Source organism: Paracoccus sp. MKU1, assembly GCF_001447385.1.
GTDB lineage: Bacteria > Pseudomonadota > Alphaproteobacteria > Rhodobacterales > Rhodobacteraceae > Paracoccus.
Window position 1 is genome coordinate 1 of sequence record NZ_LLWQ01000015.1, and the last position, 46,380, is coordinate 46,380.

Annotated in this window: 51 protein-coding genes and 3 pseudogenes; 27 read left to right on the plus strand and 27 right to left on the minus strand. The window is 65.5% G+C overall.

Features of this window, described 5'->3' with window-relative positions; translation table 11 throughout:
- The coding region (locus AQY21_RS01360; protein WP_161905865.1) for a plasmid pRiA4b ORF-3 family protein at positions 1–274 on the plus strand (274 nt) is incomplete at its 5' end.
- A gap of 129 nt (positions 275–403) precedes the next feature.
- Positions 404–634, plus strand: a complete 231-nt coding sequence (locus AQY21_RS27380; RefSeq protein WP_012114961.1) for an AlpA family transcriptional regulator — start codon at positions 404–406, stop codon at positions 632–634.
- A gap of 21 nt (positions 635–655) precedes the next feature.
- Here the strand turns inward: AQY21_RS27380 and AQY21_RS29520 are convergent.
- The 6 genes and pseudogenes from AQY21_RS29520 to AQY21_RS01390 all read right to left on the minus strand — a co-directional run.
- Positions 656–1,288 (minus strand): annotated as a pseudogene (locus AQY21_RS29520) (IS5 family transposase); the annotation flags it as partial.
- A 10-nt stretch (positions 1,289–1,298) separates the two neighbouring features.
- Positions 1,299–1,775 (minus strand): peroxiredoxin family protein, encoded by a 477-nt coding sequence (locus AQY21_RS01370; protein ID WP_012114960.1) that lies wholly within the window; start codon positions 1,773–1,775, stop codon positions 1,299–1,301.
- A gap of 34 nt (positions 1,776–1,809) precedes the next feature.
- Positions 1,810–2,616, minus strand: a complete 807-nt coding sequence (locus AQY21_RS01375) for an SDR family oxidoreductase (protein WP_012114959.1) — start codon at positions 2,614–2,616, stop codon at positions 1,810–1,812.
- Positions 2,613–3,497 (minus strand): glutathione-dependent disulfide-bond oxidoreductase, encoded by an 885-nt coding sequence (gene yghU, locus AQY21_RS01380; protein ID WP_012114958.1) that lies wholly within the window; start codon positions 3,495–3,497, stop codon positions 2,613–2,615. Before yghU ends, AQY21_RS01375 begins: the two co-directional genes overlap by 4 nt.
- A gap of 30 nt (positions 3,498–3,527) precedes the next feature.
- The gene (locus tag AQY21_RS01385) at positions 3,528–4,232 is read right to left on the minus strand and encodes a glutathione S-transferase family protein (protein WP_012114957.1); all 705 of its coding nucleotides are present in this window, start codon (positions 4,230–4,232) and stop codon (positions 3,528–3,530) included.
- Positions 4,229–5,188, minus strand: coding sequence for a DMT family transporter (locus AQY21_RS01390; protein WP_012114956.1), 960 nt, complete (start codon positions 5,186–5,188; stop codon positions 4,229–4,231). The genes AQY21_RS01385 and AQY21_RS01390 overlap by 4 nt, the downstream gene beginning before the upstream one ends.
- Before the next feature lie 239 nt (positions 5,189–5,427).
- On the opposite strand from AQY21_RS01390, the gene AQY21_RS01395 reads away from it, so the two are divergent.
- Positions 5,428–5,694 (plus strand): hypothetical protein, encoded by a 267-nt coding sequence (locus AQY21_RS01395; RefSeq protein ID WP_049775953.1) that lies wholly within the window; start codon positions 5,428–5,430, stop codon positions 5,692–5,694.
- A gap of 92 nt (positions 5,695–5,786) precedes the next feature.
- The gene (locus AQY21_RS01400; RefSeq protein ID WP_041575655.1) at positions 5,787–6,641 is read left to right on the plus strand and encodes a sensor domain-containing diguanylate cyclase; all 855 of its coding nucleotides are present in this window, start codon (positions 5,787–5,789) and stop codon (positions 6,639–6,641) included.
- A gap of 998 nt (positions 6,642–7,639) precedes the next feature.
- On the opposite strand, the gene AQY21_RS01405 is transcribed toward AQY21_RS01400, so the two are convergent.
- Positions 7,640–8,833, minus strand: a complete 1,194-nt coding sequence (locus tag AQY21_RS01405; protein WP_197715666.1) for an NADH:flavin oxidoreductase/NADH oxidase — start codon at positions 8,831–8,833, stop codon at positions 7,640–7,642.
- Positions 8,834–9,344: 511 nt separating this feature from the next.
- On the opposite strand from AQY21_RS01405, the gene AQY21_RS01410 reads away from it, so the two are divergent.
- The gene (locus AQY21_RS01410; protein WP_041575652.1) at positions 9,345–9,956 is read left to right on the plus strand and encodes a TetR/AcrR family transcriptional regulator; all 612 of its coding nucleotides are present in this window, start codon (positions 9,345–9,347) and stop codon (positions 9,954–9,956) included.
- 170 nt (positions 9,957–10,126) lie between these two features.
- Here the strand turns inward: AQY21_RS01410 and AQY21_RS01415 are convergent, their stop codons facing one another.
- From AQY21_RS01415 to AQY21_RS01435, 6 genes and pseudogenes are all read right to left on the minus strand, one after another.
- Entirely contained in the window at positions 10,127–10,615 is a 489-nt protein-coding gene (locus AQY21_RS01415) for a peroxiredoxin (RefSeq protein ID WP_012114951.1), read from the minus strand.
- A gap of 50 nt (positions 10,616–10,665) precedes the next feature.
- On the minus strand, positions 10,666–11,178 hold the full coding sequence (gene msrA, locus AQY21_RS01420) for a peptide-methionine (S)-S-oxide reductase MsrA (protein WP_012114950.1): 513 nt from the start codon (positions 11,176–11,178) through the stop codon (positions 10,666–10,668).
- Positions 11,178–11,624, minus strand: a complete 447-nt coding sequence (gene msrB / locus AQY21_RS01425) for a peptide-methionine (R)-S-oxide reductase MsrB (protein ID WP_012114949.1) — start codon at positions 11,622–11,624, stop codon at positions 11,178–11,180. The genes msrA and msrB overlap by 1 nt, the downstream gene beginning before the upstream one ends.
- A gap of 151 nt (positions 11,625–11,775) precedes the next feature.
- Positions 11,776–12,651, minus strand: coding sequence for a LysR family transcriptional regulator (locus AQY21_RS01430; protein ID WP_012114948.1), 876 nt, complete (start codon positions 12,649–12,651; stop codon positions 11,776–11,778).
- A 271-nt stretch (positions 12,652–12,922) separates the two neighbouring features.
- Positions 12,923–13,080: pseudogene (locus AQY21_RS27395) on the minus strand (IS5/IS1182 family transposase); the annotation flags it as partial.
- A gap of 61 nt (positions 13,081–13,141) precedes the next feature.
- Positions 13,142–13,444: a hypothetical protein gene (locus tag AQY21_RS01435; protein ID WP_012114947.1), complete on the minus strand. Its 303-nt coding sequence runs from the start codon at positions 13,442–13,444 to the stop codon at positions 13,142–13,144.
- Positions 13,445–13,479: 35 nt separating this feature from the next.
- On the opposite strand from AQY21_RS01435, the gene AQY21_RS27400 reads away from it, so the two are divergent.
- The 10 genes and pseudogenes from AQY21_RS27400 (at position 13,480) to AQY21_RS01475 (ending at position 23,225) form a co-directional block, all read left to right on the plus strand.
- Positions 13,480–13,992, plus strand: coding sequence for a topoisomerase DNA-binding C4 zinc finger domain-containing protein (locus tag AQY21_RS27400; RefSeq protein ID WP_012114946.1), 513 nt, complete (start codon positions 13,480–13,482; stop codon positions 13,990–13,992).
- A gap of 240 nt (positions 13,993–14,232) precedes the next feature.
- A pseudogene (locus AQY21_RS27405) lies at positions 14,233–14,397 on the plus strand (JAB domain-containing protein); the annotation flags it as partial.
- Positions 14,398–14,593: 196 nt separating this feature from the next.
- Positions 14,594–15,163 (plus strand): ubiquinol-cytochrome c reductase iron-sulfur subunit, encoded by a 570-nt coding sequence (petA, locus tag AQY21_RS01440; protein WP_203416323.1) that lies wholly within the window; start codon positions 14,594–14,596, stop codon positions 15,161–15,163.
- Between the two features lie 10 nt (positions 15,164–15,173).
- Positions 15,174–16,496 (plus strand): cytochrome b, encoded by a 1,323-nt coding sequence (gene petB, locus AQY21_RS01445; protein WP_058096107.1) that lies wholly within the window; start codon positions 15,174–15,176, stop codon positions 16,494–16,496.
- 12 nt (positions 16,497–16,508) lie between these two features.
- Positions 16,509–17,885 (plus strand): cytochrome c1, encoded by a 1,377-nt coding sequence (locus AQY21_RS30055; RefSeq protein WP_058096108.1) that lies wholly within the window; start codon positions 16,509–16,511, stop codon positions 17,883–17,885.
- A 136-nt stretch (positions 17,886–18,021) separates the two neighbouring features.
- Positions 18,022–18,891, plus strand: coding sequence for a ribokinase (locus tag AQY21_RS01455; RefSeq protein ID WP_058096109.1), 870 nt, complete (start codon positions 18,022–18,024; stop codon positions 18,889–18,891).
- Between the two features lie 39 nt (positions 18,892–18,930).
- The gene (locus tag AQY21_RS01460) at positions 18,931–19,734 is read left to right on the plus strand and encodes a S49 family peptidase (RefSeq protein WP_058096110.1); all 804 of its coding nucleotides are present in this window, start codon (positions 18,931–18,933) and stop codon (positions 19,732–19,734) included.
- A gap of 103 nt (positions 19,735–19,837) precedes the next feature.
- Positions 19,838–20,608 (plus strand): SDR family oxidoreductase, encoded by a 771-nt coding sequence (locus AQY21_RS01465; protein ID WP_058096111.1) that lies wholly within the window; start codon positions 19,838–19,840, stop codon positions 20,606–20,608.
- A gap of 301 nt (positions 20,609–20,909) precedes the next feature.
- Complete coding sequence (gene uvrC, locus AQY21_RS01470; RefSeq protein WP_058096112.1) at positions 20,910–22,781, plus strand: excinuclease ABC subunit UvrC; 1,872 nt, start codon at positions 20,910–20,912, stop codon at positions 22,779–22,781.
- A 12-nt stretch (positions 22,782–22,793) separates the two neighbouring features.
- The gene (locus AQY21_RS01475) at positions 22,794–23,225 is read left to right on the plus strand and encodes a hypothetical protein (protein WP_058096113.1); all 432 of its coding nucleotides are present in this window, start codon (positions 22,794–22,796) and stop codon (positions 23,223–23,225) included.
- A 2-nt stretch (positions 23,226–23,227) separates the two neighbouring features.
- On the opposite strand, the gene AQY21_RS01480 is transcribed toward AQY21_RS01475, so the two are convergent.
- From AQY21_RS01480 to AQY21_RS01500, 5 genes are all read right to left on the minus strand, one after another.
- Positions 23,228–23,857, minus strand: a complete 630-nt coding sequence (locus AQY21_RS01480; protein ID WP_065169877.1) for an ABC-type transport auxiliary lipoprotein family protein — start codon at positions 23,855–23,857, stop codon at positions 23,228–23,230.
- Positions 23,858–23,865: 8 nt separating this feature from the next.
- A complete protein-coding gene (locus tag AQY21_RS01485; RefSeq protein WP_058096114.1) occupies positions 23,866–25,167 on the minus strand; it encodes an MlaD family protein in 1,302 nt (433 codons plus the stop codon).
- A 4-nt stretch (positions 25,168–25,171) separates the two neighbouring features.
- Positions 25,172–25,948, minus strand: coding sequence for an ABC transporter ATP-binding protein (locus AQY21_RS01490; RefSeq protein ID WP_058096115.1), 777 nt, complete (start codon positions 25,946–25,948; stop codon positions 25,172–25,174).
- Positions 25,945–27,039 (minus strand): ABC transporter permease, encoded by a 1,095-nt coding sequence (locus tag AQY21_RS01495; protein WP_058096135.1) that lies wholly within the window; start codon positions 27,037–27,039, stop codon positions 25,945–25,947. Before AQY21_RS01495 ends, AQY21_RS01490 begins: the two co-directional genes overlap by 4 nt.
- 438 nt (positions 27,040–27,477) lie before the next feature.
- Positions 27,478–28,395, minus strand: coding sequence for a LysR family transcriptional regulator (locus AQY21_RS01500; RefSeq protein WP_058096116.1), 918 nt, complete (start codon positions 28,393–28,395; stop codon positions 27,478–27,480).
- A gap of 90 nt (positions 28,396–28,485) precedes the next feature.
- On the opposite strand from AQY21_RS01500, the gene metF reads away from it, so the two are divergent.
- Complete coding sequence (gene metF, locus AQY21_RS01505) at positions 28,486–29,349, plus strand: methylenetetrahydrofolate reductase [NAD(P)H] (RefSeq protein ID WP_058096117.1); 864 nt, start codon at positions 28,486–28,488, stop codon at positions 29,347–29,349.
- Positions 29,350–29,373: 24 nt separating this feature from the next.
- On the opposite strand, the gene AQY21_RS01510 is transcribed toward metF, so the two are convergent.
- Both AQY21_RS01510 and AQY21_RS01515 read right to left on the minus strand, forming a co-directional pair.
- Positions 29,374–30,468, minus strand: a complete 1,095-nt coding sequence (locus AQY21_RS01510) for a DUF2235 domain-containing protein (protein WP_238986664.1) — start codon at positions 30,466–30,468, stop codon at positions 29,374–29,376.
- Between the two features lie 80 nt (positions 30,469–30,548).
- Positions 30,549–31,706 carry a type III PLP-dependent enzyme gene (locus AQY21_RS01515; protein ID WP_058096136.1) on the minus strand — a complete coding sequence of 386 codons (1,158 nt, stop codon included), beginning with the start codon at positions 31,704–31,706 and terminating at the stop codon, positions 30,549–30,551.
- 139 nt (positions 31,707–31,845) lie between these two features.
- Between AQY21_RS01515 and AQY21_RS01520 the strand changes: the two genes are divergently transcribed.
- Positions 31,846–32,277 carry an Lrp/AsnC family transcriptional regulator gene (locus tag AQY21_RS01520; RefSeq protein WP_011748606.1) on the plus strand — a complete coding sequence of 144 codons (432 nt, stop codon included), beginning with the start codon at positions 31,846–31,848 and terminating at the stop codon, positions 32,275–32,277.
- Here the strand turns inward: AQY21_RS01520 and rsmD are convergent.
- Complete coding sequence (gene rsmD, locus AQY21_RS01525; RefSeq protein WP_058096119.1) at positions 32,244–32,840, minus strand: 16S rRNA (guanine(966)-N(2))-methyltransferase RsmD; 597 nt, start codon at positions 32,838–32,840, stop codon at positions 32,244–32,246. The genes AQY21_RS01520 and rsmD overlap by 34 nt on opposite strands.
- A complete protein-coding gene (locus tag AQY21_RS01530) occupies positions 32,837–34,033 on the minus strand; it encodes an NAD(P)/FAD-dependent oxidoreductase (protein ID WP_058096120.1) in 1,197 nt (398 codons plus the stop codon). The genes rsmD and AQY21_RS01530 overlap by 4 nt, the downstream gene beginning before the upstream one ends.
- Positions 34,034–34,112: 79 nt before the next feature.
- On the opposite strand from AQY21_RS01530, the gene AQY21_RS01535 reads away from it, so the two are divergent.
- The gene (locus AQY21_RS01535) at positions 34,113–34,595 is read left to right on the plus strand and encodes a peroxiredoxin (RefSeq protein WP_058096121.1); all 483 of its coding nucleotides are present in this window, start codon (positions 34,113–34,115) and stop codon (positions 34,593–34,595) included.
- Here the strand turns inward: AQY21_RS01535 and AQY21_RS01540 are convergent.
- Positions 34,529–35,242, minus strand: coding sequence for a helix-turn-helix domain-containing protein (locus tag AQY21_RS01540; protein WP_058096122.1), 714 nt, complete (start codon positions 35,240–35,242; stop codon positions 34,529–34,531). The two genes, AQY21_RS01535 and AQY21_RS01540, sit on opposite strands and share 67 nt — an antisense overlap.
- 88 nt (positions 35,243–35,330) lie before the next feature.
- On the opposite strand from AQY21_RS01540, the gene AQY21_RS01545 reads away from it, so the two are divergent.
- The 7 genes from AQY21_RS01545 (at position 35,331) to AQY21_RS01575 (ending at position 41,962) form a co-directional block, all read left to right on the plus strand.
- Complete coding sequence (locus AQY21_RS01545; RefSeq protein WP_058096123.1) at positions 35,331–35,687, plus strand: DUF1428 domain-containing protein; 357 nt, start codon at positions 35,331–35,333, stop codon at positions 35,685–35,687.
- A 10-nt stretch (positions 35,688–35,697) separates the two neighbouring features.
- Positions 35,698–36,486 carry a VOC family protein gene (locus AQY21_RS01550; RefSeq protein WP_058096124.1) on the plus strand — a complete coding sequence of 263 codons (789 nt, stop codon included), beginning with the start codon at positions 35,698–35,700 and terminating at the stop codon, positions 36,484–36,486.
- Positions 36,483–37,118, plus strand: a complete 636-nt coding sequence (locus tag AQY21_RS01555; protein ID WP_058096125.1) for a YceI family protein — start codon at positions 36,483–36,485, stop codon at positions 37,116–37,118. Before AQY21_RS01550 ends, AQY21_RS01555 begins: the two co-directional genes overlap by 4 nt.
- Positions 37,119–37,121: 3 nt before the next feature.
- Positions 37,122–37,754: a glutathione S-transferase family protein gene (locus tag AQY21_RS01560; RefSeq protein WP_058096126.1), complete on the plus strand. Its 633-nt coding sequence runs from the start codon at positions 37,122–37,124 to the stop codon at positions 37,752–37,754.
- Positions 37,754–38,416, plus strand: a complete 663-nt coding sequence (locus tag AQY21_RS01565; protein WP_058096127.1) for a glutathione S-transferase family protein — start codon at positions 37,754–37,756, stop codon at positions 38,414–38,416. Before AQY21_RS01560 ends, AQY21_RS01565 begins: the two co-directional genes overlap by 1 nt.
- Before the next feature lie 60 nt (positions 38,417–38,476).
- Complete coding sequence (locus AQY21_RS01570) at positions 38,477–41,569, plus strand: valine--tRNA ligase (protein WP_058096128.1); 3,093 nt, start codon at positions 38,477–38,479, stop codon at positions 41,567–41,569.
- A gap of 69 nt (positions 41,570–41,638) precedes the next feature.
- On the plus strand, positions 41,639–41,962 hold the full coding sequence (locus AQY21_RS01575; RefSeq protein ID WP_058096129.1) for a DUF1992 domain-containing protein: 324 nt from the start codon (positions 41,639–41,641) through the stop codon (positions 41,960–41,962).
- Here the strand turns inward: AQY21_RS01575 and AQY21_RS01580 are convergent.
- Both AQY21_RS01580 and AQY21_RS01585 read right to left on the minus strand, forming a co-directional pair.
- On the minus strand, positions 41,959–42,621 hold the full coding sequence (locus AQY21_RS01580; RefSeq protein WP_238986665.1) for a sirohydrochlorin chelatase: 663 nt from the start codon (positions 42,619–42,621) through the stop codon (positions 41,959–41,961). The genes AQY21_RS01575 and AQY21_RS01580 overlap by 4 nt on opposite strands.
- Positions 42,622–42,637: 16 nt before the next feature.
- Positions 42,638–43,201, minus strand: coding sequence for a DUF4202 domain-containing protein (locus AQY21_RS01585; RefSeq protein ID WP_058096130.1), 564 nt, complete (start codon positions 43,199–43,201; stop codon positions 42,638–42,640).
- Positions 43,202–43,289: 88 nt separating this feature from the next.
- Here AQY21_RS01585 and AQY21_RS01590 point away from each other — a divergent pair, with 88 nt between their 5' ends.
- Positions 43,290–43,799 (plus strand): NnrU family protein, encoded by a 510-nt coding sequence (locus AQY21_RS01590; RefSeq protein WP_058096131.1) that lies wholly within the window; start codon positions 43,290–43,292, stop codon positions 43,797–43,799.
- Here the strand turns inward: AQY21_RS01590 and AQY21_RS01595 are convergent.
- Positions 43,783–44,802 carry an FAD-binding oxidoreductase gene (locus tag AQY21_RS01595; RefSeq protein ID WP_058096132.1) on the minus strand — a complete coding sequence of 340 codons (1,020 nt, stop codon included), beginning with the start codon at positions 44,800–44,802 and terminating at the stop codon, positions 43,783–43,785. The genes AQY21_RS01590 and AQY21_RS01595 overlap by 17 nt on opposite strands.
- Positions 44,803–44,850: 48 nt before the next feature.
- Here AQY21_RS01595 and mnmD point away from each other — a divergent pair, with 48 nt between their 5' ends.
- Positions 44,851–45,507 carry a tRNA (5-methylaminomethyl-2-thiouridine)(34)-methyltransferase MnmD gene (mnmD, locus tag AQY21_RS01600; protein WP_058096133.1) on the plus strand — a complete coding sequence of 219 codons (657 nt, stop codon included), beginning with the start codon at positions 44,851–44,853 and terminating at the stop codon, positions 45,505–45,507.
- Here mnmD and AQY21_RS01605 read toward each other — a convergent pair.
- A complete protein-coding gene (locus AQY21_RS01605) occupies positions 45,504–46,220 on the minus strand; it encodes a rhomboid family intramembrane serine protease (RefSeq protein WP_058096138.1) in 717 nt (238 codons plus the stop codon). The genes mnmD and AQY21_RS01605 overlap by 4 nt on opposite strands.
- Positions 46,221–46,380 lie beyond the last annotated feature (160 nt).

Sequence of the window (46,380 nt, forward strand, 5' to 3'; positions counted from 1 at the left end):
CGAGGCCAGCCCGGGCGTGACCTATCCAAGGCTTCTGAAGGCCAGCGGGGCCTGCCCGCCCGAGGATGTCGGCGGTGCTCCGGGCTACGAGGAATTCCTCGAAGCCCTCGCAGATCCGGACCACGAGCAGCACGACGACATGGTCGGCTGGTCAGGTGCATCCTTCGATCCCGAAGATGCCAGGATCGACAGGATCGTCGAACGCTTTGACCAACTCGCGAAGAAATGGTCCCCGCGGCCCGGCAAGCCCAAAGCACCCAAGCCCACTCCCTGAGCACGGACACCCGTCCGCGGCCTACGCCGGATGGTTACTGCCTCTCCAATGACAGACGCATTTCGGAATGCGTCTCGCGCTTGATCGTCAACAATGACCGCGGCAGGTTTTCTTGCTGAAGGAGGGCATATGTCACAGACCACATTCCTCACACCAGAAGAAGTAGCCGAACGCTATCGTGGCAGCGTTTCCGTTGGCACACTTCGGAATTGGCGTGTGATGAAAATAGGGCCGTCGTTCGTAAAAATCGGCAAAGCGGTTCTCTACCGGGTCGATGAGCTTGAGGCGTGGGACGACAAGAATCGTGTGCAGTGCCGCGCCCCAAGGCGAATTGAACAAAGCGCTATGGATCGTGCTTGATCGCTTAGAGTCCATCTGGGATCAATTCGTGTTTTTGCATAGCTTTCGGAGCATGAGGCGAACGGTGGCCCAGCGCAGGAAGGTGAGGCCGGTGCGGTTGAGGTACTCCCAGTCCTTTGCCAATCGGCGGCAACGGTTGAGCCAGGCGATGGTGCGCTCGACGATCCATCGTCGAGGCAGGATGACGAACCTGTGCACGTCCGAGCGTTTGACGACCTCGACGTTGACCTGGGCACCGGCGGCGGCGAGGCCGTCGCGGAATTTTGGTCCCTGCTAACCGCTGTCGGCGTAGAGCTTGAGCAGAAACGGATAGAGGCCGAACAGCGCGCCCATCAGCAACACACCGCCGTCGCGATCCTGCACGTCGGCGGCATGCACGATGGCCCGCATCGACAGGCCCTGTGTGTCGACCAGGACGTGCCACTTCTTACCTTTGATCTTCTTGCCGGCGTCGTAGCCTGGCGGATCGACCGAGCGCCCCCTTTTTTCGGCGCCCTTGACGGTCTGGCTGTCAATGATCGCCGCTGTGGGACTGGCCTCCCGGCCCGCTGCCTCACGACACGCAACATAGAGCGCGTGATGGATGCGCTCCAGCGCCCCGTCCCAGTCCCATCGCCGGAAGTAATCGTTGACCGTGCTCCGCGGCGACAGATCAACCGTTTTTTTAGTTGCCTGCCAGGGACTTGAAGTGACGTACAAAATTCAGAACATCGGCGGGCATAAGGCGACCGATCGCGCGGGTCGAGTAGACAGCTGTCACGATCCGGCCCTCTGGATCGATGACGAACCCGGTCGCTTGGAGGGCTAGCGGATTCTCATTGACGAAGGCGCCGGTGGCTGCGGAAACTGCTCGTGCATCCGCGCTGTAGCCGACCGGAAACCCTAGCTTGTGCTTGTCGACGAGCGCCTCCGATTTTTCCCGATCGTCCGTCGATACTGAGACGACCCTGATCCCGTCCTCGGCGAACTTGTCCGCCGCTCGCGCAAATTCGGCGAGCTGGGCGTTGCAGTATGGACACCAGGAACCACGGTGGAACAGGATAACACCGAACCCGCCCGCCAGATCTCCGGGCAAGTGGATTTCGCCGCCGCCAGCGCGACCAAAGATGAATGAGGGAAAGACGTCGCCATTCTGCAGCATCACAATTGCACTCCTTGTTAAATTCTTTTGGCGCTCAAAGCGCCGAGTGGTCCTTCACCGCTTCTTCCAACGCCCGCTTCAACCCGAGAAAGCGTTCGTCGACTGCGGCCGGGTTTTCGCGGTTGAGCGCGATCATCTGCGCACGTGTCTCGCCGCCGCGGATTACTTCGAACGCCCGGGCTTCGATGCCGGCAACGATCGCATCGGCGACGGCGGAAGCCGGCTCGCGCGAAAAGCCTAGATCGGGTCCGGCGCGGTTCGATTTCATCATGGGCGTATCGGTGCCACCCGGATAGACGGTCATCACGTGGATGCCCTCACCCTTCAGTTCGCGCCGCAACGCCTCGCCGAAGTTGGCAAGCCCGGCTTTCACCGCGGCATAGGTCGCATAGAACGGTGCACCGACGAGCGCTATCCCGGAGGAGATGTTGACAATCACGGCATCGCCGCCTTCCCGCAGGACTGGCAGCGCCGCCCGGGTCAACATGATCGGCGCCACGAGATCGATATCGATCATCGCCTGCAGTTCGGCTTCGGGCGTGTTCTCAAGGCGTCCAGCCCGAACCCCACCTGCATTGTTGACGAGGATGTCCAGGCCGCCGAGCTTTTGCAACGCTCCTTCCAACGTTGTAGCGCGGCCCTCCGGCGTGGCAATGTCGGCGACGACGCCGTGAACCTCACTGTCCCCTGCCTTCAGCTCGGTGACAGCATCCGCGACCATTTTGGCGCGGCGGCCGGTTATAGCTACCCTCGCGCCCTTGGCCAGAAGCGCGTGGGCAAGGGCCAGTCCGATGCCGCTCGATCCGCCAGTGATCAGAATGCGTTTGCCATCAATGTTCACGAGCGTGCTCCTTCCAGCTTATCCTGTGTCCTGTTCTCGAAGTCGGACGCGTTGTGGCGTTCGTGGAGTTGGCTCGACGGCTCGCCCGAAGTCCGGTTGACCTTGCGGCCGCGCGTCACCGCCGGTCGGCCATAGATCTGTTCGGCCCAGCGATTCACGTGCGTGTATTCGTGCGTAGAGAGAAACTGCGCCGCGTCGCCATACTGCCAGCCCTTCACCACACCGCCATACCAGGGCCAGATCGCGATATCGGCGATGGTATATTGCGAACCGGCAACATACTCGTTGTCGGCAAGACGCCGGTCGAGAACGTCGAGCTGGCGTTTCACCTCCATCGCGTACCGGTCGATGGCGTATTTGATCTTCTCCGGCGCATAGGCATAGAAATGGCCGAAGCCGCCGCCGAGGAACGGGGCCGAGCCCATCTGCCAGAACAGCCAGGATAGCGTTTCGGCGCGCATCGGCTGTTCCGTCGGCAGGAAGGCGCTGCCGAATTTTTCCGCCAGGTGCATCAGAATCGCGCCGGATTCGAAGATGCGGATCGGCGTCGGGCCGGAGCGGTCCATCAGCGCAGGGATCTTGGAGTTCGGATTGACCTCGACGAATCCGGAGCCGAACTGGTCGCCGTCGCCGATCTTGATCAGCCAGGCGTCATATTCGGCGCCCTTGTGACCGGCCTCGAGCAGTTCCTCTAACATGATAGTGACCTTCTGGCCGTTCGGCGTGCCCAGCGAATAGAGCTGGAAGGGATGCTTGCCGATGGGCAGCTCCTTATCATGGGTGGAACCGGAAATCGGGCGATTGATACTGGCGAACTGACCACCATTGCCCTTCTCCCAGGTCCAGACTTTCGGCGGCGTGTACTCTGCGGTATTCGTCATGGTCGCTCCTGTGACGTCTCAATGGCCAGCTTAGGCCGCCGGAGGATAATTCGACGGGAACAGCGCGCGCTTTGTCTCCTCGTCGTTCACTTTCTTGAAGGCGTGGTCCTTGCCGACTTCTCGCGCTCTGGAGGCGGCAGGCCGTGCATCGACAGCTTCGAATAGGCGCTTGAGGTTGGGAAAGGCCGCCAGCGGGTCTTCCGCCCCTTTGCGTACACGGGAGGCGCGATCGAGCCAGCCCCAGGCGGACATGTCGGCGATCGTGTAGCTGTCGCCTATGATCCAGTCCCTCCCCTCAAGATGATCGTTCAGGACCTGATAGTGGCGCTCGGCCTCGCGACGATAGCGGTTGGTCGCGTATTCCTGGCCCTCCGGCGCGGCGAACTGGAAATGCACGGCTTGTCCCGAAAAAGGCCCGAGACCCGTGCCAAGGAAAAGCAGCCAGGACAGCAGTTCGGGCCGATCCTCCGGCGTGCCGAGAAACTTAGCCGTTTTCTCGGCAAGGTAGATCAGGATCGCAGTGGAATCGAAAACCCGCGCTTGCCTGCCTCCCGGACCGTCCGTGTCAACAATGGCTGGTACCTTGCCGTTCGGATTGATCGCCCGGAACGCCGGAGCGTGCTGCTCGCCCTTGCTGGTGTCGACGGCCACGGTTTCATATGGAACCCCTGCCTCCTCAAGGAACAGGGCAATCTTGGCCGGGTTCGGCGTGGGATGGAAATAGAAGCGGATCATGGTGTCTCCTGCGGTTGAATTGACAGTGTTGCAGACGATGGCCGGCTGGCCGCCAGCAGGACGCCCACAACGATGACTGCTATTGCAATGCCTTCGACGAACGACGGCGTTTCGCCCAGGGCCGGGATGGCAAGCAGCGATGCCGCAGCGGGAACGAGAGCGATCATGGCCGTCGCCGCCGAGGCGCCCAACAGCGAAACCGCTCTATTGAAGGTGACGAGCGCAACCGCCCCCATCAACACACCCTGGTAAAACAACTGGAGCGCTATCTCGCTTGCGGACGCGCGGCCGAGATGGCTGAGACCGAAGAGGACATAGGCCGGCAGAAAGAGAGCTGCCGACCAGATGCAGATGAGCGCCGCCGCCTGGATCGACGACAGGCCGCTACGGCGGAACAGCAACGTATAGACCGCCCACATGCCACCTGCCGCGGCTAGGGCCGTAACGCCGGCTGGACTGGGCGGAGCCTGTGTCGTGACGGCTCCGGTGAGGCAGACCAGTCCGGCGAGGATCGCGGCATATCCAGTCCACCGGATCCACCCCTGCTGTTCCTTCAGGAAGACGAAGGAGAGTATTCCTGCGACGAGAGGCATCGTCGTTGGAGCAATGGAGGCGGCCTGTGCCGCCGAAGTCAGTTTGAGCCCGAGCGCCACGAGGAGCACGAAGGGTGCACCCCACAGCAATGCAAACAAAAGCCCCTCACCCCATGCAGACATGGGAAGGCGCGAACCGCGACGCAGGACAGCCGGGGCAAGGAGGACGGCGCCCACGCCGAAGCGAAGCGCGGTCACGTCCCAGACCTGCAATTCGCGCGTGACGCTGAACCGGGTCACCACGAACCAGCCTGAAAAGATCGCGATCGATAGAGCAGCCCAGAGCAGACCCTCAAGCCGCGTGCCCCGCCATGACGCCACGCGTTCCGCTCGTGTAACTTCAATCGCCTCCTGGGCAGCCATGATTCCAGCCTTTCGATCGTCCAAGGCTGCCGGCAGAGAAACGATGACGGCGGTCACACCTTGAGTTCTAGTTCACTTGTTCTAGAATGCATCGGCGCGGACAATATGGCAAGACGCGAAGCTGGAATTTTGCGAGAGCGCCGGATGGCAAGACCAAGAGAATTCGATGAGGAAGCCGTGCTCGACGCGGCAATGCAATGCTTCTGGCGCCATGGCTACGAGGCAACGAGGCAACGTCAGTGCGCGACCTTATCGACAAGACCCGGATCACCGGCGCGAGCCTTTACAACGCATTCGGGGATGAGCGCACGCTCTTCGCCAAATCGTTGGACCGCTATGTGGAGAACAGCGTAGCCGACCGTATCCGACGTTGCCGTGCATTACCGCCCCGCGAAGCCATCGAAGCGTTCTTTTCCGATGTCTTGAAGCGATCGCTTGAGGATCCTGAGCGCAAGGAGTGCATGCTCGTGAACACCGCATCCTCGATCTATTGGGCAAGGGCGTAAGTGACGAAACTACAACCATTCCCGGATACAATGACCGAGCGCAATTGGGGCGGACTAGAGGATTGAAGCGCATGACATTTGGAGGGACTGCCGTGCGCTCGCTGTTCGAGCGGACTTTGGATGCGCTTCCGGACGGCGTCCTACTAACCGACTCCGAGCGTCGCGTAGTCTATGCGAATCGCTCTTTTGCTCAGCTCTGGAAGATTCCAGACGAATTGGTGAGCACGAAGAACGAGCTCGGCATGCTCACTTTCGTGACGGACCAACTGCTGGACCCGGAGGGTTTCCTTCGCGAGGTGGATCGGCTGCAGCTGGCCCAGGAGACCTCCGAGGACGAAATTCTGCTCAAGGACGGCCGCATTTTTTCGCGGCGCAGTGTGCCGTTCGATGAAGGTGGAAGGTTGGCTGCGCGAATCTGGATTTTTACGGATATCACCGAAGCACGCAGCGCCAGTATCGACGCGTTGACGGGAATACCGAACCGGCATGCCTACTCACGACAATTTCCAGAATATCTCAACACGGCCAACGATGGCCTATTCCGATCCGTCGCCATTCTCGATATCGACAATTTCAAAAGCTACAATGACAGGCATGGCCATGCGGCTGGAGACGACGTTCTGCGCCAAATAGGCACGGTTCTGCGCACGCATTTAACAAATGCCGACGATCTTTTTTTCCGGATCGGCGGCGAGGAGTTTCTCATGGCGTGTCGTACACGCGCCGCTCTGGACGCACACACTTTTTTTGAGGCATTGCGGAATCGAGTCGGTGCGTTGGCAATTACACACCCCGGGAACCAACCCTACGGTGTGGTGACGGTTTCGATGGGGCTTGGGATTTTTGAAGGGCCACAATCGCCGGCCGACGTCTTTCACCAGGTTGATGCGGCGTTGTATCAATCCAAGCATCTGGGCCGGAACAGGGTAACTATCTGGCGCCTCTAGTGCCAGTGTTATCATGGATGGACGACGCCCCGACACGCTATAGTTTCGCGGCAGAGGCGGCCGCGAGCGCGGACTTATCCTTCACAAGTTCATGGAGGAGGTGCTGCCGGGGAAATCGGAAAATCTCGAGCGGCTATCGACTGATCGACCGCCAGACTAGAGCCATCCCTTGCGACCAAAATATGTGCATACATCTCGTGTTCCCTCAAGATCGAAAGTATAACGTCGCCTGCGACACTGCCTCAACTTTTTCGGTGGTCCGTGTTCTTTTTTCCATGCCTGTAGCCCAAAAATATGAGCGTAGGTCTCCACCGCCAAAGACCTCCGGCTATGGAATCGATGCATTCGGCGATGCATCCAAAAACCAATGGTGCGGCCGAAAGAATTGACGTTTAGAAGTACGATGCTGGTAGATTTATTCCCAGTGCGACCAAAATAGACATCAGCTACATTGCGCCACAGAGCTTGCCCTCAATAGAGCCCGGTCTGAATATCCGATCCGCGCACCATGGTCGGATCGACTGGACAGCGATCGGCTATCCCAAGAATCATCTGGCGCTGTCGTCATTGAGTGATTGAGTGGCCCTTCGAGTACAATCGTTCGTGTGAAAAGATCGGTGGGCATCATGTCGGAACGTTTCGAATGCACGACTGTCATTCGCGCTCGCTCAGGCGGGAGACTCTTGCGTTGTGCAGATAACCGCATGGCCATCGTCGTGCAGGCGGCAAGCCCTGCAGCAAATCGTAGGGTGAAGGACCATAGCCGAGACCGCCAAGGCTTTATCAGCTCATCTGCGATACCTGCTCAATCTCGAACGGGGCCGCCACTTCATGCACGGGCGACGTCAACAATGACGATGTCTAGATCTCGCAGTGCGCGGCTACCTACTCCTCCATCGAGTTCCTGTCCTAAGGGATGTTGTATCTATCCTGGGTCGCGGCAAGAGCAATCGCGCCGGGATTTCGGGCCGAGGGCGTTGTTGATGATCAATGGTCGATCACTTGCGTATCCCGAGTCTGCGGACAGCCCGCGCCCGTTTCTCGAGCCACCACCCGAACTCCGGGTGCCACATCCCATGAACCCCGTCGGCGCCAAGTTCGCGGGCCGCCTGCAATGGCCAGTTCGGGTCCTCCAGCAGTTCGCGACCGAGTGCGACGAGGTCGATATCGCCTTGGTCGATCGAGCGGTCGACCAGCTTCGGGTCCCAAAGAAGTCCGACACCGATCGTCGCGATGCGTGCTGCCGTCTTCACCCGCGCGGCGAGGGCGAGCTGATAGCCGTGCTCGAGGGTCATGCCCTGCGGACGTTCCCGTCCTGAGATGCCGCCGCTTGAGCAGTCGATCGCGTCGACGCCGAGGTCCTTCAGTCGTTGTGCGAGGTAGATTGTGTCGTCCACTTGCCAGCCCTCGGGATGCCAGTCGGTGACCGATAGGCGGAAGACCAGTGGGTATTCGTCTGGCCAAACCTCGCGGATCGCTGCGGCGATCTCGAGTGCCAGACGGCATCGTCCTTCGAGGCTTCCGCCGTAGTCATCGCGCCGTTGGTTCGCGAGCGGCGAGTAAAACTGGTGGATGAGAAACCCATGCGCGGCGTAGACCTCGATCACCCGGAAGCCGGCCTCGCGTGCTCGCTCAGCGGCAATTCGGAACGACGCGATCACTTCCCTGATGTCCTCGATGCTCATCGCGGCCGGAGCAGGCCAGCCTTCCGCGTATGGGATCGCACTCGGCCCGAGTGCAGCCCACGGTTTTTCACCGCGCTGTGCGATGTCTTCCGAGTCGACCGGTGTCTCACCGTGCCAGGGGCGGCGTTCGCTCGCCTTGCGGCCCGCATGGGCGAGCTGGATGCCTGCAACTGCTCCCTCTTGCGAGAGGAAGCGAGTGACCGCCGCGAGCCGGTCGATGTGGGCGTCCGACCATATCCCGAGGTCGCCATGTGTACGCCGGCCATGCTCCTGCACCGCAGTAGCCTCGCAGAACACCAGCGCGGCGCCTCCGAGTGCGAACCGACCGAGGTGGACCAAGTGCCAGTCGTTCGCCACGCCGTGCTGCGCGCGGTACTGGCTCATCGGTGAGACGACCACCCGGTTCTTTAGCGTTACACCGCGCAGCAGGAATGGTTCAAACAGCGTCATCTGGTACGTCTCTCTTCGTTGTAATTGGCTTTGGTCTGCTTCGAGCGGTGTCGTCATTGGGGTTGCACGATCCGCCACGATGCCGACCCTCGCAGCGTCCAGCCACGCAGAATCTCGAGTCCTGACAAACCGTCCGATGACGGAGGTGCAGTCGGCGCAGCGCAGCATACAGGGCCGCGTACATACGCGGTTTCGCCCGCAAGCGGCTGGCTGCGATCGTGATCGCGCTGCCACGCGACGTCGCCGAGCTCACGATGCTCGCGAAGGAAGATTACATTTTTCCGCATGCCCAAAATACGCCGGACTGGTTTGCCTCACCGGAGCCGTCACGACGCAGGCTCCGAGCAGCCCAGAGCAGACCCTCAAGCCGCGTGCCCCGCCATGCGTTCCGCTCGTGTAACTTCAATCGCCTCCTGGGCAGCCATGATTCCAGCCTTTGGATCGTCCAAGGCTGCCGGCAGAGAAACGATGACGGCGGTCACACCTTGAGTTTTAGTCCATTTGTTCTAGAATGCATCGGCGCGGACAATATGGCAAGACGCGAAGCTGGAATTTGCGAGAGCGCCGGATGGCAAGACCAAGAGAATTCGATGAGGAAGCCGTGCTCGACGCAGCAATGCAGTGCTTCTGGCGCCGCGGATACGAGGCAACATCCGTGCGCGATCTTATCGACAAGACCCGGATCACCGGTGCGAGCCTTTACAACGCATTCGGGGATAAACGCGCGCTCTTCATCAAATCGCTGGACCGTTATGTCGAACACAGCGTTGCGGATCGGATCCGGCGTTGCGAGGCATTGCCGCCCCGCGAAGCCATCGAAGCGTTCTTTTCCGATGTCTTGAAGCGCTCGCTTGAGGATCCTGAGCGCAAGGGATGCATGCTCGTGAACACCGCGCTCGACGCGGCACCCCCCGACGAAGCGTTCCGGGAAAACGTCGCGGCCGTGCTCATGCGCATCGAGATGTTTTTCCTGGGCCGAATAGAGTCGGGTCAGGCCGATGCCACGATCGCATCACTGCTGCCGGCAGAGGATATGGCACGGCATCTCCTGAGCGTGCTGATGGGATTGCGCGTGCTCGCGCGCGTGCGACCCGAGCCAGCTTTGCTGAAGGGAATCGTAGCGTCGGCTCTCGGAATGCTCGATTGCGCAAGAAAGGAAAAGGCTTTGCCCGCGATCTGATCAGATAGCATAGAGCACCTGATGCGGGATCATCGAGGACAGGGCTCTCTCTCTCTCTCTCTTTCTCTTTCTCTGTCGGAATGCGTTGCGGAGATCATCTAGGGCTGCGCACGACTTCACCGGCCCGGGAATTATACCGCTGGGCCGCCGCGGCATCCAGGCTCCTTTTATCAGGCCGTGAGCGGCCGAAGTTTCTGGATGAGGCTCTCCGCGTCGAGCTGAAACCCGTTATACACGACGCGACCATCGGGTGCGATCACCACAAACCATGGGGTTCCGCCGGACCGGTAGGCCTCCATGATTGCTGGCGCAGCGTCTACTGAGCCCGAGCCCGCGACAGCATGACCAAATGGAAGACGCAGTCCATATCGGCGTTGGTTTTCCCGCAGACGATCGAAGGTATTGACTTCCGAACCCTCGAACACAGTCTGTATCGCCGCCAAGCCAACTCCCTTATCGCGAAATTCCTCGGCAAGGGTCACGAATGTGGGAAAACCATGTGCATGACAGCCTGCACACCAATCCTGAAAGAAGTACAATATTTTGAAACCTTGCCCCAACTCGGCCAAGGTCAAGGAGCTACGCTCGTCACCATTTTCATCGATCCACCGGATATTCTCCAGCGGAGGGGCAGGCAGACCCACAATTCCCGTTTCCATGAAGCCCTCCGATGTCGGCTCGCGGCGTTAAACCACGAGCCGCAGGTTTGCTAAGCGGCAGCACCGGCCCTGCGCGGCAACACCCAGTCCGGACGTGCAAAGTGGCAGGTGTACCCGTGGGGAATTCGCTCGAGATAATCCTGATGCTCGGGCTCTGCCTCCCAGAAATCACCGACTGGCTCGACCTCGGTGACGACCTTGCCTGGCCATAGGCCCGACGCTTCAACATCTGCAATCGTATCGAGCGCAACGGCCTTCTGCTGGTCGTTGGTAAAATAGATCGCGGAACGGTAGCTCGCGCCTCGGTCGTTCCCCTGACGGTTGAGCGTCGTCGGGTCGTGGATCTGGAAGAAGAACTCAAGCAATCGGCGATAGGTGGTCTGAGAGGGATCGAAGGTGATCTCGATCGCCTCGGCATGAGTGCCGTGATTGCGATATGTCGCATTCGGCACATCGCCGCCCGTGTAACCGACACGGGTGGAGATTACACCGGGCAGCTTGCGGATAAGATCCTGCATGCCCCAGAAGCAGCCGCCGGCGAGAACAGCGCGTTCAGTCGTCATCAGATATCCTCCACCTGGTTGAGATATTCACCGTAACCTTGGCTCTCCATCTCGCCGCGGGGTACGAAGCGCAGCGAAGCCGAATTGATACAGTAACGCAGGCCACCGCGATCGCTCGGCCCGTCGGGGAAAACGTGGCCGAGATGGCTATCGCCATACGTCGAACGCACTTCCGTCCGGATCATACCGTGGCTGTTGTCGCGTAGTTCATTCACGTTCGCAGGTTCGATCGGCTTGGTGAAGCTCGGCCATCCGCAGCCCGACTCGTATTTGTCGGACGATGCGAACAGGGGTTCGCCTGAGACGATATCGACATAAACGCCGGGTTCCTTATTATGGAGAAGCGCACCGGTTCCTGGTCGCTCGGTCGCACTCTGCTGCGTCACCCGATATTCCTCAGGTGACAGCTTGGCGATAGCAGCTTCTGTCTTCTTGTAGGCTGTCATGGATTCCTCCTTCGAACTCATACCCGAGAAAATGGATATTCGATCCGAAGGTGTCCAATACGCCGCAACTATAGTTTTGATGTTGTCACCGGCATGCACTGGGAACGCTTGTGTGGTCGCCGCACCATAAAGGCCCGCGCCTTCACGGAATTCACGACCACACATACCGCTCTATCAGTACACGGAGCTGCCGCAGCGCCGTTGCCGTTCCAGATCCCGAAATCGATTGGAATGCCACCGTGCGCGACAGGTCGAGCGTATCGACCGGGCGTAACGTCAAGCCCTCTACGATTGCCGAACGTTCAGGCAGCATGCAAACGCCCGCGCCCGATGCCACGGCTTGTTGAATCAAATCCTCCCGTTCGGATCTGAGCCGTGGGATCATGAAAATCGCGCGCTCGTTCAAATGGTTTTGCACGCGCGTGCGGAATTCGCACTGGAGGCGATCGAGGTAAGGCTGTTCCGATAGCTCGACAAGAGACACCGAGGCTTGGCTTGCCAGGCTGTGTCCATGCGCCATCGCCAGTAACAGTCGCTCACGGAACATTTCAACGGTTGCAATCTTGGTGTTTCCGGCCGCTGGATCCGTGCAGAAGCACCCGTCAATTTGACCGCCGAGCAGGCGCTCCATCCCCTCGTCGCGGGTGATCGGCTGAAGAACCAGTTCAAGCATCGGCATCTGTCGAAGGGCGTGTTTCAGAAATTCCGTAATCAGTGCTGGCGCGATGGTATTCACGATACCCAGCGTCAAGGTCTCGCGGCGGCCGCGAACCCGATTGAGGGATATTGCCCGAACCCGCTGTTCGCGGTCGGCGATCGCAGCGAATTCGGATCGTATGTCGCGGCCGAGCGTTGTCAGTCGACTGTCTTTTCCATCGCGATAGACCAACGTTCCGCCCAACTCCTGTTCGAGCCGCTGGATCGCGCGGGTGAGCGTGGGCTGAGACACCCCGCTGCGCATGGCTGCTTCGGTGAAGTTGAGGGTGTCTGCCAGGTTCAGGAAATATCGAATCTGGTTGAGTTCCATTGTTCTTCCTTCGTCGCCTACTCAAGCATCGACTTCAGACCGGACAAGCACCGTCGGCCGAAGGGATGCTTCCGTACAGAAACTATACACGCGGCGATGTCACGGTAATGACTTGTGAGGAGCCCCCCGCGATAGACGCTCTTGTGAGGTGGTCCCGCCTTCTTGGACAGTTTGGCGGCGAAGTTAAGCTACTCCCGGATGTGATTATCCCGCCAGTAGGCATTGTTGCGCAAATCCTCTGAAGGCCGGAGTGCCCTTTCCCTGGACAGACCTATCCTACGCGCTGCGTGAGCGGCGTTCCGAGGGCGGTGAAGCGGTTCAGGATTGCGGCCTGATCTGAAGCTCGGCGACCTGCCTTTCGAAGTCGCGGGACATGACGTGCGCTCCTAGGAGCTTGAAGCAGCGCATCTTGGTCTCGACTAGAGTCCGAACTCGCTACAAACACCGGATGGCGGCAGCGAGACTAATGGTATTTTGATCGCATGCTGCGTTAGGGCTTGGCGGTCATGAGTCGACAGGCGAGCTCGTGGTCAGCCCAACGCGTCGCGAAGGTGTCGGAAACCTCGAACCAACTGCCGTCATTCCCGGCGCCGTGATAGAGGCCCATGCAAGAACATTGGCACTCATGCCCGATAGCGTTCTGACACGTTGGGGAGCATTTCTCCTGCTCGCGGTAAGGCTGAATAACGTAGACCTTGCTGTACTTCGCCAACGCCCGTTCGACGAAATCGTTGAACCAAGCTTTCGGCAATTCCCAGTATTTCTTGCCGTCAATCCAGACCGGGCTTTCCAAGCCGGATTACCGACGATCCGATCCTCCAGATAGCGATGCCCGAACCCGACCCATATCCCCTGGCTGAGGAGCGCCGCCTTTTCTACGTCGCGCTCACGCGGGCTCGCCGTCAGGTTCGCATTTGCACCCTGGCCGATGCGCCGTCGCGCTTTCTGATCGAGCTAGCGAGAACCGGCGCAGTGGAGATCGAAGCGGAGGAAGGCGTTCTGAGCCCGTGCCCGAAGTGCGGCTGCGGCACCATGAAGCGGTACGACGGCCAATATGGCCCGTTCGAGGCATGCAGCACCCACCCTCGTTGTGATTTCAAGCGCAACATCTCGGTGGAAAGTTCCCGTGCGGGGGCACCGTCCAATCGGGTGAGGATCGCACGCCCGATGTCAGTTGGAGATTATTGTCCCACCTGTGGTGATGGATCGATGGTCGTTCGTTCCGGCGGAGCATATCAACCGTTCCTGGCTTGCTCGGGTTATCCTTCCTGCAAGACTACCGCTGCCCTTGACGGAGGCACTGAGGGTGGCGCAACTCGGAGGCAGACGTTGCCCGGTTGATCATCTAGCCGGAACCGGCTCGCGGACGGCTCCAGATGCTCCACCGAATCGGCGAGATAGAAGCCTGAGCCGGAAGGGATTGGATTGAGCGCCGTGCATCAAAGGAATTCACTGCGCGCGCCGATGATCGCTCGTGACCATCACAATAGCGCACCAAATGCCGATCCCCAATCCCGGCACCACCTCTGGAATCACTTAGAAAAAATGCTTGCATTTCAATATGATAAAGCAAGTCGTAGGATGATCCACAATCATCCGAGCGGCGACCCGACCCCCTCGCAGGCCGACATCAGCATGACGAACCGCATCGTCGCCGCGGCCGAAGTGATGGGAATCGCCGTCCACGACCATCTGATCATCGGCAAGTCGCGCGAACTCAGCTTTCGCAGCGAGGGATTGCTTTAGCGCAAACACCAGAAAAGGCGTGTCTTCCCGCGCAACCAAAATCCCACACCTGCGGCGATTTGCGGCGCTGCCGGACGCCGGGGCCGCTGGACTGACGCGGATTTGATCGCTAGAACCGCGCGGCGAGGGCTGTGCAACGATACGGCCCGTTCCGTCGTATCGCCCCGATTCCGGGGCATAAATGGAGATCAGACCCGTGTCCCACGCAGATGAACACGCAGGTGACCACGGCACCCGGAGGGACTTCCTCTATTTCGCGACCGCCGGCGCCGGCGCCGTCGCGGCCGGGGCCGCCGCCTGGACCCTTGTCAACCAGATGAACCCCTCGGCCGATGTCCAGGCGCTCGCCTCGATCCAGGTCGATGTCAGCGGCGTCGAGACCGGCACCCAGCTGACGGTGAAATGGCTCGGCAAGCCCGTGTTCATCCGCCGCCGCACCGAGGACGAGATCGCCGCCGCGCGCGCCGTGCAACTGGGCGAGCTCATCGACCAGAATGCCGAGAACGCCAACAAGCCCGGCGAGCCCGCCACCGACGAAAACCGCTCGCTGGACGAGGCCGGCGAATGGCTGGTGATGATCGGCGTCTGCACCCATCTGGGCTGCGTGCCGATCGGCGACGGCGCGGGCGATTTCGGCGGCTGGTTCTGCCCGTGCCACGGGTCGCATTACGACACCTCGGGCCGCATCCGCAGGGGGCCGGCGCCGCAGAACCTGCATGTCCCCGTTGCCGAATTCGTCAACGAAACCACCATCAAACTGGGCTGAGGAGGCGCACATGGCCGGTATTCCCCACGACCATTACGAGCCCAAGACGGGTTTCGAGCGCTGGCTGCATCGCCGCCTGCCCATCGTCAGCCTGGTTTATGACACGCTGATGATCCCCACCCCCAAGAACCTCAACTGGTGGTGGATCTGGGGCATCGTGCTGGCGTTCTGCCTGGTGCTGCAAATCGCCACCGGCATCGTGCTGGTGATGCATTACACGCCGCATGTCGATCTGGCCTTCGCCTCGGTCGAGCATATCATGCGCGACGTGAACGGCGGCTACATGCTGCGCTATCTGCATGCGAACGGCGCTTCGCTGTTCTTCCTCGCCGTCTATATCCACATCTTCCGCGGCCTCTATTACGGCTCCTACAAGGCCCCGCGCGAGGTGACCTGGATCGTCGGCATGCTGATCTATCTGATGATGATGGGCACCGCCTTCATGGGTTACGTGCTGCCCTGGGGCCAGATGTCCTTCTGGGGCGCCACGGTGATCACCGGCCTGTTCGGCGCCATCCCGGGCGTCGGCGAGGCGATCCAGACCTGGCTTCTGGGCGGCCCGGCGGTGGACAACCCGACGCTCAACCGCTTCTTCTCGCTGCATTACCTGCTGCCCTTCGTCATCGCAGCGCTGGTAGTGGTCCATATCTGGGCCTTCCACACCACCGGCAACAACAACCCGACCGGCGTCGAGGTCCGTCGCGGCTCGAAGGAGGAGGCGAAGAAGGACACCCTGCCCTTCTGGCCCTATTTCGTGATCAAGGACCTGTTCGCGCTGGCCGTGGTGCTGGTCGTGTTCTTCGCCATCGTCGGCTTCATGCCGAACTATCTGGGCCATCCCGACAACTATATCGAGGCGAACCCGCTGGTGACGCCCGCGCATATCGTGCCGGAATGGTATTTCCTGCCCTTCTACGCCATCCTGCGCGCCTTCACCGCCGATGTCTGGGTGGTGATGCTGGTCAACTGGCTGTCCTTCGGCATCATCGACGCCAAGTTCTTCGGCGTGATCGCGATGTTCGGCGCCATTCTGGTCATGGCCTTGGTGCCGTGGCTCGACACCTCGCGCGTGCGCTCGGGCCAGTATCGCCCGCTGTTCAAGTGGTGGTTCTGGCTGCTGGCGGTGGATTTCGTGATCCTGATGTGGGTGGGCGCCATGCCGGCCGAGGGGATCTATCCCTATATCGCTCTGGCGGGCGCGGCCTATTGGTTCGCCTATTTCCTCATCATCCTGCCGCTGCTGGGCATCATCGAGAAGCCCGATGCGATGCCGCAGACCATCGAGGACGACTTCAATGCCCATTACGGGCCCGAAACCCATCCTGCCGAGTAAGGAGAGGCAACAATGACCCTGAGAAACGCATCGCTCACGGCTGTTGCGGCCCTGACGGTTGCCCTGGCAGGCGGCGCCGTGGCGCAAAACACCAGCACCGCGCCCGGCACCACGGCCCCCGCGGGCTCGAGCTATCAAACGAACGACACGGCCGCCCCGGCGGCCGAGGCGGCACCGGCGGCCGAGGCGGCACCGGCGGCCGAAACCCCCGCCGAAGCGGCAGACGAACCGGCTGCGACCGAGGCCGCACCGGCCGAGGGTGAGGCCGAGCCGGCCGAGGCGACGGAGGAACCCGTCGCCGAGGAGCCTGCGGCGGAAGCCCCGGCCGAAGAACCGGCCGCCGAGGCCGAGCCCGCTGCCGAAGAAGCGGCTCCGGCCGAGGAACCGGCGGCCCAAGAGCCCGCCGCCGAGGAGCCTGCGGCGGAAGAACCCGCCGCGGAACCGGCCGAAGAAGCTCCTGCCGAGGAAGCTCCTGAGGCGGAAACCCCGGCCGAACCCGAGGCCGCCGTCGAGGAGCCCGCTGCCGAGGAACCGGAAGCGACCGCAGAGGAAGCTCCCGCCGAGGAAGAAGCTGCCGAGGAAGCACCGGCCGAGGAGGCCGACGAGGAAGAGGCGGCCGCCGCGGATCACGGCGATGCCGCTGCCCAGGAGGCCGGCGACAGCCATGCCGCCGCGCATATCGAGGATATCGCGTTCAGCTTCGAGGGACCCTTCGGCAAGTTCGACCAGCATCAGTTGCAGCGCGGCTTGCAGGTCTATACCGAGGTCTGCTCGGCCTGCCACGGCCTGCGCTATGTGCCGCTGCGCACCCTTGCCGACCAGGGCGGCCCGCAACTGCCCGAGGATCAGGTCCGCGCCTATGCCGCGAACTTCGACATCACCGACGTGGAAACCGGCGAGGACCGGCCGCGCGTTCCGACCGACCATTTCCCCACCATCAGCGGTGAGGGCATGGGGCCGGACCTGTCGCTGATGGCCAAGGCGCGCGCCGGCTTCCACGGCCCCTACGGCACCGGCATTGCGCAGCTGTTCAAGGGTACCGGCGGCCCGGAATACATCCATGCCGTGCTGACCGGCTATGATGGCGAGGAAAAGGAAGAGGCAGGCGCGGTGCTTTACCACAACGCCGCCTTCGCCGGGAACTGGATCCAGATGGCGCCGCCGCTCAGCGACGACCAGGTCACCTACGAGGACGGCACCCCGGCCACCGTCGACCAGATGGCGACCGACGTGGCCGCCTTCCTGATGTGGACCGCCGAGCCCAAGATGATGGATCGCAAGCAGGTCGGTTTCGTCTCGGTGATCTTCCTGATCGTGCTTGCGGCACTGCTCTATCTGACCAACAAGAAGCTGTGGCAGCCGATCAAGCATCCGCGCAAGCCGGAATGATCGCCCGGTCCTGATCCTGAAACGCGCCCTTCGGGGCGCGTTTTTCTTTGCCGGGGACGCATGCGCCGCAGCCGATATGGACAAGGCGCCCGCGCACCGTTCAGATGGGCCGGAACGGCATTGGCGGGGGCTGGACATGACGATCTACAATCTCGGCTCGATCAACATCGACCATGTCTATCGCCTGCCCGCCCTGCCCCGACCGGGCGAGACGCTGCACGCGCAATCCTATGCCCAGGGGCTGGGCGGCAAGGGGGCCAACCAGTCGGTCGCCGCCGCCCGCGCCGGAGCCGATGTGGTGCATCTGGGCGCGATGGGTAACGGCGACGACTGGGTTCTGGAGCGACTCGCCGCAGCGGGCGTGCGGACCTCGGCCATCGCCCGGCTGCCGGAGATCGCCACCGGCCACGCGATCATTCTGGTCGATGCCGGGGGCGAGAACTCGATCGTGCTGCATGGCGGCGCCAATCTGGCCCTGCCGCCCGACCTGGCCAGCGGCGCCGGCCTGGGTCCGGACGACATCCTGCTGATGCAGAACGAGACCAACCTGCAAGCGGAAACCGCCGCGCATGCCCGCCGGGCCGGGGCGCGGGTGATCTATTCCGCCGCCCCCTTCAGCATCGCGGCGCTGCGCGAGATTCTGCCGCATGTCTCGATCCTGGCGGTGAATGAGATCGAAGCCCGCGACACCTTTGCAGCCTTCGGCGAGGACCTGCCGGTCGAGGGGCTGCTGGTCACCCGCGGCTCCGAAGGCGCCGAGTTCCGCGACCTGCGCGGCGGGCAGGTCTGGCGCCAGCCGGCCTTTGCGGTGCAGGCGGTGGACACCACCGGCGCCGGCGATTGCTTTGCCGGCTGGTTCGCCGCCGGGCTGGCGCGGGGCGAGGACCCGCCCATCGCCCTGCGCCACGCCGCCGCCGCCGCGGCATTGCAAGTCACCCGCAAGGGCGCGGGCGATGCCATGCCCGACCGCGCTGAAGTCCTCGCCTTTCTGAAAGCCCGCGGCTGAGAGCTTGCCCATGGCCCTGCATCTGCCTATCTGGAGCCCATGAAAATTCCATTCCTGAACCGCCCGGCCACTGTCGCCGTCCTGCGCCTGCAAGGTGCCATCGGGGTCGCCGGCCGCGGCGGCCCCGGCCTGTCCGATGCCGCGCTGGCGCCGCTGCTGGAACGCGCCTTCAAGCGGCGCAGGCCCGCCGCCGTGGCGCTGGCCCTGAACTCGCCCGGCGGCTCGCCGGTGCAGTCCAGCCTGATCGGCGCCCGCATCCGCCGCCTGGCCGAGGAGCGCGAGATCCCGGTCCATGCCTTTGTCGAGGACGTGGCGGCCTCAGGCGGCTATTGGCTGGCGACGGCGGCGGATTACATCTGGGCCGATGACAGCTCGGTGCTGGGCTCGATCGGGGTGATCTCCTCGGGCTTCGGCTTCGTCGAGCTGATCCAGCGCCACGGTATCGAGCGCCGCGTGCATACCGCTGGCCGCTCGAAGTCGATGCTGGACCCGTTCCGGCCCCAGACCCCGGAGGACGTCGCCCGGTTGGACCGCCTGCTCGGCCCGATCCACGAGGCGTTCAAGCAGCAGGTGCGCGCGCGGCGCGGCAACCGCCTGCCCGAGGATCGCGACCTGTTCACCGGCGAGATCTGGACCGGCCGCGAGGCGGTCGAGTTGGGGCTGGCCGACGGCATCGCCCATCTGGTGCCGAAGATGCGCGAGCTTTACGGCAAGGAGGTGCGCTTCCTGACCTATGGCCAGCGCATCCCGTGGTTCCGCCGCTTCGGCCTGTCCGCCGACGATTTTATTGACAGCATCGAGGAACGCGCCGCCTTCGCGCGCTTCGGGGCGGGGCGCGGATGATCAAGACCGTCATCCTGTGCCTGCTCATCATCATGGCGCTGGCACTGGCCGCCGGCCCCGGGGTGCGCCGCGTAATCGCCAGGCTGCTGGGAATCGGGCGGAAATGACCGCGCTGGTGACCGGAGGCGCCCGCCGGCTGGGGCGGGCCATCACCCTGTATCTGGCCCGGCGCGGGCTGGACGTGGCGATTCATTATCAAAGCTCGGCCGACGAGGCCCAGGCCACGGCCGCCGAGGCCCGCGCCCTGGGCGTCCGGGCCGAGATCTTCGAGGCCGACCTGCTGGATCTCGACCAGAGCGAGGCGCTGGTGGACCGCGCCCATGCCGCGCTGGGGCCGCTGGGGTTGCTGGTGAACAACGCCTCGATCTTCGAATACGACAACATCGCCACAGCGACGCGTGAAAGCTGGGACCGGCACATGGGGTCGAACCTGCGCGCACCCTTCATCCTGACCCAGGCCTTTGCCCGCCAGGCCCCCAGGGCCGACCGCAGCGGCAGCGAACCGGTGGCGCGCGGCCTGGTGATCAACATGATCGACCAGCGCGTGCTGAAGCCGACGCCGGAGTTCATGACCTATTCACTGGCCAAGGCCGGGTTGTGGTGGCTGACGCGGACCTCTGCCCAGGCGCTGGCGCCGGATATCCGCGTCAACGCCATCGGCCCCGGCCCGACCATGCAGGGCACCCGCCAATCCGCCAGCCATTTCGCCAATCAGCGCGCCGCGACCATCCTGCAACGCGGTGCTGGACCCGAGGATGTCTGCGCCGCACTGGGCTATCTGATGGACGCGCCTTCGGTTACCGGACAGCTGATCTGCGTGGACGGCGGCCAGCATCTGGCCTGGCGCACCCCCGACGTGCTGGGCGTCGAATAGAGCAAGAATCCGCCGGTCCGCGGCAAGTTGTCCACTTTGCGGAACGCATTCACGCAATCTTCACGATTCTGGTAAGAAATTCAGAGGATTGCACAGGAGAGAAAAAATATATCCTGGAATCAACTACTTGCAATGCTGCCTAGAATTTGTGCAAAACAACGAAACCCCAAGAAACGCTAATTGAACGCGTGATACTCCCAAGCTGATTCACAGAGTTATCCACAGATTCCGTGGACAGGATTCAGCTTGAACTTTCCTATCCGAACTTGCAGCCGAGGCCGAGAATCATTTCGTTAACAGCATGACCGATTCCACCCCAGAAAAGCCGCCCGCCAAGACGGGCCATGCGCTGATCCAGGACTATCTGCGGACGCTCGACGGCTCGCCGGGGGTCTATCGGATGCTGGATGCGCAGGGGGCGGTGCTTTACGTCGGCAAGGCGCGGAATCTGCGGGCGCGGGTCTCGAACTATGCGCGCGGCACCGGACATTCGGCGCGGATCGCGCGGATGATCCGCGAGACCTGCTCGATGATGTTCCTGACCACGCGCACCGAGACCGAGGCGCTGCTTCTGGAGCAGAACCTCATCAAGCAGCTGAAGCCGCGCTACAACGTGCTCTTGCGCGACGACAAGAGCTTCCCGAATATCCTGGTGGCCAAGTCGCATCCCTTCGCGCAGATCAAGAAGCATCGCGGCGCCAAGGCGGAAAAGGGCGATTATTACGGCCCCTTCGCCAGCGCCGGGGCGGTGAACCGGACGCTGAACCAGTTGCAACGGGTGTTCCTGCTGCGCTCTTGCACCGACGCCACCTTTTCCAGCCGGACGCGGCCCTGCCTGCTTTACCAGATCAAGCGATGCAGCGCGCCCTGCGTCGGCCGCATCGGGCTGGAGGAATACAACGCCCTGGTCGCCGATGCCGAGCTGTTCCTGCAAGGCAAGACCACCCGCATCCAGGCCGACCTGGCGCGCGAGATGGCCGAGGCGGCCGAGGCGATGGAATACGAGCGCGCCGCCGCCTTGCGCGACCGCATCAAGGCGCTGACCGCCGTGCAATCGGTGCAGGCGATCAACCCGCGCGGCGTGCCCGAGGCCGACGTGATCGCGCTGCACATGGAGGGCGGGCAGGCCTGCGTGCAGGTCTTCTTCATCCGCGGCAATCAAAGCTGGGGCAACCGCGACTTCTATCCCCGGCTGAACGGGGTGGAATCGGCCGACGAGGTGATGCAGGCCTTCCTGGCGCAGTTCTACGACGGCAAGGTGCCGCCGCGGCTGATCCTGCTGTCGCATGGCATCGAGGACCCCGACCTGATGACCGAGGCGCTGTCGGAAAAGGCCGGGCGCAAGGTTACGCTGGGCGTGCCCCGGCGCGGCGAAAAGGCCGAGCTGGTGGAAAACGCCCTGCGCAACGCCCGCGAAAGCCTGGCGCGCCGCATGTCGGAAAGCGCCGCGCAGCAGCGGCTGCTGGAGGGGCTGGCCGAGGCCCTGGACCTGCCCGCCGTGCCGCAGCGCATCGAGGTCTATGACAACAGCCATATCCAGGGCACCAATGCCGTCGGCGGCATGGTCGTCGCCGGCCCCGAGGGCTGGATCAAGAGCCAGTATCGCAAGTTCAACATCAAGGGCACCGAGATCACGCCGGGCGACGATTTCGGCATGATGAAGGAGGTGCTGACCCGCCGCTTCTCGCGCCTGCTGAAAGAGGACCCCGACCGCCAGACCGACACCTGGCCCGATCTCTTGCTGATCGACGGCGGCGCCGGGCAGGTCTCGGCGGTGCACGAGATCATGGCCGAGATGGGGGTCGAGGACATCCCGATGATCGGCGTCGCCAAGGGCGAGGACCGCGACCACGGCAAGGAGGAGTTCCACCGCTACGGCCAGAGGCCCTTCGCGCTGCGGATGAACGACCCGGTGCTGTATTTCATCCAGCGCCTGCGGGACGAGGCGCATCGCTGGGCCATCGGCACGCATCGCGCCAAGCGGGCCAAGGCGGTGATGGCCAATCCGCTGGACGAGATCGCCGGCATCGGCGCCGCCCGCAAGCGCGCACTGCTCCAGCATTTCGGCAGCGCCAAGGCGGTCAGCCGCGCCGGGCTTGCCGATCTGGTCGCGGTCGAGGGCATCAGCGAAGCCATGGCGCAGAAGATCGTCGATCATTTCCACAAAGGCTGACGGGAGGAAGCCATGGAGGACAGTATTCGCGCCTTCTTTGCCCGCTACGAGCGGCTCTTCGCGCAGGCGCTGGCCGGCGAGGCGGATATGGAGGAGGTCGCCGCGCTTTACGCCCCGGAATTCATCGCCGCCTCGCCGGCGGGGGTGAAGGCGGGCCGGAACGACGACCAGCTAAGGCAGGCGATGGCGCAGGGTTATGCGCATTATCGCACCATCGGCACCAAGCAGATGACGATCCGCGAGATCCGGCTGTCACCGATAGACCCGCTGCATTGCATGGCCCATGTCGGCTGGCGGGCCGTCTATGACCGGGGCGAGGCGCCCGATGTGACCATCGCGTTCGAGGTGCATTACCTCGTGCAGATCCTTGATGGCACGCCCAAGGTCTTCGGCTGGGTGAGCGGCGACGAACAGGCACTGCTGAAACAGCACGGTATCGTCTGACCTCAGCGGCAGCGCGCGGGATCGACCCCCACGGCGCGCATACCCCAATCGGTCATCTGCGCGACAAGCTGCTGGCCGGCTGCGTCAAAGGCCGGGATCAGGTCCGAGGTCTTGGTCGTCGGCGCCTGGGCCGTGGCGGCGAACCGCCCGCGCGAGACGACGCGGGCGTCCATCTCGCGCACCATCTGCGCATCGACCGTGAGCTTGATGATGGCGCCCTGTCCTGCGACCTCGGCATTGAAATCGTTGATCTCGGAAATCAGCGCGTAATCACCCGCCGTGCCCAGCGGCGCGCGGCCGACATGGGTGAAGGCGTCATAGACGCCAAAGCCGCGAACCAGCAGGGTTTGCAGCGTCACCGGCACCGTGTCGCCCCAGCGCGCATCGGGCAGGTATTGCGTCTGCAATTGGTTCGGCCGGATCATGATGCGGTCGGTGTCCAGCGTGCCGCGCGCCTTGGGCGGCTCGATCACCAGTTCGGCCAGCCGGCCGCGGCCGCAGCTTTGCGGCACGTCCGAAGGCGGGCGCAGCTCGAAGACATCGCGGTCGGGCTCGCCTTCCAGCGCGCGCACCGCGGCGCAGCCCGGCAGGGTCAGGGTCAGGACAAGCAGGGCGGCGGTAATGCGCATCATGGACTCCCTCAGCGGCGGAACTCGGGCACGCGCGGTCCCGAGAAGACTTGCGACGGGTTGCGTCTCAGCGCCGAGACCAGCTCGTTCACATTGCCCACCAGCCCGCGCAGATCGCTGGCCATGCGGGTGAATTGCGGCAGCCCCTCGCGGGTGAAAGCCTGCACCGGCGCGCGGGCGCTGTCCAGCATGCCGCGCAGGCTGGCAAAGGCGGCGTCGGCGCTGTCGGCGGCATTGCGCAAGCGGTCGGTGATCTCGGGCAGGTCGGCGACCACGCGGTCGATGGCCTCGTTCGCCTTGCCCAGCGTCACCCGCAGATCGGCCACCACCGGCTCGACATTGCTGTTGATGACCCGGTCGGCGCCGTCGAAGGCCCGCTCGGCCGAGGCCAGCGTCCGCTGCCCGACCTCCAGCGCCGCGTCCAGGCTGTCGAGGCTCTGGTCCGCGCGCTCGGTCAGCCGGTTCAGATCGGATTGCAGCGTGGCGGCGGTCTGGTCCAGCCGCTGTGTCAGCGCCTTCAAATCGCCCGCGACATAGGCGCGCACCTCGTCCAGCGTGGCGGTGCCGGATTCCAGCGCCGTATCGACCTTGCCCGCGCTTTCGTTGAACTTGGCCAGCGCGGTATCGGCATTGCCCAGCGTCGTCTCGGCCGCCGCGCTGAGCCCGTCCAGCCGCTCGCCGAAGGCCGAGATGTCGGAGGCCGCAGAGGCGATGGAATCGGTGGCCGTGGTCACATCGGCCAGCGCCTTGTCCAGATTGGCGCTGGAGCGTTCGACATTGTCGAGGATATTGCGCACCCGGTCCTGGTTCTCGTCGCCCAGCAGCCGGGTCAGCTGCTCGGCCACGGTGTTGAGGCGCGACAGCATCTCGGGGCCCTGCTCCGACAGCGTTTGCAGGGCCGAGCGGTTGGCGGCGATCACCGGGATCGAATCTGGGTCCACGTCGCGCAGCAGGGGCGCGTCGGGCCGGCCCGAGGTGATCGCCACATTGGCGACGCCGGTGACGCCCTGGATCTCGATCGAGGCGCGGGAATCGGTGCGCACCGGCGTATCCTCGGCCACCTCGATCCGGACCCGGACCGCGCCGTTCACGCTTGGCGACAGCTGCATGTCCACCACCTTGCCGACGGAAAGCCCGGCGAACAGCACCTCCGAGGACACGCCCAGCCCCGACACCTCCGGGAAATAGATGTCGTAATAGGCGAACTGCCGGTCCAGTTGCAGCTTGGCGAACCACATCAGGAACACCAGCATTCCCAGGAAGCCGGCGATGGTGAAGGCTCCGATCAGCACGTAATTGGCCTTGGTCTCCATGGGCTTACTCCTTTGCGCGGCCGGTGGTCATGGCGGCGCGGGCGCGCGGGCCGTGGAAATATTCATGCACCCAAGGGTGATCGACCTGAAGCATCTCGGCCATGGTGCCGCTGACCAGCACCTTGTTTTCCGCCAGCACCGCGATGCGGTCGCAACAGGCATGCAGCGTATCCAGGTCATGGGTGACCAGAAACACCGACAGGTCCAGCGCATTGCGCAGCTCGACGATCAGCCGGTCGAAGGCGTCGGCGCCGATGGGGTCCAGCCCCGCCGTGGGTTCGTCCAGAAACAGGATCTCGGGGTCCAGTGCCAGCGCGCGCGCCAGCCCGGCGCGCTTCCTCATGCCGCCCGACAGGTCGGAAGGGTATTTGTCATTCGCGTTCCACGGCAACCCCGCCATCGAGACCTTCAGCTCGGCCAGCCCCTGCCGCGCCTCGGGCGACAGGTCCGGCACGGCGCGCAGCGGCACCTCGACATTCTCGCGCACGGTCAGCGAGGAAAACAGCGCCCCGCTCTGGAACATCACGCCCCAACGCCGCTCCAGCGCCTCGCGCGCCGGGCCGGTCAGCGCGCCGACATCCTGGTCAAAAACCCGCACCGTGCCGGCAGTGGGCTGGTTCAGTCCGACGATGGTGCGCAGCAGCACCGATTTCCCGGTGCCCGAACCGCCGACCACGCCCAGGATCTCGCCCCGCCGCAGGTCGAGGTCCAGCCCGTCATGCACGACATGGCGGCCGAACTGGGTGCGCAGCCCCCGGACCTCGATGATATTCCCGCTCACAGCCCCACCTCAGAGAAGAAGATCGAGAACAGCGCATCGGCGACGATCACGGCGAAGATGGCGTTGACCACGGCGCGCGAGGTCTCGGCCCCCAGCGATTCCGCGTCCTTGCCCACCTTCATCCCGGCATGACAGCCGATGACGCCGATGATCAGCGCAAAGACCGGCGCCTTGGACAGGCCGACGATGACGTGATCGACGCTGGTATCCGCCAGCAGCCGATAGCGGAACATCGAGGGCGAGATGCCCAGCTCGATCCAGGACATCAGCGCGCCGCCGACCAGCCCGGCGATATTGGCGATCAGCCCCAGAATCGGCAGGGTGATGATCAGCGCCAGCACGCGCGGCAGGACCAGCACCATGTCGGGGTCCAGCCCCAGCGTGCGCATGGCGTCGATTTCCTCGTTCATCTTCATCGAGCCGATCGAGGCGGTCAGCGCCGAGGCGGTGCGGCCCGCGACGATGATCGCGGTCAGCAGGATGCCCAGCTCGCGCAGGATGGAAATGGCGATCAGGTCGATGACAAAGACCTCGGCCCCGAACTGGCGCAACTGGACGGCGCCCTGAAAGGCCAGCACGATGCCGATCAGAAAGGACATCAGCGCCACGATGGGCACGGCACGCAAGCCGGTCTCCTGGCAGTGATACACCAGCGAGGTAAAGCGGAAATCGCCCGGATGCAGGATGCCGCGCGCCAGGGCGGCCAGAAAGCGGCCCAGATATTCCGCGATCTCGCGCAGGAACACCAGCGCGGCGATCACGCGGCGGCCGGTCTGCTCCAGCATCAGCCGCCAGCCGGCGGGGCCGGCAGTCTCGGCATCGGGCTGCGGCAAGGCCTGCCGCACGGTGTCAAGCAGCCGCGCCTGCGCCTCGGTCAACCCGTCGAGCCGCGCCCCCTCGCGCTCGCGCCCGGTCAGATACCAGGCGGCGGCGGTGTCGAGACGGGTCAGCCCCGACAGCTCCAGCCGGGAGGCGGTGCCGGCCTCGGGCGGCAACTGGCCAAGCGTCCAGACGGTGAACTCGCCTGCGAGCCGCAGCTCGCCGTCCGAGACGGTGGCGCTGAGCTTGGGATCGGCGGGAGGGCTGGCCATGACGGTCCTGATCGAAAAGGATGAATGGGATTCATCCAGCGATTGCGGGGCTTTGTCAAATCCGCGCGGCATTTCCGGCCGAAGGCTGTGGCCGATCCGCCCCGGCCAGGCCTCCGCCGGTCGCCGGGTGAAATGTTGCAGACAGATTTATCGAAGCTTTCTGATTTGTATATATTGACCAAATTACCCGCTCTGGTTTAGTTGAAGCATTCCGTTTTCCTGCATGGGGCGACGACGGTCGCCTTGGGCCATGCCGGCGGGAAAAACGCTGCGGATCGGTGATCCAAGGCGCGGCCGGCATGAAAAACCGTTTGCGGCATGGCCTGCGGCCCTTGCGGCCCAAGGCGCATGCCGGGAAGGCTCCTCGGGATCCGGCTGAACGAGTGTCATTTTGACCATGATCCCGAGGATGACCGCCCCCTGCCCGGCCCAGGGGGGTCAGCTTTGCGCCAGGGCGCGCATCATCCTGACCGGCTCGGTCCGGGCCAGGCGCAGCACGTGGGCCATATAGGGCTGTTGCAGATCCTCGGTCCGCAGCGCGGCATAGAGCCGGCGCAGCATCCCCTGCCGACCCAGCGGCAGCAGCGCCAGCTCGGGGTTGCCGGCCTGGGCACGCAGCACCCAATCGGGCATGACCGCCACCCCGCGCCCCGAGGCGATCAGCATGAGCGCGATGGCGGTCTGCTCGACCTGCCGGACATGGGCCGGCTCGATCCCGGCCGGATCGAGGAATTGCGAGAACACGTCCAGCCGCGCCCGCTCCATCGGATAGGTGATCAGGGTCTCGCCCGCCAGATCGGCCGGCTCGGCATAGCCCTTGGCGGCCAGCGGGTGGCTGGCGGCGACCACCAAGGTCGGAGCATAGTCGAACAGCGGCTGGAAGGTGATGCCGGAAATCTCCTCGGGATCGGAGGAAATCACCATGTCCACCTGCCCCCGCTGCAAGGCCGGCAGCGCCTTCAGCGCCAGGCTTGAGCGGATGTCCAGATCGACCTCGGGCCAGGCGCGGCGGAACTGGTCCAGCACCGGCAAGAGCCAGTCGAAACAGTGGTGGCATTCCATCGCCACATGCAGACGGCCTGCGCGGCCCAGTTCGACGGCGCGGAACTCGGCCTCGGCGGCATCAATCAGCGGCAAGACCTGCTCGGCCGTGCGCAAAAGCCGCATCCCCGCCGCCGACAGCCGCAAGGGCTTGGTTTTGCGCAGGAAAAGCTCCACCCCTGCCTGCTCCTCCAGCGCCTTGATCTGATGCGACAGCGCCGATTGCGTCAGGTTCAGCACCTCTGCCGCACGGGCCAGGCCGCCCTGCTCATGGATGGCGCGCAGGCTGCGCAGGTGGCGAAGCTCGAGGTGCATCTTGATTGGCGCTCATGACGATCTTGAAGATTATGAATTTGTCTCACGTCGTGGCGCATGTCACAAGGCCTGCGACAAAAGGATGGCACCATGACGACACCCGCGATCAGCTTTGAATTCTTCCCGCCCCGGAACCTCGACCAGTCGTTCCGGCTGTGGGAGACGGCGCGCGCGCTGGCGCCGCTGGGGCCGGATTTCGTCTCGGTCACCTATGGCGCGGGCGGCACCACCCGGCAGCTGACGCATGAGGCGGTGACGGCGCTGGCCAGCCATTACGGGCTGAACGTCGCCGCGCATCTGACCTGCGTCGATGCCACGCGCGAGGAGACCTTGCAGATCGTCCAGGATTACGCGGCCGCCGGCGTGCATGAGATCGTGGCGCTGCGCGGCGACGCGCCGCAGGGGCAGGAGCGCTTCACCCCGCATCCCGACGGCTTCGCCAATTCGGTCGAGCTGATCGAGGCCATCGCGGCGCGCGGCGACATGACCGTGCGCTGCGGCGCCTATCCGGAACCGCATCCGGAAAGTCCCGACACCGCCGCCGACGTGGCTTGGCTCAAGCGCAAGGTCGATGCCGGCGCCACATCGGCGATGACGCAGTTCTTCTTTGACGCCGAGACCTATTTCCGCTTTCGCGATTCCTGCCTCGCGGCGGGGATCGAGGCGCCGATCATCCCCGGCATCCTGCCGATCCAGAGCTGGGCCGGCACCCGCCGCTTTGCCGAACGCTGCGGCACCTCGGTCCCGCAATGGGCCGAGGACGCATTTGCCGCCGCCGGCAAGGAGGGCGAAGCCCAGCTGGCGCTGGATGTCTGCGTCAAGCTGTGCGAGCGGCTGGTCGAGGGCGGCGTGGACAAGCTGCATTTCTACACGCTGAACAAGCCCGAGCTGGTGCTGAAGGTCTGCGCCGCGCTGGGGATCGCGCCCAAGGGCGAATTCTCGCGCGTGGCCTGAACTGCGCGGGCCGGGCGAAGGGGATCAGCCATCCGGCCCCTGTCCCGTCTGCGCCGCCGGTTCGGGTTGCGCCACCTTTGCCCTGCCCGTCTCCGCTGCCACTGGCGCCGGCGGCGTCGGCCTTGCCCGGACCAGCCGGCGATGCGGGCGCGGCGGCGCGGCATCGGCCAGCGCCCCGGCCAAGAGCGCGGGGCCGGTATAGGGCCGCGGCACGGAGGGGTGCAGCATCTCGGACGGGTCCGCCCCGGCCAGGCGCGGCGCGCGCGCCAGAAAGGCCTTGCCCCAGTTGCGCCATGACCCGACCGAGGGCGCGGTCGCGTCACAAGGGAAATGCGCGCGCCAGCCGTGGGGCAGCGGCAGGCCGAAGCCTTCGGCCCGCGACATCATCCAGACCAGCGGGATATTGGCCAGCGGCCGGGCATATTCCAGCCCCGAAAGTTGGCCGCCCACATCCGGGTGGCAACCGCGAAACCACATCTGCTCGATCCGGCCAGGCGCCGAGGCGCTGTCCCAGATCAGCGGCTGGAAGGCCGCCCGCGTTTCATCCAGGGCCAGCGCCTGCACGCCATGCTCGACCTCGGCGCCCAGATGCGCGTCGTGAAAGCGAAAGCGCGGCTCGGTCAGCATCCATAACAGCGGCAGCCGGATACCCAACGCCATCACGGTATCGAAGACGCCGATCATGCGGATCGGCACCGCCGGATGGCACAGCGCGGGGTCCAGCCGCCCGACCAGCCGGTCGCGGCCGTTGCGGTAAAGTTGCCAGGCCTGCTGCACGTTGCGGCGCGTCGCATGGGCATGGGTCAGCAGCCCGACGCGCCCGATCATCCCCGCAAGCGATCGCACGGCGAAGGCGCCGCGAGAATAGCCGAGAAAGAACAGGGGATTGCCCGGCCGCCATTCGCGGGCAAGCCAGGAATAGGCATCGCAGATATGCCGCTCCAGGGCCGAACCCATGGCCAGTTCCGGCAGCGTGCGCCAGGCCTCCCATTGCTGGCCGGGCGCGTAATGCACCCGCACCGGCGCCGGCAACGCCCCGCATTCGCCCGACAGCATGGCGTGGATTCTGGCGATGGAGGACCTTCGCCCCTCGGTCAGCGAGGCGAAGGTGCCATCCATCAGCACAACCTGACATATCGGCGGACGCGTTGATTCCATGCGGCAACGCTAGCACGGAAAAGCGAAGCGTCGATTAATGCCTATTCAAGCGCGTTCACGGTCAGGTGCGCCATCAGCCCGAACCCGTTGAAGCGGGTGTTGGTGACCGTCGAATAGGCGCCGGCACCGTGGAAGATGACATAGTCGCCTTCCTGGATATTGGCCGGCAGGGTCAACTCGCCCGGCAGGCGGTCCACCGAATCGCAGGTCGGGCCGAAGATGACGCGCGGCATCGGCTCGTCCTCGCGCGGGGTGCCCTCGGGGGTCAGCACCTGCAGCCGGTCGAGATTGCCGACGATGGGCAGTTCGAATAGCCCGCCATAGACGCCGTCGTTCAGGAACACGTTCTGGCCGTCGCGCACCGCCTTGACGCGGGTGATCAGCGAAAAGGCATCGGCGCAAAGCCCGCGGCCGGGCTCGCAGACCAAGGCCGGGGCCTGGCCGTCGAAAGCCTCGTCGGCGACGCGGCGGATCAGCTGGAAGATCGCGGCCAGGTCGGGCTCGACCCCGGTCACGCGATGCGAGGGGAAGCCGCCGCCCACGTTCAGCCGCCGCGCCTTGACGCCCGCCATGGCGCAGATCTCGGCTGCCGTAGTGATATAGCTTTCCCAGGCATGCGGATCGGTGCATTGCGTGCCCGGGTGGAAGGTCAGCGAGGGGATGTAGCCGCGATCCGCCACCGCGCGCAGCAACTCCGCCGCCAGTTCCGGCGAGGCGCCGAATTTCGAGCCGAAGTCATAGGCCGCGCCCAGCACCGGCAGCTTGAAACGCGGCGAGATCTCGCAATTCTCGGTGGGCACGCGGGCGAAAAGCTTGTCCAGCTCCGAGCGGCTGTCCACCGACCAGGCCTTGATCCCCGCCTCGACGGCATGGGCGATCTCGGCCTGCGAGCGCACGGGGTTGTGGTAATGCCGCGCCGCATCCGGGGCCAGCCGGCCGATCAGGTCGATCTCATAGGGCGAGGCCACGTCGAAGCCCTTGATCCCGGCGGCCGAAAGGGTGCGGATCACCGCCTCGTCCGGGTTCGACTTGACCGCATAGGTGACGAGGCCGGGAAAGCCTTGCAGGAACCGCTGGGCGGTGGCGCGCAAGACCGACGGGGCAAAGACCATCACCGGATTCTCCGGCGCCAGTCTGCGGATGATCTCGGCGGGATTGCTCCAGACGGTCTTGGGGCCGCGGCCCTCGGTCAGTCCCATCGGCATGTCCTTCCTGTGCGCGTGTGGGGTGGAAACAAGTCTGCGCCCTATGGGTTCCGATTGCTGCAATGAAAAGGGTGGAAATGGGCCGCAGCTTCGTTAATATGACGAAAATTTCGGCAAATCGACAGGTGGGCGGGTGGACGAACTTGATCGGGGGATTCTGGCCCATCTGGCGCAGGATGCGCGCATGTCCGTAGCGGTTCTGGCGCGGCGGCTCAAGGTGGCGCGTTCCACCGTGCAGGCGCGGCTGGAGCGGCTGGAAACCTCGGGCGCCATTGCCGGATACACGCTGCGGCTGGGCGATTCCGCGCGCGAGCATCGCATCCGCGCCACCTGCCTGCTGACCATCGAGCCGCGCGCGCAGGCGGCGATCCTGGCCCGGCTGCGCAGCCTGCCCGAGGTCGAGCGCATCCATACCACCAGCGGGCGCGTCGATCTTTTGCTGCAATTGGCCGCCATATCGACCAGCCAGCTTGACGATGTGCTCGATCAGATCGGCGGATTGACCGGCGTCCGCTCAAGCGAGAGCCTGATTCACCTGTCCACCAAGCTGGATCGCGCCACCTGATCGTGTCCCGCGCGCAACAATGTGACGATCGTGTCGCCGTATTTGCGCTGGTCGATCTGCGCGAGTCCCGTGACCGGGGGCGGCGCGGCCGATTCTTCCCAGACCACCATGCCGCCCGGGGCAATCCAGCCACCGGCCAAGGCCGATTCCAGCGCACGTTCGCCCAGCCCCTTGCCATAGGGCGGGTCCAGGAACACCAGCCCATAGGGCGCGCCGCGATTCTCGCCCAGCTTGGTGGCGTCGCGGCGCCAGACATCGGTCACGCCCATGGCGCGGGCCTTTTCGATATTGCTGCGCAGCAGCCCCCGCGCCGCCACGCCGTCATCGACGAAGGCCACGCGCGCCGCGCCGCGCGACAGCGCCTCCAGCCCCAGCGCGCCGGTGCCGGCGAACAGGTCCAGAACCCGCGCGCCGGGGACCGGATTGCCATGCGTGCCGTTGATCAGCAGGTTGAAGATCGATTCGCGCACCCGGTCGGTGGTCGGGCGCAGATGCGCGGCCGGATCGCCGGCGCCGACCTCGGCCAGTTTCAGCCCGCGCAGGGTGCCGCCGACGATCCTCATGCCATCAGCGCCTTCAGGTCGGCGGCCTCGGCCACGGCCTCGGGACTGGGCGAGCGGCCGCCCTCGATCAGCCGCTTGCCGATCATATAGGCGCGGGCGTCGTTCAGCGCGTCCACCGCGATCAGATAGCCGCCGCGGAAATACCAGACCGAGCCGCCATTCGCGGCGGGCCGCGTCACCACCCGGTCGTAACCCAGGTTCAGCCCGGCGATCTGCAATTTCGCGTCGAACTGGTCCGACCAGAACCAGGGCTTGGGCACATAGGCGGCATTCGCGCCCAGCATGTTCGCCGCCACCGCCTCGGCCATGTCGATGGCATTGCCGACGCTTTCCAACCGCAGCCGCCCTCCGGCTGCCGGAAAGCTGGCGCAATCGCCCGCCGCCCAGATCGCCGGATCCGAGCTGCGGCCAAGCGCATCCGTGGCGATGCCGTTGTCGATGGCCAGCCCCGCCGCCTCGGCCAGCGCGGTCTCGGGCGCGATGCCGATGCCGCAGATCACCAGATCGGCCGGCAGGCGGCGGCCATCGGCCAGCTCGACCCCGTCCGCCGCCACGTCGCCGGTGATGCGGGCGATGCCGGTGCCCTCGACGATCTCGACGCCATGGGCACGGTGCAGAGCGCGGATCATGTCCGCGGTCTCGGGTGCGGCGACGCGGCCCAGGATGCGCGGCGCGGCCTCGACCAGCGTCACCTCCAGCCCCAGCTTGCGGGCCACCGCGGCGGCCTCCAGCCCGATATAGCCGCCGCCGATCACCACCAGCCGCCGCCCGGCGACCAGCGCCGGCCGCAGCCCCGCGATGTCGGCCAGGTTGCGCACCACATGCACGCCGGGCAGGTCGCCGCCCATCGCGGCGGGCAGGCGGCGCGGCGCGGCGCCCAGCGTCAGGGCCAGCTGGTCATAGGGATGCTCGCCGCGATCCGTCACCACCATGCGGCGGTCGCGGTCGATGCGGGTAGCGCGCTCGCCCAGGTGCAGGGCGATGCGCTGATCCGCCCACCAGTCCGGGGCGCGCAGCGTCAGCCGGTCCAGCCCCATCTGGCCCAGCAGATAGGCCTTGGACAGCGGCGGGCGCTGATAGGGCGGGGCGGGCTCGTCGCCGATGACCGCGATGCCGCCGTCGTGCCCCAGCGCGCGCAGTTTCGCCGCCAGAGAGGCCGCCGCCTGTCCCGCACCAAGGATCACGATGTTCATTCTTCGCCCTCGCTGGTTTGCCCGCGGCGCAGAGCCTATAGTCGCGCCCGGAACGATGCAATTGACGGAGGAACCGCGCATGTCCATCTCGAAAGGCGACAAGCTGCCCGAAGGCAAGCTGCTCAAACCGGGCGCCAACGGGCCCGAGGAAGTGGCCGCCGCCGATCTGGCCAAGGGCCGCGTGGCGATCTTTGCCGTGCCGGGCGCCTATACGCCGACCTGCACCAATGCCCATATGCCCAGCTTCGTGAAGAACGCCGACAAGTTCCGCGACAAGGGCGTGTCGCGCGTGGTCTGCATCACGGTGAACGACCCCTTCGTGGCCGGGAAATGGGCCGCGGATACCGGCGCGACCGATGCCGGGATCGAGGTGCTGGCCGATGGCGACGGCAGCTTCACCAAGGCGCTGGGGATGAATATCGAGGGCGCGGGCTGGGTCAACGGCCGCTCGAAACGCTATGCCATGCTGGTCAATGACGGCACGGTCGAAGAGCTTCAGGTCGAGGAATCGCCCGGCGCCTGCTCGGTCACCTCGGGCGATTCGCTGCTCGACCTGGTCTGAGGCGCCAGGCGGAACAGCGCCGTGAACTGCTGCGCGGCGCTGCGGTCGCCGCGCAGCGCGATCAGCCCGGCCGAGGCCAGCGCCACCGGCCCCGGCCCATAGACCGCCGCCGCCAGCGCATTGCCCGAACCCTCCAGCACGAAATCCGCCGCCGGCGCCCGCGCCGCCCGGACCCGCGGCATCCCGTCCGTCGAAAGCGCGACCTCGAACCCTTCCTTGCCCGAGACGAAGCCGGCGCGCAGCGGTGATCCGGCGGCACCGGCGCTGTCCACCGTGGCCGAGATCGAGATCATCAGCGCGGAAATGCTGATGAACTTCCGCGGATCGTGTCCCGGCATCACCAGCGCCCAGCGGCACAGCTCGCGCAGCAGCGGATGCAGCGCCCGGCCGGCATCGGTCAGCGCGTAAAGCCCCAGCACATCGTCATGCGCCACCACCCCCGCCTGCACCAGCTGGGTCAGGCGCTGGGTCAGCACGCTGGCGGTGACGCCGGGCAGCCCGGCGCGGATCATCTGGAATCGCTTGGGCGCGAACATCAGTTCGCGCACCACCAGAAGCGCCCAGCGGTCGCCGATGAAATTCAGCGCATGGGCGCCAAGGCACCCTTCTTCATAGCGCAGTCGCGAGATCTTGCCGGTGTCAGTCATGTTTGGATATTAACAGTTGCTTTTTCATACTGCAACTGCCAGCCTGCGACTCATTGGCGCATGCAGCGCCCGATGAGAAGGAAGAGAGATGACCTACTACTCCGGTTTCCTGCTGCCGGTTCCGACGGCGAACAAGCAGAAATACATCGACATGGCCCAGGGGGCCTGGTCCATGTTCAAGCGCCATGGCGCGCTGCGCATGGTCGAGGCCTGGGGCGTGGACGTGCCCCGCGGCAAGGTCAACGACTTCTACATGTCCACCCAGGCCAAGGACGACGAGACCGTGGTGTTCTCGTGGATCGAATGGCCCGACAAGGCGACCGCGGATGCGGGCTTCGAAAAGATGATGTCCGACCCCGAGATGCAGGGACCACCGGAAATGCCCTTCGACGGCATGCGGATGATGTGGGGCGGTTTCGAGCCCATCGTGGACGAGAAGGCCTGAGGGGGCGGCCATGTATCACGGCAAACCCTGCTGGTTCGAGCTCTCCACCGCCAAAGGCGGGCTCGACGCGGCCGAGGCCTTCTATGGCAGGATCCTCGGCTGGACGATCGCGGATTCCGGGATGGAGGGCTTTACCTATCGCCTCGCCAGCCACGGCGGCGACATGGTCGCCGGGCTGATGGAGATGCCGGACGATTGCGCCGACGTTCCGCCCTTCTGGATGATCTATTTCGACGTGGACGATGCCGATGCCACGGCGGCCAAGATCAAGACGCTGGGCGGCTCGGTGTTCCGCGAGCCGGCGGACATTCCCGGCACCGGGCGCTTCGCCGTCGTGACCGATCCGCAGGGCGCCACCTTCGGCATCCTGCAACCGGCGCCGATGGACCCGCAGCCCCCGGTCGAATCCGGGGCCTGGAACCAGGGCAAGGAAAGCCACGGCAACTGGATCGAGCTGATGTCCACCGATCCCGGCGCGGGCTTCGACTTCTATGCCGAGCTGTTCGGCTGGACAAAGTCCACCGCCATGGACATGGGCGAGATGGGCACCTACCAGCTGTTCGCCTGGCAGGGCGGCGAGATCGGCGGCATGATGGGGCTGGGCAATGCGCCCGTGCCCTGCTGGCTGCCCTATTTCGGCGTGAACGGTGTCGATGCCGCCATCGCCCGCATTCGCGACGGCGGCGGCGAGGTCCTGCACGGCCCGATGGAGGTGCCTGGGCCGGCCTTCATTGCGGTGGCGCGCGACCCGCAGGGCGCGCATTTCGCCATCGTCGGGCCCAAGGACGAAACGCCATGATCCGCGCGACCCTGATCGCGCTTGCTCTCTGGGCCGCACCCGCTGCGGCCCAGGAGGTGACGCCAGAGAGCATCCCGCGCGGCCAGCAGGACTATCACGCCGCCGGCGCCGGGGCCTATCGCCTGGACCCGGCGCATGCGGCGGTGCAGGCCCGCGTGCCGCATATGGGCTTTTCGGTCAGCGTGTTCCGTTTCGGCGCCGTCTCGGGCCAGCTCGACTGGAACCCGGACGACCCGGCGCAAAGCCGGCTGGAAGCCGAGGTCGAGATCGCCTCGATCATGACCCCGGTCCAGGGCTTTGCCGAGATCCTGACCGGCCCGAACTATCTGGACAGCGCGGCGAACCCCACCGCGCGCTTCACCGCCGACAGCTTCAGCGCGGAAAGCCCGACCAAGGGCAAGGTCTCGGGCCAGCTGACGCTGCTGGGCAAGACCCAGCCCGCCACATTCGACGTGACGCTGATCGGCGCGGGCAAGGGCTATACCGGCGACGAAGCCGGCAATCCGATCATCCGCGACCTGATCGGCATCCATGCCCGGACCGACATCGACCCGCAGGCCCATGGCATGAACGAATTCTTCACCGATCCGATCACCATCGAAATCGACGCCGAGTTCGCCCGGCAGGAGTAAGCCATGACATTCGTGATCACGACCTACGACTGGGTGCCGCCCTTTGCCGTGGGCTATGTCCGCGACCTGCGCATCCGCTGGGCTTGCGAGGAAGCCGGCCTGCCCTACGAGATCGAGACCACCAGCGTGCGCGAAAAGACCCCGCAGCATTTCGCCCGCCAGCCCTTCGGCCAGGTGCCGATCCTGCGCGACGGTCCGCTTTCGCTGTTCGAGAGCGGCGCCATCCTGCTCTATCTCGGCGAACGTTCCGAGGCACTGATGCCGCGCGAGGCCGCCGCGCGGGCCGAAACGCAGCAATGGCTGGTCGCCGCGCTCAACAGCCTTGAACCGGCGGTGATGGCCATGGCGCTGGCGCGGATCTTCGATCAGGACGCAAGGGCCGAGGAACTGGCCCTGCCGCGCCTGCACGAGCGTCTGGAGCAGCTGGTCCCGGTGCTGGAGGGGCGGGACTTCGTCGCGGCCGGCCGCTTCACCATCGCCGACCTGCTGCTGGCCGATGTGCTGCGCGTGGTGGACAGCCTGGGCGAGCTGGGGGCCCATCCGGTGCTTTCCGCCTACATGAACCGCATCACCGCCCGCCCGGCCTTCCAGCGCGCCCATGCCGCGCAGCTCGCGCATTTCGCGCAGGCCGCGTGATGCTGACGCTCTACGGCCACCCCCTGTCCTCCTATACGCAGAAGGTGCTGATCGCGCTTTACGAACTGGGGACGGATTTCGAGTTTCGCCATATCGACCTGGGTGACGAGGGCGACCGGGCACTGATGCGCTCGCTTGAACCCATGGGCCGGATGCCGGCGCTGCGCGAGGGCGATCTGGTGCTGTCGCAAAGCTCGCTGATGATCGAATGGCTGGACCGGCACCATCCCGGGCCGCAGCGCCTGCTGGACCCCGACCCCGACGCCTCGCTGCCGGCGCGGCAATGGGATCGCTTCCTGGATTTCCAGGTCATGCAGATGATGCAACAGATCGTCGATGCCCGCATCTTCATGTCCGAGGGGGCCGAGGAGCGGGTCTCGCCCTTTGCCCGCGGCAAGCTGGACCTGGCCTATGCCGCGCTCGACCGGCAGCTGGACGGCCGAGACTGGATCGTCGGCGGCTTCGGCCTGGCGGATTGCGCCGCCATGCCGGCGCTGTTCTATGCCGGGGCCATCCATCCCTTCGATGCCCACCCGGCGCTGTCGGCCTATTTCGACCGGCTGATGCAACGGCCTTCGGTCCAGCGGGTGATCGCGGGCGCGCAGCCCTGGTTTCAGTATTTTCCCTTCAAACAGGGGATTCCGGCGCGCTTCCTGACCTAGCGCCTCTTGGCCTTTCGCCCGCGCTTCGCTATCCCCTTTTCGATTCGAGGGGTAAGCGACATGGCCATGGACAAGACTTTCGACGCCGGGACCGCCGAGGCGCGGATCGCGCGGGAATGGGCGGCAAGCAATGCCTTCGCCGCGGGCGCCAATGCGAAGCCGGGGGCGAAAAGCTTCTCGGTGGTGATCCCGCCCCCGAACGTGACCGGCAGCCTGCATATCGGCCACGCGCTGAACAACACGCTGCAAGACATCCTGGTGCGCTGGCACCGGATGCGCGGTTTCGACACGCTGTGGCAGCCCGGCCAGGACCATGCCGGCATCGCCACGCAGATGGTGGTCGAGCGCCAGATGGCCGAGCGGCAGGAACCCAACCGCCGCGAGATCGGGCGCGAGGCCTTCCTGCAAAAGGTCTGGGCCTGGAAGCAGGAATCCGGCCATACCATCGTCGAGCAGCTGAAGCGCCTGGGCGCCAGCTGCGACTGGTCCAGGAACGCCTTCACCATGTCCGGCGCCCCCGGCGCGCCCGAGGGCGAGGAGGGCAATTTCCACGATGCCGTCATCAAGGTCTTCGTGGACATGTATGAGAAGGGGCTGATCTATCGCGGCAAGCGGCTGGTCAACTGGGACCCGCATTTCGAGACCGCGATTTCCGACCTTGAGGTCGAGAACCGCGAGGTTCCCGGCCATATGTGGCATTTCAAATATCCGCTGGCCGGCGGCGAAACCTATGAATATGTCGAGCGCGACGCCGACGGCAACGTCACCCTGCGCGAGATGCGCGACTATATCAGCATCGCCACCACCCGGCCCGAAACCATGCTGGGCGACGGCGCCGTGGCGGTGCATCCGGACGACGCCCGCTATGCCCCCATCGTCGGCAAGCTTTGCGAGATCCCGGTCGGGCCCAAGGAGCACCGCCGCCTGATCCCGATCATCACCGACGACTATCCCGACCCGGATTTCGGCTCGGGCGCGGTCAAGATCACCGGCGCGCATGACTTCAACGACTATGCCGTCGCCATGCGCAACGACATCCCGCTCTATGTGCTGATGGACGGCAAGGGGCGGATGCGCGCCGACGGCCTGTCCTATGAGGAAAGCGCCGAGATCGCCACCCGCGCCGCCAAGGGCGAGGACGTGGGCGACGTCTCGAACGTGAACCTGGTCCCCGAGGAATTGCGCGGCCTGGACCGCTACGAGGCGCGGGCCCGCGTGGTCGAGGCGATTACCGAGGAAGGGCTGGCGGTCACCTATCTGCACAAGTCCATCGACAAGGAAACCGGCGCCGAGCATCTGGAGCGCCGGCCGCTGGTGGACAGCAAGCCGATCATGCAGCCCTTCGGCGACCGCTCGGGCGTGGTCATCGAGCCGATGCTGACCGACCAATGGTTCGTGGACACGGCGAAGATCGTCGGCCCGGCGCTGGAGGCGGTGCGCTCGGGCCAGACCCGCATCCTGCCCGAACAGCACGAGAAGGTCTATTTCCACTGGCTGGAGAATATCGAGCCCTGGACCATCAGCCGCCAGCTCTGGTGGGGCCACCAGATCCCGGTCTGGTACGGGCTCGACCTGCGGCTGGAAGGCCAGGTCGAGGACGACCATGACGGCGTGCTGGACGAGGTCGAGATCTTCGCCCTGCTGGAAGAAGGCCTGGTGCATCGCGACGAGATCCACCATGCCGCGTCGAGCTTTGCCGAGGTGGTCGAGAAGTTCCGCGATTCCATCGCCGAGCTGCCGGTGCCGCTGGAAATGGCCCGCGTGACCGAGGTTGCCGACCGCGAGGCCGCCATCGACGCTTTTGCCCAGGGGCTGGCGGACTACAACCTGACGCAGGATCCGACCAAGCTGGTCTATCCGGTCTGGCGCGACGCGGACGTGCTGGACACCTGGTTTTCCTCGGGGTTGTGGCCCATCGGCACGCTGGGCTGGCCCGAGGACACGGCCGAGTTGCGCCAGTATTTCCCGACATCGGTGCTGGTCACCGGCTTCGACATCATCTTCTTCTGGGTGGCCCGGATGATGATGATGCAGCTGGCCGTGGTCGGGCAGGTGCCGTTCCGCACCGTCTATGTCCACGGCCTCGTGCGCGACGAAAAGGGCGCCAAGATGTCGAAGTCGAAAGGCAACGTCATCGACCCGCTGACCCTGATCGACGAATATGGCGCCGATGCGCTGCGCTTCACCCTGACCAGCATGGCCGCCATGGGCCGCGATCCCAAGCTGGGGCCGAAACATGTCGAGGCGAACCGCAATTTCGTCACCAAGATCTGGAACGCCACCCGCTTTGCCGAGATGAACGGCGTGCGCGGCGGCGTGGCGCGGCCCCAGCCGCAGCATGTGGTGAACCGCTGGATCATCGGCGAGGTCGCCCGCATCCGGCAAGCCACCGACGAGGCGCTGGAAACATTCCGCTTCAACGATGCGGCGACCGGGCTTTACGCCTTCGTCTGGGGCAAGGTCTGCGACTGGTACGTCGAGTTCTCCAAACCCCTGTTCGACGGTGAATATGGCGAGGAGACCCGGGCCACCATGGGCTGGGTGCTGGACCAGTGCTATACCCTGCTGCACCCGATCATGCCCTTCGTCACCGAAGAGCTGTGGGCGCTGACCGGGGATCGCCAGCGGATGCTGGTGCATGGCGACTGGCCCGCCTACGGCGCCGAGCTGATCGACGCCGAGGCCGACCGGCAGATGAACTGGGTGATTGCGCTGATCGAGGCCATCCGCTCGGCCCGCGCCCAGATCGGCGTGCCGGCCGGCGCCCGCCCCGACCTGATCGTGACCGAGGCCGACGATGCGGCGCGGGCGGCGCTGGCCGCCAACGCGCCGCTGATCGAGCGGCTGGCGCGGGTGAATGCGCCTGCCGAGGGTACCATGGGGCCGGGCATGATCTCGGTCGCGGCGCTGGGGGCGAGCTTCGCGCTGCCGGTCGGCGAGATGATCGACGTCAAGGCCGAAACCGCGCGGCTGGAAAAAGCTGCCGCCAAGGCCGAAAAGGATGCGCAAGGATTGCGCGGGCGGCTGGCCAATCCGAAATTCGTCGAGAATGCCGAAGCCGAGGTGATCGAGGAGACGCGCGAGAAGCTCGCGGCGCTGGAGGACGATCTGGCGCGCATCCGCGCGGCGCTGGCGCAGCTGGCGGCGATGTAAGCCACCGGCCCTTGCGCCGTGCCGGTGGCTCGGTCGCAGGGGTATTTGGAAAACGGAAAGGCGGGCGGGATGCGCTGGCTGGAACGGATTGCCGAACGGATGATGCTGAAGGCCAGGGCCGAGGGCAAGCTTTCGGGCCTGGAGGGCGAGGGCAAGCCCTTGCCGCAGCGGCATGAGCCCGAGACGGGCGAGGCCATCGGCTTTCGGATCATGGCCGAGGCCGGTGTCCTGCCCGAAGAGATCGTGCTGAAGAAGCGTATCGACGGCGAGCGCACGGCGCTGGCCGGGATCCCGGAAGGGGCCGAGCGCGACGCGGCGCTGGCGCGGATCGCCGATCTGGAGATGCGCCGCGCCATCGCCATCGAGGCGCGGCGGCGGTTCATGAAGAGCTAAAGCGCGCGGCCGATGGCCCTGGCGATCATCGCCGGAACCTCGGGGGCGAGGCCGACGGGGGGCAGAAGGAGGCCCTGGAAGCGCGCCTGGGAGAGGGCCGCGGGCAGGTCGTCGGTGACGTGATCGGCCTGGGTGGCAAAGAGCGGCAGGCAGATCGCCTGCGCGGGCAGGCCGCGGGCGGCCTCGGCGATATGGGGCGCTTCCTCGATGAAGCCGCAGGTCGCGGCGGCGGCATGCGGGGCGAGGCTTGCCGCGATCTGCCGTGCGGCCTCGGACGGCGCGCGCGAGCGGCCGGAGCCGTGGGCGGCGACCAGCACATGGGTTTCGGCCAGCCGCCAGCCCTGCGCCTCGGCCGCCCCGGCGACCTGGGCGAGGCAGAGCGCGGGCAGGCCGGGATCGCTGCCGAAGGGCGGCAGGATGTGGGCCTGCGCCGCACCGGCCAGCGCCAGCCGGCGGGGCAGTTCGCTGCGGGTGAACCAGCCCGTCGCCATGAACAGCGGATAGATCAGCGTCTCGTCATCCGCCCGGTCCAGCGCGCCGGGCATGGCCAGCGTCGCGCCCCGGACCTGCGCACCGGGGACATGGATGCGGGCGGCCAGCGCCTCGATGGCCTGTTGCTGCGGGGCGGGGTCGCCGGGCTGGCCATGGGCGACGATCAAGACCTGGGGCGGCACCCTAGGCACGGAAGGCGGCGGCGAAGGGCTCGGGGATGGCGAATTCCTCCAGCGCGCGGGCGCGGGCCATGGCCGACATCTTGCGCGCGGTCCTTTCCACGATGCGTTGCAACTCGTCCGGGTCGCGCCCCTCGGCAAAGGGGCCCATATACCAGCGGATGAAGGTGAAGCAGGCCACGTCCTCCAGCGCCTGCACCTCGTCGTCGCGCTTGATGCCCTGCTTGGTCAGCATCTTTTCGGCATGGGCGATATCCTCGTCGCCATAGCCGGCCTCGCGCATGATGCCGGCGATGCGGGCGGCGTGGCGGCGGCCCTGCTCGGTGCGCCATGCCAGATAGCCGGCGCGGTCCATCGGATAGGCGTCGCGGGGCAATTGCCAGCGTTCGACATGCTGGCCGCGGCAGGCGATGCGCAGCGGTTCCGAGGCATCGGGGTAAAGCGCCTGCTGTTCGGCCGTCATGCGCTGGCCGTAGAGCAGCGCCTCGGGCTGGCCGTCCGGGCTGCGATGCGGGTCGGCGGAATTGGCCTTGTCGACGGCGTCGAAAGCTTTCTGAAGGCGGGTCATGCGGTCCTCTTTTTACGCCATCATGCCGCAGGAGCGCGCGGCGTCAACGCGGATTGCCGTCGCGCGGGCGCAAGGCTAGGCTTCCGGCATGGAATGGGGCGAATTCATCCTGGCGCTGGCGGCCTTCCTGGGCTCGCATGTCATCCCGGCCCGGTTTCGCGAGCCGCTGGTCGCGGGGCTGGGGCGGCGTGGCTATGTCATCGGCTACAGCCTGCTGTCGCTGGCGCTGCTTTACTGGCTGATCCTGGCGGCGGCGCGGGCGCCCTATGTCGAGCTTTGGCCGCAGGAGCCATGGATGCGCTGGCTGGTCAACATCGCCATGCCCGTGGCGGTGCTGGCGGCGGCAGTGGGCGGCATGGCGGGGCTGATGGCGGGCTTCACGCTCTGGGGCGCGGCGCATCTGGTCGCGAACGGCGATCTGGCGCATGTGGTCCTGTTCGGCCTTCTGCTGGTCTATGCCCTGTTCGGGCTGGCGATCAGCCTGCGCCGCGGTATCGCGCTGCGCCCGACCTGGCCGCGGCTGGCCGCGGCGGTGCTGGTCTGGCTGGCGCTGTACCACCTGCATCCGCTGGTGATCGGGGTCAGTCCCCGGCCTTAGGCTCGAGCACCCTGAAGCCCTCGGGGATGCGGTCGCGCCCGTCGAGAATCAGATCGGCCAGCAGGACCGCGCAGGCCGGCGCCATGGCGAGACCGATCTTGAAGCCGCCATTCGCGACGTAATGGCCGGGCCGCCCGGGCCAGGGGCCGACCAGCGGCGCACGGGATTTCGCCCGCGGCCGGATGCCGGCCCAGCGATCCACGACCGGCGCATCGCCAAGCGCCGGGCAGAGCGCGCGGGCCTTGTCGATCAGCGCCTCGAGCTGCGCGTCGGTGCCGGTGTCCATGGCGTCGCGTTCCGAGGTCGAGCCGATGGCCACCGTGCCGTCGGCATGGGGCACGATATGCAACCCGTCGGCGAAGACCTGCGGCTGATCGGGGGCGGAAAACGCCAACAGCGCCGATTGTCCCTTGACGCCGCTGCCGCCGAAAGGCGTAAGCCCCGCCACCCCCGTGGCCCAGATCGCCGGGGCATCCGGCGCCGCTTCTCCCTCGACGATCTCGCCGCCCCGGGCGCGGATCGCAGCGGCCAGCGCGGCGCCAGCCCGGCGCGGGCTGATCCGCGCCGTCAGCCGGTCCACCAGCCACCGCCCCGAGGGCGAGGCCGGCACCAGCACCCCCTGCGGCGCATCGGTCAGCTCCATCCCCGCCCAGGCCGGCCAATGCGCGCTGGCCGCTTCGATGCGCTCGGCCATGCGCGCCTCGGCACCCTCGGCCACCGGCTGGATGCGGCCGGTGCGGGCATAGCCGGGATCCACGCCGCCCGCCGCCGCGACCTCGGCCCACCAACCGGCCGCCGCAACCAGCGCCTCCAGTTGCACCTGCTTCTTGGCGTTCCAGTTCTCGGGCGCATGCGGGGCCAGCGCCCCAACATGCCCGCCCGAGGCGCCGGCGCCGATCCGCACCGCCTCGAAGATCCGCACGCGCGCCCCGCGCCGCACCAGCTCCCATGCGCAGGCGAGACCGAACACCCCCGCGCCCGCCACCGTGATTTCGCTTGCCATTCCGCCGCCCCTTGCCGCATTTGCCGTGCAAAAGAGGAGTTAGCGCGGATGGATCAGCGCGACCAGAGCGGCGCCGACCTGGACTGGCGCGAGGGTGCGATCCCGGTCTCGCGCCGCTTCGACGACCCCTATTTCAGCCTGAACGGCGGGCTGGACGAGACGCGCCATGTCTTTTTGGCCGGCAACGACCTGCCGCAGCGGCTGAGGCCCGGCTTTCATGTCGCGGAACTGGGCTTCGGCACCGGGCTGAACCTGCTGGCGCTGGCGCAGGTCGCCACGGTGCCGATCCGCTTCACCAGTTTCGAGGCTTTCCCGATGAGCGTCGAGGAGCTCGCCCGCGCCCATGCCGCCTTTCCCGAACTGGAGCCGCTGGCGCGGCAGTTGCGCGACAAATGGCCGCAGCGGCGCCTCACCCTGGGCACGGTCGCGGCCGAGATCATCGAGGCGGACGCCCGTAAGGCGCTGCCCGACTGGGACGGCCGCGCCGATGCCTGGTTCCTCGACGGGTTCTCGCCCGCCAAGAACCCGGAACTCTGGGGCGAGGCGCTGATGGCCGAGGTGGCGGCCCATACCGTGCCGGGCGGCACCTTTGCCACCTATACCGCGGCGGGCCATGTGCGCCGGGCGCTGGCGGCGGCGGGGTTCACGGTCGGCCGCGCCCCCGGCTTCGCCGGCAAGCGTCACATGAGCCGCGGCCGGCTCTAGCGCCGGACCGGCGGGATGCGCGAGGGGGCATAGGTCGGCGCATGCGGCGGCCGGCCATGGGTGCGGCGCCAGAAACCCGGCCCGCCCCGGCGCAGGAAGACCGGCACCGCCAGCACGATCCCGGCGACGAAGCCGGCGGCATGGGCGACATAGGCCACGCCGTCATTCACCATGCTGGCGCTCGACAAAAGCTGGATGCCGAACCAGGCCAGCAGCAGCACCCAGGCCGGGATGGTAAAGCGGCGGATGATGACGATGATGATGGCGATCACATCGACGCGGGCGCGCGGGAACATCAGCAGATAGCCACCCATCACCCCGGCGATCGCGCCCGAGGCGCCGACCATGGGAATGTCGCTCATCGGATCGGTGGCGATCTGCCCCGCAGCCGCCGCCAGCCCGCAGGCAAGATAGAAGACCAGAAAGCCGAGGCGGCCCATCTGATCCTCCAGATTGTCGCCGAACACCCACAGGAACAGCATGTTGCCGGCGATATGCATGATCCCGGCATGCAGGAACATATGCGTCACCAGCCCCCACAGCCAGTCGCCATGCGCGATCGCCACCGGATAGAGCGCCAGCCGGTGCCACAGTTCGACCTGCCCGCCCGCCCAGGGCATGGTGATCAGGAACATCGCCACGTTCAGCAGGATCAGCGCATGGGTCACATAGGGCGTGCGCTCGGAGGGGTTGTGGTCGCGGATCGGGAACATGGCCTCAGCCTGAAGCATCGCATGGGCGCGCGCAAGCGGGCCTGTTCGGATCGCCGACCCGCGTATAGCATCGGCTCCGAATCGCATCGAGGAGGGGCCCGAGATGACCAGCCTGACCGACCGCAAGAATGCCGCCATCTCGCGCGGCGTGGGCATGACC

What these genes read in the sequence shown, in the direction of transcription:
- AQY21_RS27380 (WP_012114961.1), top strand. Translation starts at nt 404, where the DNA reads ATGTCACAGACCACATTCCTCACACCAGAAGAAGTAGCCGAACGCTAT.
- AQY21_RS01370 (WP_012114960.1), bottom strand. Translation starts at nt 1,775, where the DNA reads ATGCTGCAGAATGGCGACGTCTTTCCCTCATTCATCTTTGGTCGCGCT.
- yghU (WP_012114958.1), bottom strand. Translation starts at nt 3,497, where the DNA reads ATGACGAATACCGCAGAGTACACGCCGCCGAAAGTCTGGACCTGGGAG.
- AQY21_RS01385 (WP_012114957.1), bottom strand. Translation starts at nt 4,232, where the DNA reads ATGATCCGCTTCTATTTCCATCCCACGCCGAACCCGGCCAAGATTGCC.
- AQY21_RS01390 (WP_012114956.1), bottom strand. Translation starts at nt 5,188, where the DNA reads ATGGCTGCCCAGGAGGCGATTGAAGTTACACGAGCGGAACGCGTGGCG.
- AQY21_RS01405 (WP_197715666.1), bottom strand. Translation starts at nt 8,833, where the DNA reads ATGACGACACCGCTCGAAGCAGACCAAAGCCAATTACAACGAAGAGAG.
- AQY21_RS01410 (WP_041575652.1), top strand. Translation starts at nt 9,345, where the DNA reads ATGGCAAGACCAAGAGAATTCGATGAGGAAGCCGTGCTCGACGCAGCA.
- AQY21_RS01415 (WP_012114951.1), bottom strand. Translation starts at nt 10,615, where the DNA reads ATGGAAACGGGAATTGTGGGTCTGCCTGCCCCTCCGCTGGAGAATATC.
- msrA (WP_012114950.1), bottom strand. Translation starts at nt 11,178, where the DNA reads ATGACGACTGAACGCGCTGTTCTCGCCGGCGGCTGCTTCTGGGGCATG.
- msrB (WP_012114949.1), bottom strand. Translation starts at nt 11,624, where the DNA reads ATGACAGCCTACAAGAAGACAGAAGCTGCTATCGCCAAGCTGTCACCT.
- AQY21_RS01430 (WP_012114948.1), bottom strand. Translation starts at nt 12,651, where the DNA reads ATGGAACTCAACCAGATTCGATATTTCCTGAACCTGGCAGACACCCTC.
- AQY21_RS27400 (WP_012114946.1), top strand. Translation starts at nt 13,480, where the DNA reads ATGCCCGAACCCGACCCATATCCCCTGGCTGAGGAGCGCCGCCTTTTC.
- petB (WP_058096107.1), top strand. Translation starts at nt 15,174, where the DNA reads ATGGCCGGTATTCCCCACGACCATTACGAGCCCAAGACGGGTTTCGAG.
- AQY21_RS30055 (WP_058096108.1), top strand. Translation starts at nt 16,509, where the DNA reads ATGACCCTGAGAAACGCATCGCTCACGGCTGTTGCGGCCCTGACGGTT.
- AQY21_RS01455 (WP_058096109.1), top strand. Translation starts at nt 18,022, where the DNA reads ATGACGATCTACAATCTCGGCTCGATCAACATCGACCATGTCTATCGC.
- AQY21_RS01460 (WP_058096110.1), top strand. Translation starts at nt 18,931, where the DNA reads ATGAAAATTCCATTCCTGAACCGCCCGGCCACTGTCGCCGTCCTGCGC.
- AQY21_RS01465 (WP_058096111.1), top strand. Translation starts at nt 19,838, where the DNA reads ATGACCGCGCTGGTGACCGGAGGCGCCCGCCGGCTGGGGCGGGCCATC.
- uvrC (WP_058096112.1), top strand. Translation starts at nt 20,910, where the DNA reads ATGACCGATTCCACCCCAGAAAAGCCGCCCGCCAAGACGGGCCATGCG.
- AQY21_RS01475 (WP_058096113.1), top strand. Translation starts at nt 22,794, where the DNA reads ATGGAGGACAGTATTCGCGCCTTCTTTGCCCGCTACGAGCGGCTCTTC.
- AQY21_RS01480 (WP_065169877.1), bottom strand. Translation starts at nt 23,857, where the DNA reads ATGATGCGCATTACCGCCGCCCTGCTTGTCCTGACCCTGACCCTGCCG.
- AQY21_RS01485 (WP_058096114.1), bottom strand. Translation starts at nt 25,167, where the DNA reads ATGGAGACCAAGGCCAATTACGTGCTGATCGGAGCCTTCACCATCGCC.
- AQY21_RS01495 (WP_058096135.1), bottom strand. Translation starts at nt 27,039, where the DNA reads ATGGCCAGCCCTCCCGCCGATCCCAAGCTCAGCGCCACCGTCTCGGAC.
- AQY21_RS01500 (WP_058096116.1), bottom strand. Translation starts at nt 28,395, where the DNA reads ATGCACCTCGAGCTTCGCCACCTGCGCAGCCTGCGCGCCATCCATGAG.
- metF (WP_058096117.1), top strand. Translation starts at nt 28,486, where the DNA reads ATGACGACACCCGCGATCAGCTTTGAATTCTTCCCGCCCCGGAACCTC.
- AQY21_RS01510 (WP_238986664.1), bottom strand. Translation starts at nt 30,468, where the DNA reads ATGGATGGCACCTTCGCCTCGCTGACCGAGGGGCGAAGGTCCTCCATC.
- AQY21_RS01515 (WP_058096136.1), bottom strand. Translation starts at nt 31,706, where the DNA reads ATGGGACTGACCGAGGGCCGCGGCCCCAAGACCGTCTGGAGCAATCCC.
- rsmD (WP_058096119.1), bottom strand. Translation starts at nt 32,840, where the DNA reads ATGAGGATCGTCGGCGGCACCCTGCGCGGGCTGAAACTGGCCGAGGTC.
- AQY21_RS01530 (WP_058096120.1), bottom strand. Translation starts at nt 34,033, where the DNA reads ATGAACATCGTGATCCTTGGTGCGGGACAGGCGGCGGCCTCTCTGGCG.
- AQY21_RS01535 (WP_058096121.1), top strand. Translation starts at nt 34,113, where the DNA reads ATGTCCATCTCGAAAGGCGACAAGCTGCCCGAAGGCAAGCTGCTCAAA.
- AQY21_RS01540 (WP_058096122.1), bottom strand. Translation starts at nt 35,242, where the DNA reads ATGACTGACACCGGCAAGATCTCGCGACTGCGCTATGAAGAAGGGTGC.
- AQY21_RS01545 (WP_058096123.1), top strand. Translation starts at nt 35,331, where the DNA reads ATGACCTACTACTCCGGTTTCCTGCTGCCGGTTCCGACGGCGAACAAG.
- AQY21_RS01550 (WP_058096124.1), top strand. Translation starts at nt 35,698, where the DNA reads ATGTATCACGGCAAACCCTGCTGGTTCGAGCTCTCCACCGCCAAAGGC.
- AQY21_RS01555 (WP_058096125.1), top strand. Translation starts at nt 36,483, where the DNA reads ATGATCCGCGCGACCCTGATCGCGCTTGCTCTCTGGGCCGCACCCGCT.
- AQY21_RS01560 (WP_058096126.1), top strand. Translation starts at nt 37,122, where the DNA reads ATGACATTCGTGATCACGACCTACGACTGGGTGCCGCCCTTTGCCGTG.
- AQY21_RS01565 (WP_058096127.1), top strand. Translation starts at nt 37,754, where the DNA reads ATGCTGACGCTCTACGGCCACCCCCTGTCCTCCTATACGCAGAAGGTG.
- AQY21_RS01570 (WP_058096128.1), top strand. Translation starts at nt 38,477, where the DNA reads ATGGCCATGGACAAGACTTTCGACGCCGGGACCGCCGAGGCGCGGATC.
- AQY21_RS01575 (WP_058096129.1), top strand. Translation starts at nt 41,639, where the DNA reads ATGCGCTGGCTGGAACGGATTGCCGAACGGATGATGCTGAAGGCCAGG.
- AQY21_RS01585 (WP_058096130.1), bottom strand. Translation starts at nt 43,201, where the DNA reads ATGACCCGCCTTCAGAAAGCTTTCGACGCCGTCGACAAGGCCAATTCC.
- AQY21_RS01590 (WP_058096131.1), top strand. Translation starts at nt 43,290, where the DNA reads ATGGAATGGGGCGAATTCATCCTGGCGCTGGCGGCCTTCCTGGGCTCG.
- AQY21_RS01595 (WP_058096132.1), bottom strand. Translation starts at nt 44,802, where the DNA reads ATGGCAAGCGAAATCACGGTGGCGGGCGCGGGGGTGTTCGGTCTCGCC.
- mnmD (WP_058096133.1), top strand. Translation starts at nt 44,851, where the DNA reads ATGGATCAGCGCGACCAGAGCGGCGCCGACCTGGACTGGCGCGAGGGT.
- AQY21_RS01605 (WP_058096138.1), bottom strand. Translation starts at nt 46,220, where the DNA reads ATGTTCCCGATCCGCGACCACAACCCCTCCGAGCGCACGCCCTATGTG.